Source organism: Rhodococcoides trifolii (assembly GCF_014635345.1).
GTDB classification, from domain to species: domain Bacteria; phylum Actinomycetota; class Actinomycetes; order Mycobacteriales; family Mycobacteriaceae; genus Rhodococcoides; species Rhodococcoides trifolii.
Map to the genome: position 1 here is coordinate 1,021,679 of NZ_BMCU01000001.1, position 57,671 is coordinate 1,079,349.

The 57,671-nt window shown below is 67.2% G+C and carries 40 protein-coding genes (1 of these 40 cut by a window edge); 26 read left to right on the forward strand and 14 right to left on the reverse strand.

What is annotated here, in order from left to right:
• Together IEW02_RS04795 and IEW02_RS04800 are read right to left on the reverse strand one after the other, a co-directional pair.
• Positions 1-15,197, reverse strand: partial view of a non-ribosomal peptide synthetase gene (locus IEW02_RS04795; RefSeq protein WP_188543502.1) — the 5' portion only. Its footprint begins 2,314 nt before the window's first position; only the first 15,197 of its 17,511 coding nucleotides appear in the window; the start codon lies at positions 15,195-15,197; its stop codon lies off the left edge, out of view.
• 117 nt (positions 15,198-15,314) lie between these two features.
• Positions 15,315-16,073 carry a tyrosine-protein phosphatase gene (locus IEW02_RS04800; protein ID WP_188543503.1) on the reverse strand — a complete coding sequence of 253 codons (759 nt, stop codon included), beginning with the start codon at positions 16,071-16,073 and terminating at the stop codon, positions 15,315-15,317.
• 35 nt (positions 16,074-16,108) lie between these two features.
• Between IEW02_RS04800 and IEW02_RS04805 the strand changes: the two genes are divergently transcribed.
• Complete coding sequence (locus tag IEW02_RS04805) at positions 16,109-16,405, forward strand: hypothetical protein (protein WP_188543504.1); 297 nt, start codon at positions 16,109-16,111, stop codon at positions 16,403-16,405.
• Here the strand turns inward: IEW02_RS04805 and IEW02_RS04810 are convergent.
• From IEW02_RS04810 to IEW02_RS04820, 3 genes are read right to left on the reverse strand one after another with little or no spacing between them, the layout of a single operon-like run.
• On the reverse strand, positions 16,378-16,809 hold the full coding sequence (locus IEW02_RS04810) for a PRC-barrel domain-containing protein (protein ID WP_188543505.1): 432 nt from the start codon (positions 16,807-16,809) through the stop codon (positions 16,378-16,380). The genes IEW02_RS04805 and IEW02_RS04810 overlap by 28 nt on opposite strands.
• A complete protein-coding gene (locus tag IEW02_RS04815; RefSeq protein ID WP_188543506.1) occupies positions 16,809-17,387 on the reverse strand; it encodes a PRC-barrel domain-containing protein in 579 nt (192 codons plus the stop codon). Before IEW02_RS04815 ends, IEW02_RS04810 begins: the two co-directional genes overlap by 1 nt.
• A complete protein-coding gene (locus IEW02_RS04820) occupies positions 17,384-17,560 on the reverse strand; it encodes a hypothetical protein (RefSeq protein WP_188543507.1) in 177 nt (58 codons plus the stop codon). The genes IEW02_RS04815 and IEW02_RS04820 overlap by 4 nt, the downstream gene beginning before the upstream one ends.
• Positions 17,561-17,766: 206 nt before the next feature.
• On the opposite strand from IEW02_RS04820, the gene IEW02_RS04825 reads away from it, so the two are divergent.
• A complete protein-coding gene (locus IEW02_RS04825) occupies positions 17,767-18,240 on the forward strand; it encodes a MarR family winged helix-turn-helix transcriptional regulator (RefSeq protein WP_188543508.1) in 474 nt (157 codons plus the stop codon).
• 2 nt (positions 18,241-18,242) lie between these two features.
• Positions 18,243-20,189, forward strand: a complete 1,947-nt coding sequence (locus IEW02_RS04830; protein WP_229745776.1) for an MDR family MFS transporter — start codon at positions 18,243-18,245, stop codon at positions 20,187-20,189.
• A gap of 62 nt (positions 20,190-20,251) precedes the next feature.
• Here the strand turns inward: IEW02_RS04830 and IEW02_RS04835 are convergent, their stop codons facing one another.
• Positions 20,252-21,742, reverse strand: coding sequence for a molybdopterin-dependent oxidoreductase (locus IEW02_RS04835; RefSeq protein ID WP_188543509.1), 1,491 nt, complete (start codon positions 21,740-21,742; stop codon positions 20,252-20,254).
• Positions 21,743-21,747: 5 nt separating this feature from the next.
• Positions 21,748-23,058 (reverse strand): D-arabinono-1,4-lactone oxidase, encoded by a 1,311-nt coding sequence (locus IEW02_RS04840; RefSeq protein WP_188543510.1) that lies wholly within the window; start codon positions 23,056-23,058, stop codon positions 21,748-21,750.
• A 56-nt stretch (positions 23,059-23,114) separates the two neighbouring features.
• Here IEW02_RS04840 and IEW02_RS04845 point away from each other — a divergent pair, with 56 nt between their 5' ends.
• Genes IEW02_RS04845 through IEW02_RS04855 form a run of 3 tightly spaced genes read left to right on the forward strand, consistent with a single transcriptional unit; the run spans position 23,115 to position 25,974 of the window.
• Complete coding sequence (locus tag IEW02_RS04845; protein ID WP_188543511.1) at positions 23,115-23,762, forward strand: TetR/AcrR family transcriptional regulator; 648 nt, start codon at positions 23,115-23,117, stop codon at positions 23,760-23,762.
• The gene (locus IEW02_RS04850; protein WP_188543512.1) at positions 23,759-24,946 is read left to right on the forward strand and encodes an amino acid deaminase/aldolase; all 1,188 of its coding nucleotides are present in this window, start codon (positions 23,759-23,761) and stop codon (positions 24,944-24,946) included. Before IEW02_RS04845 ends, IEW02_RS04850 begins: the two co-directional genes overlap by 4 nt.
• Before the next feature lie 8 nt (positions 24,947-24,954).
• Positions 24,955-25,974, forward strand: coding sequence for a magnesium transporter CorA family protein (locus IEW02_RS04855; RefSeq protein WP_188543513.1), 1,020 nt, complete (start codon positions 24,955-24,957; stop codon positions 25,972-25,974).
• Here the strand turns inward: IEW02_RS04855 and IEW02_RS04860 are convergent, their stop codons facing one another.
• The gene (locus IEW02_RS04860; protein ID WP_188543514.1) at positions 25,975-29,343 is read right to left on the reverse strand and encodes a TM0106 family RecB-like putative nuclease; all 3,369 of its coding nucleotides are present in this window, start codon (positions 29,341-29,343) and stop codon (positions 25,975-25,977) included.
• A 9-nt stretch (positions 29,344-29,352) separates the two neighbouring features.
• Positions 29,353-31,122, reverse strand: coding sequence for a helix-turn-helix transcriptional regulator (locus IEW02_RS04865; RefSeq protein ID WP_188543515.1), 1,770 nt, complete (start codon positions 31,120-31,122; stop codon positions 29,353-29,355).
• Positions 31,123-31,435: 313 nt separating this feature from the next.
• On the opposite strand from IEW02_RS04865, the gene IEW02_RS04870 reads away from it, so the two are divergent.
• Positions 31,436-31,600 carry a hypothetical protein gene (locus IEW02_RS04870; RefSeq protein ID WP_188543516.1) on the forward strand — a complete coding sequence of 55 codons (165 nt, stop codon included), beginning with the start codon at positions 31,436-31,438 and terminating at the stop codon, positions 31,598-31,600.
• Positions 31,601-31,610: 10 nt separating this feature from the next.
• A complete protein-coding gene (lanM, locus tag IEW02_RS04875; protein WP_188543517.1) occupies positions 31,611-34,205 on the forward strand; it encodes a type 2 lanthipeptide synthetase LanM in 2,595 nt (864 codons plus the stop codon).
• Here the strand turns inward: lanM and IEW02_RS04880 are convergent.
• On the reverse strand, positions 34,133-35,326 hold the full coding sequence (locus tag IEW02_RS04880; protein WP_188543518.1) for a sensor histidine kinase: 1,194 nt from the start codon (positions 35,324-35,326) through the stop codon (positions 34,133-34,135). The genes lanM and IEW02_RS04880 overlap by 73 nt on opposite strands.
• 97 nt (positions 35,327-35,423) lie before the next feature.
• Here IEW02_RS04880 and IEW02_RS04885 point away from each other — a divergent pair, with 97 nt between their 5' ends.
• A complete protein-coding gene (locus IEW02_RS04885) occupies positions 35,424-35,660 on the forward strand; it encodes a hypothetical protein (RefSeq protein WP_188543519.1) in 237 nt (78 codons plus the stop codon).
• Positions 35,661-35,665: 5 nt separating this feature from the next.
• Here IEW02_RS04885 and IEW02_RS04890 read toward each other — a convergent pair whose 3' ends face one another.
• The gene (locus IEW02_RS04890; RefSeq protein WP_188543520.1) at positions 35,666-36,271 is read right to left on the reverse strand and encodes a response regulator transcription factor; all 606 of its coding nucleotides are present in this window, start codon (positions 36,269-36,271) and stop codon (positions 35,666-35,668) included.
• A 290-nt stretch (positions 36,272-36,561) separates the two neighbouring features.
• On the opposite strand from IEW02_RS04890, the gene IEW02_RS04895 reads away from it, so the two are divergent.
• The 14 genes from IEW02_RS04895 (at position 36,562) to IEW02_RS04960 (ending at position 47,365) form a co-directional block, all read left to right on the forward strand.
• On the forward strand, positions 36,562-37,593 hold the full coding sequence (locus IEW02_RS04895) for a methyltransferase (protein ID WP_188543521.1): 1,032 nt from the start codon (positions 36,562-36,564) through the stop codon (positions 37,591-37,593).
• Entirely contained in the window at positions 37,590-38,651 is a 1,062-nt protein-coding gene (gene lxmK, locus IEW02_RS04900) for a class V lanthionine synthetase subunit LxmK (RefSeq protein WP_188543522.1), read from the forward strand. Before IEW02_RS04895 ends, lxmK begins: the two co-directional genes overlap by 4 nt.
• Positions 38,648-39,619 (forward strand): T3SS effector HopA1 family protein, encoded by a 972-nt coding sequence (locus IEW02_RS04905; protein WP_188543523.1) that lies wholly within the window; start codon positions 38,648-38,650, stop codon positions 39,617-39,619. Before lxmK ends, IEW02_RS04905 begins: the two co-directional genes overlap by 4 nt.
• Before the next feature lie 20 nt (positions 39,620-39,639).
• Entirely contained in the window at positions 39,640-39,783 is a 144-nt protein-coding gene (locus IEW02_RS04910; RefSeq protein WP_188543524.1) for an LxmA leader domain family RiPP, read from the forward strand.
• 49 nt (positions 39,784-39,832) lie between these two features.
• A complete protein-coding gene (locus tag IEW02_RS04915) occupies positions 39,833-39,982 on the forward strand; it encodes an LxmA leader domain family RiPP (protein ID WP_188543525.1) in 150 nt (49 codons plus the stop codon).
• Between the two features lie 38 nt (positions 39,983-40,020).
• The gene (locus IEW02_RS04920; RefSeq protein WP_188543524.1) at positions 40,021-40,164 is read left to right on the forward strand and encodes an LxmA leader domain family RiPP; all 144 of its coding nucleotides are present in this window, start codon (positions 40,021-40,023) and stop codon (positions 40,162-40,164) included.
• A gap of 53 nt (positions 40,165-40,217) precedes the next feature.
• Positions 40,218-40,367, forward strand: a complete 150-nt coding sequence (locus IEW02_RS04925) for an LxmA leader domain family RiPP (RefSeq protein ID WP_188543526.1) — start codon at positions 40,218-40,220, stop codon at positions 40,365-40,367.
• Positions 40,368-40,508: 141 nt separating this feature from the next.
• Positions 40,509-41,504: an LLM class flavin-dependent oxidoreductase gene (locus IEW02_RS04930; RefSeq protein WP_188543527.1), complete on the forward strand. Its 996-nt coding sequence runs from the start codon at positions 40,509-40,511 to the stop codon at positions 41,502-41,504.
• Positions 41,501-42,028, forward strand: coding sequence for a flavoprotein (locus IEW02_RS04935; protein ID WP_188543528.1), 528 nt, complete (start codon positions 41,501-41,503; stop codon positions 42,026-42,028). The genes IEW02_RS04930 and IEW02_RS04935 overlap by 4 nt, the downstream gene beginning before the upstream one ends.
• Positions 42,025-42,936, forward strand: a complete 912-nt coding sequence (locus tag IEW02_RS04940) for a hypothetical protein (protein ID WP_188543529.1) — start codon at positions 42,025-42,027, stop codon at positions 42,934-42,936. Before IEW02_RS04935 ends, IEW02_RS04940 begins: the two co-directional genes overlap by 4 nt.
• On the forward strand, positions 42,933-44,876 hold the full coding sequence (locus tag IEW02_RS04945) for an insulinase family protein (protein ID WP_188543530.1): 1,944 nt from the start codon (positions 42,933-42,935) through the stop codon (positions 44,874-44,876). The genes IEW02_RS04940 and IEW02_RS04945 overlap by 4 nt, the downstream gene beginning before the upstream one ends.
• A gap of 44 nt (positions 44,877-44,920) precedes the next feature.
• The gene (locus IEW02_RS04950; protein WP_188543531.1) at positions 44,921-45,880 is read left to right on the forward strand and encodes an ABC transporter ATP-binding protein; all 960 of its coding nucleotides are present in this window, start codon (positions 44,921-44,923) and stop codon (positions 45,878-45,880) included.
• Positions 45,877-46,689, forward strand: coding sequence for an ABC transporter permease (locus IEW02_RS04955; protein WP_188543532.1), 813 nt, complete (start codon positions 45,877-45,879; stop codon positions 46,687-46,689). The genes IEW02_RS04950 and IEW02_RS04955 overlap by 4 nt, the downstream gene beginning before the upstream one ends.
• A 46-nt stretch (positions 46,690-46,735) precedes the next feature.
• The gene (locus tag IEW02_RS04960) at positions 46,736-47,365 is read left to right on the forward strand and encodes an alpha/beta hydrolase (protein WP_188543533.1); all 630 of its coding nucleotides are present in this window, start codon (positions 46,736-46,738) and stop codon (positions 47,363-47,365) included.
• On the opposite strand, the gene IEW02_RS04965 is transcribed toward IEW02_RS04960, so the two are convergent.
• Complete coding sequence (locus tag IEW02_RS04965; protein WP_188543534.1) at positions 47,353-49,143, reverse strand: AMP-dependent synthetase/ligase; 1,791 nt, start codon at positions 49,141-49,143, stop codon at positions 47,353-47,355. The genes IEW02_RS04960 and IEW02_RS04965 overlap by 13 nt on opposite strands.
• Positions 49,144-49,306: 163 nt before the next feature.
• Here IEW02_RS04965 and IEW02_RS04970 point away from each other — a divergent pair, with 163 nt between their 5' ends.
• On the forward strand, positions 49,307-51,058 hold the full coding sequence (locus tag IEW02_RS04970) for a DEAD/DEAH box helicase (protein WP_188543535.1): 1,752 nt from the start codon (positions 49,307-49,309) through the stop codon (positions 51,056-51,058).
• Positions 51,039-53,249 (forward strand): putative bifunctional diguanylate cyclase/phosphodiesterase, encoded by a 2,211-nt coding sequence (locus IEW02_RS04975; RefSeq protein WP_188543536.1) that lies wholly within the window; start codon positions 51,039-51,041, stop codon positions 53,247-53,249. Before IEW02_RS04970 ends, IEW02_RS04975 begins: the two co-directional genes overlap by 20 nt.
• Here IEW02_RS04975 and IEW02_RS04980 read toward each other — a convergent pair.
• Positions 53,219-54,493, reverse strand: a complete 1,275-nt coding sequence (locus tag IEW02_RS04980) for an MFS transporter (RefSeq protein ID WP_188544017.1) — start codon at positions 54,491-54,493, stop codon at positions 53,219-53,221. The genes IEW02_RS04975 and IEW02_RS04980 overlap by 31 nt on opposite strands.
• A 294-nt stretch (positions 54,494-54,787) precedes the next feature.
• Between IEW02_RS04980 and IEW02_RS04985 the strand changes: the two genes are divergently transcribed.
• Positions 54,788-57,031 (forward strand): putative bifunctional diguanylate cyclase/phosphodiesterase, encoded by a 2,244-nt coding sequence (locus IEW02_RS04985; RefSeq protein WP_229745777.1) that lies wholly within the window; start codon positions 54,788-54,790, stop codon positions 57,029-57,031.
• Here IEW02_RS04985 and IEW02_RS04990 read toward each other — a convergent pair.
• On the reverse strand, positions 57,013-57,588 hold the full coding sequence (locus tag IEW02_RS04990) for a histidine phosphatase family protein (RefSeq protein WP_188543537.1): 576 nt from the start codon (positions 57,586-57,588) through the stop codon (positions 57,013-57,015). The two genes, IEW02_RS04985 and IEW02_RS04990, sit on opposite strands and share 19 nt — an antisense overlap.
• Positions 57,589-57,671: the final 83 nt, after the last annotated feature.

Below are 57,671 nucleotides of genomic sequence, written 5' to 3' on the forward strand. Positions count from 1 at the left end.
ACCATCGACTCGACCGACCGCGTCAGTGCCGACGCGACGACGATATCGGGGCCGGCTCCGGCCGACAGCAGCGCACGAGCCAGCCGGTCGGAGCGTCGGCTCAATTCTGCGTAGCTGACGTTGCGGTCACCGTCGACGATCGCGACGGCGTCGGGAATCTCGTCGGCGAGAGCGGTCAGAATCGCCGGCAGCGTCGTCGGGGCACGGTGTGCGCCACCGGTCCGGTCGAGGACGGCACGGCGCTGCGCAGCATCGAGCAGGTCGATGTCGCCGACGGGCCGATCGGGTTCGGCGACAGCGCCCTCGACGATGCGGACGAACATGTCGACGAGTCGGTCGATCGTCGCCGCGTCGAACAGATCGCGGGCGTACGTGATGGCTCCGTCCAACGTTGCGGCGTCGGGTCGGTCCGTGAGATCGAGGGTCAGGTCGAACTGCGTCACACCGGTGTCCGCGTGCACGGGTGCGATGGTCAGGCCAGGCAGCTCGAGCTCGGGTGGTGTGGTGTTCTGGAACGCCAGCAGCACCTGGAACACGGGGTGGTGGGCGGTGCTGCGGATCGGGTCGAGAGCCTCGACGACCTGCTCGAACGGAATGTCCGCGTGGCCCATGTCGGCTGACGCGTCGGTGCGTGAACGGCGCACCAGCTCCGAAAACGTCTGTGCCGGTCGCACTTCGGTGCGTACGGCCACAGTGTTGACGAACATGCCGACGAGGTCGTCGAGAAGCGGGTCACCTCGACCGGCGGTAGGAATCCCTACGGTGATGTCGTCGGTACCGGACCAGCGCGCCAGTGTCACCGCGAGCGCGGTCTGCAGCACCATGAACAGCGTCGCCTCGCGTTCGGCGGCGAAAGCGCGAAGTCTCGCAGTCAGGCCGGGGCCCAGCACGACGGGGACGCGCCCGCTGCGACGGGTGGGCCGATCGGTACGCGGTCGGTCCGTCGGCAGATCGAGTGCATCGGGCACACCGGCCAATCGGGTCTTCCAGTAGTCGAGCTGCTGTTCTGCTCGCTCACCGACGACAGCGCGCTGCCACATCGCGTAGTCGATGTACTGCACGGGAAGGGGAAGGAACGACGGAGCGGTCCCGGCGGCGCGCGCCGTGTACGCCGCGATCACATCACGGGTGAGCGGGGCCATGGACCATCCGTCGGCGGCGATGTGATGCACGACGATCACGATCACGTGGTCGCTCGCGCTCGTCGACAGCAGCATCACGCGCATCGGCGTGTCCGTGGTGACATCGAAAGCGGCCGTGGCGAACTCGGCCATGGCGGTTGCGACGTCCGATTCCGACACGAGTATCGGTGTCAGTGGTACGGATTGCGCCGGGAGCACCTTCTGGTAGGGCACCCCATCGAACTCCGGGTACACCGTGCGCAGCACGTCGTGACGTTCCACGGCGTCATCGATCGCGGACTTCAGCGCGGCGACGTCGAGTTCGCCGGTCAGACGCAGCGCAACCGGAATGGTGTAACTGGCTGCGCTGCGGTCGAATCGATTGAGAAACCACATCCTGCTCTGGGCGAACGACAGCGGCGGCCGATCGGGCCGATCCATCGCCGCGAGCGGAATCCTGCCCGACGACGGCGCCTGCTCGACCAGGGATGCCAGTGACGCGACGTCGGACGCCTCGAAGACGGCGCGTACGGACACGTCGGCGTCGACGGCGGCACTCAGGCGGGACACGACGCGGGTCGCGGACAGCGAGTTGCCGCCGAGCGCGAAGAAGTTGTCCCCCAGCCCGATCCGTTCGACGTCCACCGACAGCACGTCGGCGATGGCCGTGGCCACGGCGACCTCTGCCGCGGTGACCGGCGGACGAAACTCCGCCGGCACGACAGCCGGTGCGGGCAGTGCCCGGCGATCGACTTTGCCGGAGGTGGTCAGGGGCAGTTGGTCGAGCTCGACGATCCGGTCCGGAACCATGTAGCGGGGCACTCTGCTCGCCACAAGAGTTGCCACCGAATCGATGTCGATGCCGATGCCCGTGTCGATACCGTGGCCGACCACGTAGGACACGAGGTGATCGTCGGTGACGACGGTGACCGACTGACGGATGGTGGGGTGGAGGCACAGTGCGGAATCGATCTCGTCGAGCTCGATCCGAAGCCCGCGGAGTTTGACCTGAAAGTCGCTGCGGCCGAGATAGACCAGTTCACCTCGGGTGTTCCAGCGGACGAGATCGCCGGAACGGTACATGCGCGCGCCGCCCGGCGCAGCGACGAACCTCTCCGCGGTACGAGCCGGGTTGCCAATGTACCCGCGGGCGAGCTGATCCCCCGTCAGATACAGCTCGCCGACGACCCCGACGGGGACGGGAGCGAATCGGGAGTCGAGCACCCACGCGTACTGCCCGCGCAGGGGTCGACCGATGGTGACCGTGCCGTCCGCAGTCATCGGTCCCGCGGAGGTGGCCCAGATGGTGGTCTCACTGGGCCCGTACTCGTTGTACAGCAACCGGTTCGGCGCCCAGGCTGCGGCAAGATCGGGTGGGCAGGCCTCGCCGACACTGAGCACGATGCGCAGGCCGCCGAGCCGGGTGCGGTCCAGCGACTCGAGTGCGCGCGGAGTCAGCATCGCATGGGTGACTCGGTGGCCTTCGAGGAACGCGGTCAGAGCGTCGCCACCGAACACGGTGGGAGGCGCGATGACCAGAGGAGCGGCCAACGCCGCCGCGATCAGCACCTCGCCGACGGATGCGTCGAAGGTGGGCGAGGAGACGGCGAGAACTCGGGGATCCGAGCCGCGTTCGAGGCGGTGGTCGGCCAGTGCGTTGTGCAGTCCGCGGTGCGTGACCGCAACACCTTTGGGGGTGCCGGTGGAGCCGGAGGTGTAGATGACGTAGGCGAGGTTGTCGACGTGCGCCGGCGCCGGCGCCGCCGGAACGTCGTCGGGGAGCGCGCCCGGATGCACCCAGTCGAGGTGCGGTAACGCGTTGCCGTCGGTGGCGACACCGAGGACGGCCCCCGACTCGGTGACGATGTGGCGCAACCGGTCCAGCGGATGCGTCGGATCCAGAGGCAAGAATGCGGCGCCGGTCTTGGTGACCGCCCACAGGGCGACGAGATAGTCGACCGACCGCGGGAGTGCCAGTGCCACAACCACGTCGGGGGCGGCTCCGCGCCCGAGCAGCACGCGCGCGAGCCGATCCGAGCACTCGTCCAGTTCTGCGTAGGTCAGAGTGCTGTCGTCGGTGATGACGGCAAGTCCCGACGGATCTGTCGCCACCGCGTCGGCCAGAATGTCGCGCAGCGGTCTCGGCGGCATCGCGGTACCCCCGGTGCGGCCGAGCAGATCCGCGCGCTCGCCCGGTTCCAGGACGTCGATGCTGCCCACCGCATCCGACGGCTGCGCCGCAACCGATGTCAGGACGCGCACGACGAGCGCCGCGAATCGCTCGATTGTGGCGCGGTCGAACAGGTCCACCGCGTAGGTGACGGAGGCGTCCAACCCGTCGGCGGTCTCGGTGACGTCCAGGATCAGATCCGCGACGGCGGGAGCGCTACCGAGGTCGATCGGCTCGACGGTCAGTCCCGGCATCTCCAGCCTCGCCGGCGTCGTGTTCTGGAACGCCAGCATCACTTGGACCAACGGGTGGTGTGCGGTGCTGCGCACCACGTCCAGTTCTTCGACGAGAACGTCGAACGGGAGGTCCGTACGCTCGAAGGCCCGCAGGGTGTCCTCTCGGTCGTCGGACAGGGTGTCGTCGAACGAGCGCATCGGATCGACGACGGTTCGGAGCACCACGGTGTTGACGAACATCCCGACCAGATCGTCCAACGCCGGATCGGTGCGCCCCGCAACGGCGGTGCCGATGGCGATGTCGACGGACCCCGACCATCGAGACAGGGCGACCGCGAACGCCGTCCGCACCACCATGAACAGGCTCGCGCGGTGGCGAGCGGCCAGAGTCCGCAAGGCGCTCGTGGTGTCGCCGTCGATGCGGAATTGCACGCGATCCCCGGATCGAGACGCCACCGCCGGGCGTGGCCGGTCGGTGGGCAGGTCGAGAACGGCAGGCAAATCCGTCAAGTGGTCCGTCCAGTACGCCAGTTGCCGGCCGAGCATCGACCGAGGGTCGTCCGGCCGGCCGAGCGAATCACGTTGCCACACCGCGAAATCTGCGTACTGCACGGGGAGCGGTGGGAACTCGGGGACGGTTCCGGCGGCGCGCGCAGAGTATGCCGTGACGATGTCACGGGTCAGCGGGGCCATCGACCACCCGTCCGCCGCGATGTGGTGCAGGGCGACGATCAGAATGCGCTCGTTCTCGCCGGACTCGACCACGCCGACACGGATCGGGATGTCCGACCGTACGTCGAAGGGGGCCGATACGAAGTGGTGTATCCGGCCGTCGGGCACCGCAATGATCCGTACGGGGTCGCTCGCCGAGATCACCTGATACGGAGATCCGTCCGATTCCGGGTAGACGGTGCGCAGTACCTCGTGACGCTCGACGACATCACCGACCGCCGCGTCGAGTGCGGTCCGATCGAGGACACCCGTGAGCCGCAGCGCCAGCGGAATCGCGTACGTGGTTGTGCCGGAATCGAATCGATTGAGAAACCACATCCGTTGCTGCGCGTACGACAGCGGGACGATGTCCGGTCGCTCGACCGCAGCCAGCGGGGTGCGGTCCGACCTGTTCGCCGCGGTGTCGACGAACGATGCGAGATCGACCACCCGCGGCGCATCGAACACGGCGCGCACCGGCACGTCCGTCCCGAGCCGTGCATTGAGCCGGGCGACCAATCCGGTTGCAGTCAGGGAGTTTCCACCGAGCGCGAAGAATTCGTCGTCCAAGCCGATGGGGTCCGTAGTGTGCACCACCTCCCCGATGCACGACGCGATCGCCCGCTCGGTCGCCGTGATCGGCGCCCGGAACGACGTGGGGGCGAAGACGGGAACCGGGAGGGCGCGTCGGTCGAGCTTGCCGGACGTGGTCAGCGGCAAGCGGGGAAGGTCGACGATGCGGGTGGGCACCATGTATCGCGGGAGTCGTGCGGCCAGAGCTGCCATGAGCGCATCGGTGTCGATCCCGTCTCCGACGACGTAGGAGACGAGGTGTTGCTCGTTCTGGACGGTGGTGACGCTCTGACGAACTGCGGGCTCGCTCCGCAGGGCAGCGTCGATCTCGGTGAGTTCGATGCGCAGTCCGCGCAGCTTGACCTGAAAATCGCTGCGGCCCAGATAGATCAGCCGACCTTGCTCGGTCCAGCGGACCAGGTCACCAGTGCGGTACATGCGCACCCCGCCCGGCGACGCCACGAACCTCTCCGCGGTCCGAGCGGTGTTCCCGAGGTACCCGCGAGCGAGTTGGTCGCCGACGAGGTAGAGCTCTCCGGTCACCCCGAGCGGGACCGGGTTGAGCCGCCGGTCGAGCACGCGTGCGCGTAGGCCGCGCACGGGCGTCCCGATCGTCACCGCATCGTCTGCCGCCAGCGGACCGCTCGTCGCAGCCCAGATCGTCGACTCGGTGGGTCCGTAATCGTTGAACAAGGTGCGGTTCGGAGCCCAGTCTCGCACGACGGTGGGTGGGCACGCTTCGCCGCCGCTGATGAGGGATCTGAGCGCTGGAAGGTGCTGAGGATCCATCGATTCCAGCACCCGCGGTGTCACCAATGCGTGGGTCACCTGGTGTCGGCGCATGAACGACTCCAACTCCGCGCCGCCGTAGACCGACGGTGGGGTGACGATCAGAGGCGCCGCCATCGACAGGGCGACCAGGAATTCGGCGATCGATGCGTCGAAAGTCGTTGCCGCGACGGTCACGACGCGGGCATCGGCCCCGTCCCCGCACCGATCCCGCTGATCGGCGACGGCGTTGTGGAGCCCACGGTGTGTGATGGCAACGCCTTTGGGGGTGCCGGTGGAGCCGGAGGTGTAGATCACGTAGGCAAGATTGTCGACGTGCAGATGCTCGGTTATGGGTGGCTGCGTCGAGTTCGGCACCGCATAGACGTCGAGCCAGTCGAGCCAATCGAGCGCGGGCAACGACTGCTCGGCCGTCGTGATGCCGAGCAACGCCCCGGATTCGGCGAGAATGTGGCGCAGTCGGTCGAGGGGCTGCGCAGGGTCCAGCGGCAGGAATGCTGCTCCGGCCTTGGCGGTGGCCCAGAGCGCGACGACGTAGTCCACGGACCTCGGCAGTGCCAGCGCTACGACGGTGTCGGGTCCGGCTCCGCGCTCGCCCAGCACCCGCGCCAGTCGGTCCGAGCGCGCGTCGAGCTCCGCGTACGTCAGGACGACGTCGTCGGTGATGACTGCAGGCTCGGCCGACTTGGTCGCTACCGCGTCGGCGATCAGGTCTCGCAACGTCTTCGGGGATACAGCGGGGAGTCCCGAACGGGAGACATCACCCGGATCTGTCAGCTCGATGTCACCGACCACCGCGGTGGGGTCGGCTGCCACCGCCGTGAGGATGCGGCCGAGGTGGTCGACGAAGCGCAGTGCGCTCGCGCGGTCGAACAGGTCGGTCGCGTAGGTGAGCGACGCGGCCAGACCGTCGCTTTCGTTGTCGGTGACGTCGAGAACGAGATCGAAATGCGCCGGGGCGCTGCCGACGTCGACTGGGGTCACGGACGTACCGGGAACCTCGAGAGCCGGTGCCACGGGATTCTGGAACGCCACCATGACCTGCACGAGCGGGTGGTACGAGGTGGTGCGGGCGACGTCGAGTTCGTCGACCAGCCGCTCGAAGGGGATGTCCGCGTGCGCGTAGGCGTCGAGGCAGGTGTCGCGCCCGAGACCGAGCACATCGGTGAACGCCGCTCCGAGATCGATCTTCGTGCGCAGCACGAGGGTGTTGACGAACATGCCGACCAGGTCGGCCGTCGCGGACTCGTTTCGACCGGCGACCGGTGTGCCGACGGCGATGTCGTCACGACTGGTCCACCGCGCCAACGTGACCGCCAGGGCCGCGTGCAGTGCCATGAACAGGGTTGCCCGTCGTGCGGCCGACACGGTGCGCAGTGCGGTGGTGGTGTCCCCGTCGACCGTGAACGTGACCTTGTCACTGCGGTGGGTGGGCCGGGCCGGTCTCGCTCTGTCGGTCGGCAGATCCAGGGCCGCGTCGAGCCCGGCCAATCGCGCACGCCAATAGGCAGATTGGGTGGCTGCGAGTGAACTGGGAGAGTCACCCTCTCCCAGTAACTCGTACTGCCACAGTGCGTAGTCGGCGTACTGCACCGGAAGAGGCGACCACGACGGTGCCTCGCCGTCCGCTCGTGCCGCGTACGCGAGGAGGATGTCGCGGGTGAGCGGGGCCAACGACCATCCGTCGGCCGCGATGTGGTGGAGCAGGACGACGAGCATCTGCTGGTCGGCGATTCGGGTGAGGTGAATGCGAACGGGAATGTCCTGTGTGACGTCGAACCGCGCCGCTGCGACCACGTCGCCGATGTCGTCGACGGTCGCGGCGACCGGCGGGGTGATGTCGTCGGCGGCCAGAATCCGTTGCTGCGGCGCGCCGTCGCTGTGCGGGTAGATCGTACGAAGAACCTCGTGACGCTCCAGCACGTCCATCACCGCGGCCTCGAGTGCGGGGACGTTCAGTGCCCCGTCGACGCGTAGCACGATCGGCATGACGTACGCGTTGGTGCTTCGGTCGAATCGGTTGAGGAACCACATCCGTTGCTGCGCGAACGAGAGGGGGATCCGGTCGGGTCGGGTGTGGGGAGTCAGGGCCGGCCGTGTGGGTGTTCCGCCGGTCTCGCCGATGGCTCGGGCGAGTGCGGAGACGGTCGGCGCATCGAACACGGTGCGCACGGACACTTCCACACCGAAAGCGGTGCGCAGCCGAGACGCCAGTGTGGTTGCGCCGATGGAGTTTCCGCCGAGCAGGAAGAAGTCGTCGTCACGCCCGACCGGGCCCGTCGTACCCAGGACGTCGGCGACCGCGTCGGCGACGAGCCGCTCTTCCGGCGTCACGGGTGGGCGGAACGTAGCAGCCGAGAACACCGGGGCGGGCAGTGCGCGCCGATCCAATTTTCCGGAGTCGGTGACCGGCATCGCGTCGAGCACCACGATGGTGGACGGCACCATGAACCGCGGAAGGCGTTGCGCCACGGCGTGCATCAAATCGGATCTGTCGATGGACTCCCCGGTCACGTACGCGATCAGATGCTCGCCCTCGTGAACGACCGTCGCGGCGCGACGAACCGACCGGTGGGTGAGAAGGGCAGCGTCCACCTCGCCCGGCTCGATGCGCTGGCCCCGCAGTTTGACCTGGTCGTCACTGCGGCCGGCGTACTCCAGCTCACCGGACGCGCTCCAGCGCACCAGGTCTCCGGTGCGGTACATCCTCGAACCGCCCGGCGCGGCGACGAAGCGCTCGGCGGTGGCCGAACGGCGACCGACGTATCCGCGCGCGAGCTGGGTTCCGGACAGGTACAGCTCGCCGACCACACCGACCGGGGTGGTGCGCAGTCGGTCGTCGAGAACCGCTGCGGTGCAATTCCATACCGGCCTGCCGATCGGAACCGAGAGGCGATCGTCGGATGTCACGCGATGCGCGGTGACGTCGATCGCGGCTTCCGTCGGTCCGTACAGGTTGTGCACCCGAGCGGCACCGATCGACCGCGCCCGTCGTGCGACGTCCGCGGTGAGCGATTCTCCGGAGGCCAGGATGTGCCGGAGGGAGACGCACTCCGATGCGCCGGGTTCCTCGGCGAACGCCGACAGCATCGACGGCACGAAGTGTACGGCCGTGACCTGTTGTGTCCGAACCAGATCGACGAGGTACCTCGGGTCGCGGTGACCGCCGGGCTCGGCCAGCACCAAGCGCGCCCCGACCTGAAGCGGGAGAAACAGCTCCCAGGTCGAAACGTCGAACGTGACGGGTGTCTTCTGGACCACGACGTCGTCCGGTCCGAGGGTCAGATACGAACTGCGCCAGCGTAGTTGGTCGGTGATGGCTGCGTGGGTGACGGCGACACCCTTGGGTCGGCCTGTGGAACCGGAGGTGAACAGGACGTAGGCAAGGTGCTCGGGACGCGCCGGCGACGACCACTCGACGTCGGGTGTGGGCACGGTCTCGTCCACCGCCACCCACGCCACGGTCTGCGGAAGTGAGGCGGCCGACGCCGTCACGGTGAGACCCAATATCGCAGCGGATTCGGTGAGGATGGCGGCCGCCCGTTCGACGGAGTGGTCGGGGTCGATCGGGACGTAATGTCCGCCGGCCTCGAGGATCGCGTAGATGCTCACGATCAGCTCGAACGAGCGGTCCATGGCGACTGCGACTGCGGTTTCGGGACCCACACCCAGGTCCGCGAGTCTGCTCGCCAGGGACTTCGTGCGGCGGTGCAGTTCCTGATAGGTGAGGTGGTCCCGGCCGAGAGTCAGAGCGACGGCGTCGGGGGTGCGGGCCACCTGCAGGCGGAAGAGGTCGGACAACGTGGTCGGAGGGAGGGGGCGCGCCGTGTCGTTCCAGGTCGATTCGATCAGTTCTCGGTCCCGCGCACCGAGGATGTCGATGTCCCCGATGCGCCCCCGCGGGTCGCGGCCCATGGCGTCGAGGACCCGCAGGAACTGACCGCCGATTCGGTCGACGGCGGTTCGGTCGAAGACACCGGTGAGATACGTTGCGCGCACTCGAATTCGGCCGTCGACGGTGACGGACAGGCTCAGCGGGTAGTGCGTGGCGTCGACCACGTCGACGCCTGCCACGGTCGGTCCGCCCTGCCGATCGAGCGATGCCGTCATGGCGTCTCGATCGACCGGGTAGGACTCGAACGCAACGGTCGTGTCGAAGTCGACGCCCGGACCCACGGCTGCGGCGATGGCGGAGAGTTCGACATGGTGGTGTGGCAGCAGCGCGGCCTGCTCCGCTTGCAGCCGGGTCACGGCAATGTCGACGGTTTCGGCGGGGTCGTATCCGACTCGGACGGGGATGGTGTTGATGAACAGACCGATCATCGATCCGGCGCCGTCGAGTTCGGGTGGTCGCCCGGATACGGTGGCACCGAAGACGACGTCGCGACCGCCGGTGTGGGTGCCGAGTACGACGCCCCACGCGAACGTCACCATCGTGTTGAGCGTGACTCCGATCGATCTGGCCGCGTGCGAGATTCGCGCCGTGGTGACCTGGTCGAGGTCGAACAGCCTCTCGCCCGAGGTGCCCGAACCGGCTGCCGCCCGCGCGATCCGGCTCGGCACGTCCACTCCGCGCAGAGCAGCGGTCCAGGCATCCAGGCCTGCCGTGGTGTCGACCGCCGCGACCCATTCGAGGTAGTCCCGGAAGGGCCGCGGCGTCGGCTCTGCCGCACCGGCCTGGCCGTAGCAGGTCAGAAGGTCGTTCAGCAACAACGGCATCGACCATCCGTCGAGCAGGATGTGATGATTGGTGATGACCAGGCGCCACCGGTCGGGGGCCATCGTCACCAGGGTGAAACCGATCAGCGGTGGCGCGGTGATGTCCACTGGTTCGGAGCGCCGGGCGTCGGCGGACCGCGCAAAGGCGTTCTCGGGGTGGCGCTCCGAGCTCAGATCGATCTCGCGCCACGGAACCGTGACGCCTTCGACGACGACCTGCGCAACGCCTCCGTCCGCGGTGGTCACGAACGCAGCACGCAGGTTCGCGTGACGGTCCAGCACGGTTTGGGCGGCGCGGTGCAATCGTGCGGTGTCCACTACGCCGACCAACTCGACCACCGATTCGACGATGTACAGATCGGCCGTCGACTGCGCCAGCAGCGCATGGAACATCAGTCCGGACTGCAGCGGAGCCAACGGCCAGACATCCGCCGTCGACGGGTACCGACTCACGATGTCGTCGACAGCGTTCTGCGACAGTCTGATCAAGGGAAAATCGGACGGTGTGTGGCCACCCGCGTCGTCGGAGTCGATGTGCGCGGCGAGACCGAGCAGCGCGCATCGCCACAGGTCGACCAGCTCCTCGGCATCGGTTCGCTCGAGAAGCGTGTCGAGGTAACCGACTCGTGCAGTGAGGCGGCCGTCCTCGACGACGGCGTCGATACCGATCACGGAGTCGGCTGGCATGTCCGCGTCGGGCGTCGCCACGAGGTCGCCGAACCGTGCGATCGGCCTCCATCCCGCGCCCTCCGGGAGGTCGGACGACGACACCCGGCCCAGGTAGTTCAAGGCGATCTGAGGTTCGGTCAGACCGAGGTCCAGGATTCCGTAACCGATTCCGCCATCGGGTATCTCGGCGACGGCTTCCTTGGCGGCGCGGATGGCCGCACCGGCCGCGGGCGCACCGTCCATGGCGCTGTCGATGTCGATGTCGGTGAGATCGACCCTCATCGGATAGACGGTCGTGAACCATCCGACGGTGCGCGAGGTGTCGGCGCCGGGCAGCACCGAGTCTTCGCGTCCGTGCCCTTCCATCCGGATCGCGGTGGTGGGCGCCTCGACGCCGCGGCGGCGACGCCACACGGTGACCGCCATGGCAAGTGCCGCAACCAGCGCGTCGTGGGCGTGCCCGTGAAACACCGCCGGACCTCGGCGCACCAGGGCGTCCGTGGCGCGGTCGTCGAGCGCGAGCTCGAGGTGCTTCGTCGCGACCGCGAGGTCACGGGCCGGATCCAGGTGCCGAGATCCGAGAGCGGGATCGCCGCCCTCGACGATGCGTCGCCACATCGGTTGTTGCGCAGCGATGTCCGTGCGGACCGCGATTTCATGCAGGCCGCGTGCCCACCGCCGCATGGACGTCGCCACGGGGGGCACTGCGGCGGGTCGGCCGGCGGAGACGTTGCTCCAGGCGCGTACGAGGTCGGCAACGAGAATGCGCCAGGAGACGCCGTCGACGGCGATGTGATGAACGACGACGAGAAGCTGACCCGCACCGTCGGGCGCGGCGAACCACAGCAGCCTCAGCACCGAACCGGTCGCCGGGTCGAGCAGACCCACGACACGATCGAGTTCGGTTGTGGCCGTCCGATTTCCGCTGTCGATGCACTCCAACACGGCGTCGACGTCGACGGACCCCGGCGCGGATGCCTCGAACGCCCGGGCGCCGTCCGCACCTCGGTACAGGCGGGATCGCAGCATGTCGTGCGTATCGACGACGGCACCGACGACCTCCACTATGGTGCTCCGATCGATGCCGACCGGGAGCTCGAGCAGCATGGACTGCGAGAATCGATCGAAACTACCGGGGCGCTGAATCATTCGGCGCACGATCGGTGTCGGGTCGATCGAACCGACACCGCCGCCGGGGAGTTCGTCGAGGCCCTCCTCATGATCCTCTGCGGCTCGAGCGGCGTGCGCGATGCGTGCGACGGTCCGGTTCTCGAAGATGTCGCGGGCCGACAGACGAAGCCCGCGTTCGGCGAGCACTGTCACCAGCCGAATCGACACGATGCTGTCGCCGCCCAGGGCGAAGAAGTCGTCGTCACGACCGACGGAACCCCTCGCGCCCAGAACTTCTGCGAACACTGCCGCTACGGTGCGCTCGACGTCCGAGACAGGATCGCGGTACACGGCGGTGGTGGTAACCGTGGTGGGGAGCGCCCGTCGGTCGATCTTGCCGCTCGCCGTCGTCGGCAATTCCGCGAGTGCGGTGATGACATCGGGGACCATATACGCCGGAAGGATCTGCGACAGAGCACGTCCGAGCTCATCGGTATCGACCTCACCCGTGACGAAGGCCGCCAGCGTGCCGCCGTCGCGCACCACCGTGACCGCACTGGTGACTCCGGGCTGCCCGCGCAGCGCGTCGTCGATTTCGCCGAGCTCGATGCGGCGGCCGCGAATCTTGATCTGTGAGTCGGTGCGGCCGAGGAAGTCGAGCTCGCCGGACAGGTTCCAGCGCACTCGATCTCCGGTGCGGTACACACGGGTGCCGTCCGCCGCGGCCACGAACCTCGTCGAGGTGATCCCGGTCTGTCCCGCGTAACCGCGAGCAAGTCCGGCTCCCGCGACATACAGCTCGCCGACCGCTCCGACCGGTGCGTCACGGAGGTGGGAATCGAGTACCCGAGCGGTCGTCCCGGCGATCGGCGCGCCGATCGTGACGGGTGCACCCGGCTCGAGGCGCGAGGTGCCCGTCGCCCAGATGGTCGTCTCGGTGGGGCCGTAGTCGTTGTAGAGCGAGCGTCCCTGTGCATATCTTCGAGTTACATCGGGGGTGCACTGTTCTCCGACGCTGATGACGGTCTGCAGCGTGTCGAGTCCGGCGGGGTTCATGGACTCGAGGGTGGTCGGGGTGAGAATGGCGTGGGTGATGTCGTTGTCGGCGATGAAGCGTCGCAGTGGTTCACCGGCGTACACCGAAGGCGGCGTCACGACGAGGGGGGCCGACATCGAGAGTGCGAGAAGCACTTCCGCGATGGATGCGTCGAAGGTGGGGGAGGCGACGGCAAGCACCCGCGCCCCGGTAGGTGGTGTACCGAGTCTCGTCTGTTGCGCGGCGACGAAGGACGCCAGACCGCGATGCGTGACCGCAACGCCCTTGGGGCGGCCGGTCGAGCCGGAGGTGTAGATGAGGTAGGCCACGTGGTCCACTGCGATCGGGACGTGGATCGAATCCGTCGACGCGTCGGCCGACGGGCCGGTCCAGTGGACCTCGTCGTGCGCGTCGGCCACCTCGCTCGACAGCGTGATCCCCTGCGTCACAGACAGTTCGGCGATGATACGACCGAGCCGCTCGGCGGGCTGATCGGGGTCGAGGGGTAGGAACGCGGCCCCGGTCTTGGTCACCGCCCACATCGACACCAGGTAGTCGATCGACCGGGGGAGGGCGAGTGCCACCACGGTGTCGGAACCGGCACCGCCGGCGATCAGGCGGCGTGCGAGTCGGTTGGAACGATGGTCCAGCTCGGTGAAGTCGAGTGTCTCGGATCCGGAGATCAGAGCGATGGCCGAGGGGTTCGCGTCCACGGTCGTTCGCAGCAGGTCTCGCAGGGTCTGCGCAGGAGCGGCGCGCCCGCCGTGGCGTGGGACCGGGCGGTTCGTGCCGTCGTGAACCTCGACCTGCCGCACGGTCGTGGTGCCGTCGTCGACCAGAACGGCGTCCATGATTCGGGTGAGTCTGTTTCCGTGAAGAGCAATCTCGGATTCGGTGTAGCGGGACGGGTTCCATTGGATGTCGAGGTGTGGATCCGTTCCCGGATACACGTTGACGGCGATGTCGTGCACCGGACCGGACGAGAGAATGTGCACCGGAGCGCGAACGGCGCCGAAGTCGAGAGGCGCCACGAACGGCATCACGTTGATCACCGGTCCGAAGAAGACGCCGAACGTGCGCAACTCGACGTCGACCACGCGGTCCCAGTCCTGAAATCGTTGATGGCGCAGCGCTGTCGTCACCGCGAGGCGCACCTGCCGGACCAGCTGCGTGATCGTATCGCTCTGCGACACAACCACTTCGATCGGAAGGACGTTGGCGAGCATCCCGCCTGTACCTCTGAGGAATGCCGTCGTCCGCCCCGAGACCGGCAACCCGACCACCACGCGCGGCGAATCGGTCACCGCGGACAGGTACAGCGCGAACGCGGCGATCAGGGCGGCCGAGTCCACGTCGGACAGTTCGGCCGAGCCCAGCCATGGGACGCGCATGGCCCGCGGTTGCGCGGGTGCGGTCGGTGGCCTCGTCGAGAACGTGGACGGCCCCGCGACGTCGGCGAGAGCTCCGCGCCAGTGTGCGAGATCTCGTGCGTGGCGGTCGGAATCGGCGTACTTCGCCTCGATGGAATGCAAGCCGACGATGTCGGTCGCGTCGGGCGGCGGTCCGGACAGCTCGCGTCCGGAATGCATGTCGGCCATGCGGTTGATCAGAGTGAACGCGCCGAAGCCGTCGAGGACGAGATGGTGCGATCGGAAATACAGAAAAGTGCGATCGTCGGTGAGCCTGAGGAGAGCGCCGCGCAACAGAAGGGTGTCGTGGAGCACGACCGGAGTCGTGAAGTCTCGGGTCATCCACTCGTGTGCGAGTGCGACGTTGTCGATGTGGTCTCGCAGATCGATCACGTCGATCTCGTACGGAGCATCCATGTCGAGCGTGATCATCGGGTCGCCGCGAACGTCGACGATGCGTACGTAGGCCAGCCCGTGCTCGGCTCCCGCGGTGTACATGGTCTGCAGGAGGCTGTCGATTCCTGCCAGTCCCTCGATGTCGAGGTAGAGCGCGACGGTGAAGGCGGTCTCGGGTGCCAGCTGCTGCGCCAACCAGAGCGATCGCTGTGCGGCGGAAAGGGGAACGATGTCGCGCGGAACGGATGGATCGATCACGAATGTCGAGCCGATATTTCTGCCGGGGTCACAGACTCACGGTACAAAGAACGGCGTTCGAACGGACGATTTACCCGTTACTTTGGGAGGTCTACACGGTTGCGCCGGGATCGATTGTCAGAGCGCATCGTCGACGAGAACCGAACGCAGCTTCGCCGTGGTCCCGCCGTCGATTCCGAGGGCGTCGAGGTATCCCTCGAACGAGCCGTGGAGACGGTTCACTTCCGCCATGGCGGCACGGTAATAGTCCTCGCGTACTCCGAGCATCGCGTCGGTCAGCTTCGCGTACTGGGTGTCGCCCCAGATCGACGCGACATCGCGCCGTAACGGATCGATCGCGTCGTTGCTGCGGAGGTAGTCGGCCAGAACGTCCTCCTCGGTCACACCGGCCGCGCGGAGAACGGTCGCGACGGTCCACCCGGCGCGGTCCTTGCCCGCAGCGCAGTGGACCAGGACGCCACCCTCGCCCGCCACGATCGTCTCGACGACCGACCGAATGGCGTCCCGAGCGCCGTCGAGCGACGGGAAGCGTGTGTACGACGTCAGCATGTGCTCGATCGCTGTGGCCTCGTCCGGGACGGATGGTGCTTCGTGAGGCGCCGTCTCCCCGCGGTAGTTCCAGTACGGACGCGCGTGCACCCGAACCGACTCCGGTGTGAGGTCGGCGCCTTCACGTTCCACCTCGGCGTCGCCGCGCAGATCGAACACGTCGGTGATCCCGAGGTCCGCCAGGGCGGCTCGACCGTCGTCGTCGAGCCGACGCAGGGCGGAGGCGCGGTGCAGAACGCCGCTGCGGACGATCCCGCCGTCGGTGGTGCGCAGTCCGCCCACGTCGCGGTAGTTCCACGCGCCCGACAGAAGAAATTGACTCGTCACATGATCCCCTCAGCTCCGACAGACACAATGGCGGAATGGATTCTTCGGTGTTCTTCCACGCGTTGGTGGTGATGAACGCACTGTTCGCGTCGTGTTCGTGGTGTCTCGCGCGCCCGACGCTGCTGTCCTCCACGGCCGTCGTCGTCACGTCGGTGGCATGGGTTCTGCTGAACGGACCCATCGAAGGCCGAGTACTGGTCGTGATCACCCCTACCAACGGGATCACCGAGTCCGATCTGCTCTCGGTGATCGGCGTCGGGATCGCCGTGGTCGGGTACGTCCGGGCCGCACGCAGGCGGTCCGATCAACCCTTGTCGACGACCACCGCGTAGGACCCGATTCCGATGAGCCCGGCGCCGGGGACGCTGCTGCTCTCGAGCACGATCGACGTGATCGACCCGGTCGACGAATCGAACTCGACATCCTTGACCGAACCGAGTTCGGCACCGCCGGTGCTGAGCACGCGCTTGCCCAGGATTGCTTTGTCCTTGCCGCTCTTGGCCTCGACGTCCGCGTCCGCGGCGGAAATCTGCTCGGCGCCGGTCACCGTGACGGCATCCGTGCCGAACCCCGCGATGTTCGACCAGGTCAGGGTGTCGCCCGAATCGGCCTTCTTGACGTTCAGGGCCAGCACGGAACGGGTGTCCGCGTCCACGACGAACCCGTGAACCTTGCCCACCGTGTCGGCGGAGGTGGTGCTGACGATCTTGCGGCCCTTGGCCTCGGAGAACAGCATCAATGAGATCCTTCGAGTTGTGCGCGGAACGCCTCGATGGCGGCGCCGAACCCGGCGAGGTCGTCCCGGACGAATTCGGTGGCGCTCGCCGGCACCATGAGGTGCTCGGCGGAGGCAGCGAGGGTGTCGGGGAGGGGGATGAGTACCTTGGTGCCCTTGTTCTTCAGCGACTCCGAGGATTCGACCTCGTAGCCGACGACGTCGCACTTGCCACCGTTGGTTCCGCTGACCTCGATGATCACGTCGATGACCTTGCCGAGGTCGGTTCCGGAATCGGTCAGTACCTGGGAGCCGAGGATGTTGCCGCCGCTACCGCCCGAAGTGAAAACCTCGGTAGGACTTGCCAATACGTCGTCACGCAGAATCATGACGGCGTCCGGACCCAGGGCTGCGACGTGCGACCAGGCAAGGACTTCCTTCTTGGGGCCGGAGAACAGTCCCCGCCCGGCCAGGGTGAAGCCGGAGACCTCGCCGCCGCCGGCGGCGTAGACGATGTCCTTGATCTGGGCGACGTCCTCACCCGCCATCGTGACGACGGGTCGCTTCTCGATCTCACTGGCCCGCATCAGCACCGTCATGACGCGCCGCCCATTCCCGACCGGCCTCCGGCCTGCCCGCCCGGCTTCTCGACGTTCGAGGTATCGGCAATGATCACGCCGCCCGATCGGCGCTTTGCCTGAATCGCGAGCACGGCTCCGACGATCACCGCGATGATCACCAGAACCAGAATGAGCCAACCCCACCACTCCATGACAAACCTGTGCTTTCCGCGAACGTGCTCGCCCCCGGCGGGACGAGCGATGACGTCATCGTAGTGCGACTACCCACAGAAGCCCGTGGCCATGCCGCGGTTCCGTGCTGTGACCCACGAGACACGCTTTTTAACTTGCTTAGCGCATGTATGTATTCGTATAGTTGCGGACAGCAAGTAAGTCGAATCACAGTCTGGAGTGGCCAATGGCAGTCCACCACGAGACAGCCGAAGAGCTGGTCGAAGAGGTGTTTCTCTTCGGCCGGGCCCTGAAACTGGCGGTCGGAAACAGTGACAGTTCGTTGCTGCCACCGGCCCTGACCGGCGTCCTGGGGATGCTCTCCATTCACGGCGAGTGTCGTCAGACCGAGTTGGCGTCGTTGCTGTGCCTCAGCCAGTCCGCGCTGAGTCGGCAACTGTCCGATCTCGTCGAGTGGGGATACATCACCCGTACCCCCGATCCCGACGATCGTCGAGCAGCGCTCGTTCGGGTCTCCGACAGTGGCTTCGAAATCTTGGAACGAATCAAGGAAAGCAGGGTGGCCCGGTTGTCGACGATGTTGGGCGAGTGGTCCGAAGAACAAGCACTCGCCGCGCTCGAATCCGTACGCCACCTCAAGGACACCTTCACCGACCAGGCGCGTCACGCCTCGGCCGATTACACGCTGATTGCGAGATGACCATGACCACTGCACAGGAAGCTCCGCCATCTACCGAGACGGTGGTGCACGACCCCAAGGCGATGTCTCACCGCCAGATCCTCGAAGCCCTCGTCGGGCTTCTCGCCGCGCTGTTCACCGCGCTGCTGAGCACCACCATCGTCTCGACGGCGCTGCCCACCATCATCGGTGACCTCAAAGGCTCGCAGACCGCGTACACCTGGGTCATCACCGCCGCACTGCTCTCCAACGCGGCGTCGACACCCATCTGGGGCAAGCTCGCCGACCTCTTCAACAAGAAGCTGCTGGTCCAGGGCGCGATTCTGATCTTCGTCGGCGGTTCCGTCATCGCCGGTTTCGCTCCCAACGTGGCCGTCCTTCTGGGCGCACGCGTCGTGCAGGGCATCGGCATGGGCGGACTGACCGCACTGGTCGTCGCCATCATCGGCACCATCGTGTCCCCGCGTGAACGCGGCCGGTACTCCGGCTACACCGGTGCCGTCATGGCCGTGTCGCTCTCCGGTGGACCCATCCTCGGCGGCGTCATCGTCGACAGCCCGCTCGGCTGGCGCTGGTGCTTCTTCGTCTGCATCCCGCTCGCCGTCATCGCGATGTTCCTGCTGCAGCGCACGCTGAAGATCCCGACCGAGCGCAAGGATCACGTCTCCATCGACTGGCTCGGCGCACTCCTGCTCACCGCCGGTGTCTCCATCCTGCTGATCTGGGTCTCGTTCGCCGGCCAGGCCGGGTACTACGACTGGATCTCCCGTGACTCCGCGATCTACGTCGGCGCCGGTGTCCTGCTGCTGATCGCCTGCCTCGTCGTCGAGACACGCGTGAAGTCCCCGATCATCCCGCTCAAGATCGTGCGTCAGCGCACCACCGGACTCGCCATCATCGCGTCCATCGCCGTCGGTGTCGGCATGTTCGGTGCCACCACCTTCCTCGGCCAGTACTTCCAGACCGCTCGCGGCTACACCGCCACCGAGGCAGGGTTGCTCTCCATCCCGCTCGTCGCCGGCATGTTGGTCGCGTCCGTCGGAACGGGTCAGCTCATCTCCCGCTTCGGCAAGTGGAAGGCGTTCATCGTCACCGGTTCGCTTCTGCTGGTCGCCGGATTCGGTCTGCTCGGCACCATCGACCACACCACCAGCCTCTACGTCATCGGTGTTCTGATCGCCGTGGTCGGACTCGGTGTCGGTTCACTGATGCAGAACGTCGTTCTCGCCGTGCAGAACACGGTGAGCAGCCACGAGATCGGTACCGCCTCGAGCACCGTCGCCTTCTTCCGTACCTTCGGTGGCGCGATCGGCGTCTCGGTCCTCGGCTCCATCCTCGCTTCCCGCGTGGCGACGCTGTCCGCCACCGGATTGGCCGCAGAGGGAATCGATCCCGGATCGGCCAGTGGCGGTGGAGGACTCGACCTCGCGTCCATGCCGCCCGCCGTGGCCACGGTCATCCGCACCGCCTACGGCGACGCGACCGGGCACATCTTCCTGATCGCCGGAATCGTCTGCATCGTCACGGTTCTCGCGGTTGCGTTGATCCCGAACCGTCCCCTGCGCAAGACGATCGACCTGGCGTCGGAGATGCCGGCCGCACCGGCCGACGAGGCATCGGAAGTTCAGCTCAAGTGGGTTTCGGACGACGACAAGGACGCAGTCTCGGGTCGCCACGAGGCGCACGACGGTCAGGAACCGTTCGCCGGTCTGAGCACCGACGCCCGGGACCGTCTGCTCGCACTGCTTCTGCCGGAGCCGAAGGAAACCCTCGAGGCTCTCGAAGAGGCCGAGTCCATCCGTTCCGAAGTGGTTGCGCTGCAACAGGAGCTCGACGCCAAGATGCTCGACTTCGACGCGGTCTGCGAGCGCCTGCGCCGCCTGGGTCTCAGCGAAGACCAGATCGCTCGGGTCCTCGGTGACAACCATGTGCCCGATACGCACAACACAGCAGTTCGGGTTCAGGTCTAGACAGTCGGTTCACACTGCGCGCCCGCTCTTCGGAGTGGGCGCGCCGTGCTGTGTGTGGGTGGCTATGCCACCGCCACCCGCACCTGCGCATACCCCGTCGCGCCGTCCGGGACGGTGTCCGCCAGGTCTTCCGTCTGTACCTCGCCGGTGCTGTCGGTCGCGCGCGCCTCGATCAGGTGCGACCCGGACGCCGCCGACCACGGAACCGTCCACTGACGCCACGTGTCGCGCGAATACTCCTCGGACAGCGCGGCATCCGTCCACGGTCCGCCGTCGAACCGCACTTCCACGCGCGAGATGCCGCGATGCTGGGCCCACGCGACACCGGCTACGACGACGTCGCCCGCTGCCGCCGACCGGCCTTCGCGCGGGGTGTCGATGCGGGTCGCCGTCTTGATCGGCCCCTTCTCCGACCACCCGCGATCCGTCCAGTAGGCGGTCGCCTTGCTGAACCGCGTGACCTCGAGGTCGGTGACCCATTTCGTCGCGGAGACGTATCCGTACAGTCCGGGGACGATCAACCGCGCGGGGTATCCGTGCTCGACCGGCAGCGGCTGTCCGTTCATGGCGACGGCGAGCATCGCGTCGCGGCCGTCGAGCAGAACCTCGAGCGGGGTTCCGGCGGTGAACGCATCGCGACTCGACGAGAGCACCATGTCCGCCTTCGCTTGCGGGCCGGCCTCTTCGAGCAGATCCTTCAACGAGTATCCGGTCCACACCGCGTTGCCGACGAGGTCTCCACCGATCGGGTTCGACACGCAGGTGAGCGTGACCATTCGTTCCATGGACATTCGTGACTGCAGGTCCGCGAATGTCAGCGTCATCTCGCGATCGACCATTCCGTGAATGCGCAGACTCCACTCCTGCGTCGACACCTTGGGTACGACGAGCGCAGTGTCGATCCGGTAGAAGTCGGCGTTGTCGGTCACGTACGTCGACAGACCGGAGAGCTTCAGGTCGGCTCCGCTGGGAACGGGTGGCGCCGGGCTCGTCGGCGTCGGAACCGCGAACGTGGCGCGGTCCTGTGTCACGCTGCGGGTCGACGCGCTGAGCATCCGGCCCGCAACGCCGGCCAGGACGGCCGACCCCGCGATCACGGCGCCGAACGTCAGGAAGCTGCGCCGCCCCGACCCGTCGACGGTCTCGGCGCGGGTCACCAGCGCGCGCAACACCGCAATTCCGGCGGCAACCCCGACGAGGGTCGGGACCGCTGAGGTCAGCGTCGCACCCGATCGTGTTGTGGCCGAGACGATTCCGATGAGTCCCAGGACGACGAACAAGGCCGACCCGTACGGTGCGCGTCGGCGCTCGACCACGCCGGCCAGCGCGGCCAAGCCGACGATGATCACGGACATGCCCACGAAGAGCGCGGTCTTGTCGGAGGTGCCGAAGGTGCCGATCGCCCACTCACGCACCGCCTCCGGGGTGTTGTCGACGACGGCGGACCCCACCGCGACGTACGGCGACGAATCGGGCCCGATCAGCGCGGCGAGTAGTTCGCCGACGCCGAGGACGAAGGCAGCGGCCAGGATGCCGGAGATAGCGCGTTTCACTTCTCCTACAGTAAGCGCGGCCCCAGCACGCTCCTGAGATACGCGTTGTCGAACGTTCCCTGCGGGTCCACTTTGTCGCGAACCGCCACGAAGTTGTCGAAGTGCTCGTAGGTCGAACGCAGATCGTCGGCGGCGCGGGTGTGAAGCTTGCCCCAGTGCGGACGGCCGCCTGCCGCAGTGGCGATCTTCTCGACGGCGTCGAAGTAGGCGCCCGGCTCACGCCGGTGGTACTGATGCACCGCGACATACCCGGTGGCGCGTCCGTAGGCGGTGGAGAGCCACACGTCGTCGGCTGCGGCGCAGCGTACTTCCACCGGGAAGGCAACGCGGTAGTCCGAACGATCCACCCAGCGCCGGATCTCGTTCAGCACGTCGGGAACCTGCTCCACCGCAAGCGCGAACTCCATCTCGCGGAACCGCACCCGACGCGACGACGCGAACACCCGGTAGCTCCGGTCGGTGAACGTCCGCGCGGACAGGGCGCGCGCGGCCAGGCGATTCATCGCGGGAATGACGGTCGGTCGTACCGCACCGATGCGGTTCAGGACCTCGAAAGCCGAGTTCGACAGCAGCTCGTCGTCGACCCACCCGCGAACGCGACCGAGCGGCGCGGGTGCCTCGGTAGCCGCACGACGGGTGTTTGCTTTCGTCAGCACGCGATCGGTGTGCGGGAACCAGTAGAACTCGTAGTGGTCGAGGGCGGCGGTCGTCGCCGCGAACCGTTCGAGAGTCTCGCCGAGTCGTCCCGGCGCCTCGACGGCGCGCAGCAGGAACGCGGGTTCGCACCGCAGAGTGACGGCGGTCAGGACGCCGAGTGCGCCGAGTCCGAGCCGCGCGGCCTCGAGCAGGTCTCCGGTCGCCTCCACCTCGTCGCCGTCGGAGAGTACGATTCGAGCTCCCACCACCTGTGAGGCGAGACCGCCGAAACGGGCGCCGGTGCCGTGAGTTCCCGTCGACAGTGCCCCTGCGACGCTCTGCGCGTCGATGTCACCGAGGTTGGTCATGGCCAGTCCGCGTTCCCACAACGCCGGTCCCAGGTCGTGCAGCCGCGTGCCGGCACCGACGGTGACCAGGGAGGTTCCGTCGTCGCAGCGAGTGACGGATTCGATTCCGGTCAGGTGATCCAGCGACACCGACACCCCATCGGTCACGGCGACGCCGGTGAACGAGTGACCTGCGCCGACGGCTTTGACCCGGTGCCCGGACGCAGTGGCGCGCTCGACGACCGAGCGGAGCTCGTCGACGTCGCGCGGGACGTACGCCGCCTGCGGCCGCGCCTGCTGGTTACCGGCCCAGTTGGTCCACACCTGCGTCATGGTCCGATTTTCACTTGGACGTGCGTCCAGGTCAACAGTTGACTACCATTCCGGAGATGCTGAACCGGCTGCCCGCAGACGTGCGGCGTACGCAGTTGATCGAGGCCGGTCTCACCATCGCCGAGAGGTCCGGCATCGCGTCGGTCACCGTGCGCGCCGTGGCGGAGCAAGCGCATGTCTCGCTCGGCGTAGTTCACTACTGCTTCGAGAACAAGGAAGCGCTCGTCGCAGCGATGGGCGAACAGCTCGTCACTCAGCTGAGCGGGGCCATGCGCGAGGCATTGGGCGCCGAGACAACCGAGTCCGCCGCATGCTTGACGGGGGCGCGAGGCATGCGCGAGCTCCTCCACCGCGGACTCACGGCCATGTGGGACATCATCGAGAACACTGCGGACCGGCAGCTGCTCACGTACGAGATCACCACCTACTCCCTACGTTCGCGCGCGGCCGGCTCGACCGTCGCCGGTAACATCGGCCTCCTGCAGTATCAGGTGATGGACACCGAAGCGGCGCAATTCCTGGCTCGTACAGCAGCATTCACGTCGATGGCGTGGACGGAACCGCTGAGCTCGCTCGCGCGGGCAGCCCTGGCGACCATCGACGGCTTGGTCTTGCGGTGGCTCGTCGACCGCGACTCCCTCGCCATCATTGCCGAACTCGACGACCTCGCAGCACGGTTCACGACGAAAGCGGTGCCTCTATGACGCGCAGCGTGCAGGCCGGTGCCCGGCCGTCCGCACGATCGATCACCGACCGCCTGGGCAGTGCCACCGCGCATCTCGACCCACCGCTGCTGGCTCTCGATCGAGAGGCATTGCGGGCCAACATGTCCGATCTCGTCCGTCGCGCCGGGGGAACGCCGATCAGGGTCGCCTCCAAATCGGTCCGCGTCCGTTCGCTGCTCGACGAGGTTCTCGCTGTGGACGGGTTCGTCTCGGTCATGGCCTACTCGGTTCGCGAAGCCGTCTGGCTCGCCCGCTCGGGCGTCGAGGACATTCTCCTCGGCTACCCGTCGGTCGACCGTGAGGGGTTGGCGACCGTCGTGAACGACCGTGTTCTGTCCGGCCGCATCACCCTCATGGTCGACTCGCCCGCGCATCTCGACGCCATCCGGGCGGTATCGGAATCCTCGATGGTGCCGCCGAGAATCTGTGTCGACGTGGACGCGTCCCTGCGTCTCGGACCGGTCCACATCGGTGTACGACGGTCACCGTTGCGCGAGCCTGCCGACGTCACCGCGTTCGTGAAAATTGCACAGGACAAGGGGTTTCGCGTCGTCGGCATCATGTTCTACGAAGCGCAGATCGCCGGACTTCCCGACGCGAATCGAGCGGTGGAGTGGATGAAGCGTAGGTCTGCCGGGGAACTCGCCTACCGTCGTCGCGCCGTCGTGGACGCGGTCACCGAGGTGGTCGGTCGCCTCGAGTTCGTCAACAGCGGCGGCACCGGATCACTCGAAGTGAGCGCGGCCGACCCCGCTGTGACGGAGGTGACCGCGGGTTCCGGACTGTTCGGGCCGACCCTGTTCGATCGGTATCGTGCGTTCACCCCGGCGCCCGCACTGCAGTTCGCGCTGCCCGTCGTGCGGACTCCCACCGACCGCATCGCCACCGCATTCGGCGGCGGCTACGTCGCGTCCGGTCCCACGGGTAAGTCTCGGGTTCCTCTTCCGCAGAGCCCCTTTCAGCTCATGAAGAACGAGGGTGTCGGCGAAGTTCAGACTCCGCTCAAGCACGACGGCAGGCTCACCGTCGGCGATCGTGTCTGGTTTCGGCACGCCAAGGCCGGCGAGGTCTGCGAACGGTTCACCGAGGTCCGTATCGTCGAGGCGGACGGGTCACTCACCACGGTGCCGACGTATCGCGGCGAAGGGCAGTGCTTCGGTTAGGAGCGATCATGACTGATCACAACGGTGTCCGCACTCGGGCGTGGCACGACGGGAAGGTCGTGTCGGAGGGTTTCGCACTCGGCGAACTGTCGGACTATCTCGCGCGCGAGGATCGATTGGTCTGGGTCGATCTGTGCTCGCCCGATCACGACCACCTCCAAGAGCTTGCGGCCGAACTCTCGTTCGATCGCAACGCCGTCGAGGACGCGATCTCCGAAGGAGAGCGTCCCAAGGCGACGAGGTACGCCCACCACACCTTCGTCTCCGTCTACGCAACGCAGATCGCGGATTCCGCAGACGACGAGAGCACCGACATGTTGGAGTCACGCGTGCGCAAGACGCGCGTGTCGGCCTTCGTCTTTCCGCGAGGCATGGTGACCGTGCGATCGAACGACTTGTTCGACATGGACGAGGTGATCACTCGGTGGGAATCGGACTCCGACATGCTTGCTCTCGGCGTCGGCGCTCTGGTGCACGGGCTCCTCGACGTGATCGTCGACGGCCACTTCGACACGATCGGAGTGATGGACGACGCCATCGAGTCCCTCGAGGACTCGCTGTTCGACGATTCGACCCGCACGAAAGCGTTGCAGCAGTACACCTATCGGGTGCGAAAGGAACTCGTCGAACTGAGACGGGTCATCCTGCCGATGCGGGAGGTGGTGAACGGCGTGATGCGCGAACGTCAGGAGATCAACCCCCGCGGGAATGCTCTGGACGGCGACTACGCCGACCTCTACGACCACATCATGCGTGCCACCGAATGGACGGAATCGTTGCGGGACATGGTCGGTGCCATCTTCGAGACCAACCTGTCGCTGCAGGACATTCGCATGAACATCGTCATGAAACAGCTCACCGGCTGGGCCGCCATCATCGCGGTGCCGACGGCCGTCACGGGATGGTTCGGGCAGAACGTGGCCTATCCCGGTTTCGGTGACACCGGCGGCCTGGTCTCGAGCACCGTCGTCATCATCGGATCTGCCGGCGGTCTGTACGTGTTGTTCAAGAAGCGCGGGTGGTTGTGACTACCGCGACGGGCTCAACCTCAGAAACGCCCCCAGCTGAGGCAACCCCGCCGGGGTGGACGGCAGGTACTCCGTCAACCGCGGCGACCGCACGACGTACGCGGCCCACTGCCCCCGCGAGATCGCGACGTTGAGTCGGTTGCGCGACAACAGGAATGCCATTCCGCGCGGAACATCCTCGATCGCCGACGCTGTCATCGACAGAATCACCACCGGAGCTTGGCGCCCCTGGAACTTGTCGACGGTGCCCACCTTCGTATCGGCGAAACCGGCCCGCTCGAGGTGGTCCCGCAGCACCTGAACCTGAGCGTTGTACGGGGCGACCACGAGGACGTCGCCGGGCGCGAGTCGTCTCGTCGGCGCCGGCCCGTCCGTCCACTTCTTTCCCAGCAACGACTTCACCAGCTTCACGACGGCCTTTGCTTCCTCCTCCGAGTACGTCGAATTACCCTCGTGCGCAACCAGAACAGTGTGTACGCCGGGCTCGACTCCGGCCAGCATCCGCTCGGGAGCGTTCGACTCCAGACGCCCGTCGTAGGCCAGCGCGGACACGGGTGCGCACAACGCCGGGTGCATACGCCAGGTGTGGGCGAGGAAGTAGCCGAGATCGTCGGGCAGGGTGTCGTGGCCATCGGACAGCCACTCCAGCGCAGACGTGTCCACCGGTTCGGGGTGACGTCCTTGACTCACCTGAGGCAGCTGCTGTGGGTCGCCGAGCAGGAGCAGCCGTCTCGTATTCCGAGCCACGGCAATGGTGTTGGCCAGCGAGAACTGCCCGGCCTCCTCGATCACCAGGAGATCCAGCGGTTCCTCGAACTCGGAGTCCTTGACGAAGGCCCACGCAGTCCCGCCGACGACGGCGCCGCCGGAACCCAGGGCCTCGCCGACGTTCTTCACGACGGTCCACGGCGTGCTACCGGCCGCGTCGCCGCGCTTGAACACCTGTTGGGGAGGGACGCCCTTGTCGAGGACGGCCGCCAGCATGTTCTCCACCACCGCGTGCGACTGAGCGACGATGCCGACGCGCCATCCGCGGCGGTTCACCAGATCGGCGACCACACCGGAACCGGTGTGCGTCTTGCCCGTTCCCGGTGGACCTTGGACGGCCACGTAGGAATTCTCTGATCCCAGAACGGCCTCGAGCACCGATTGTCGATCGTCGTTCCGAGAACGGGGCAGCGGTCCGCGGGGTGGTTGTCGCCGGAGCAGGTCGAACACAGCGTTGTCCGGCAACGACTCTGCGGCCTGAACTTCGAGGGAGGTGCGTTCGATGGACTCGGCGAGTGACTTGGCGGACGGTCCGGACTGAGGGGCCACTGCCATCGGCAGGTCGCCGTATTCGGTCGCCACTCGCTTGAGGCCTTCTTCGACGTCCACCCGGGTACCGTCGTCGGCCCAGTCCACGATCTTCCCGGTGGTGCACCAGCGGACGGTCGGATCGTCGCCGACCTCCATCCAGTCGGGAGCTGGTGTCTCGTAGAGCAAGTAGACGTCGCCGCCCATCGAACTTCCCTCGGCCCACCGACCCGTCAACCGAACTGTTCGACGTGGCCGGCTGCGCGGCGTGCGCGGCGGCTGCCAGCCGTCGGTCTCGGCCGAGGTCGCAACGATCGTGTCCTTGGTGTCGGCCCACTCGTCGACCGGGCTGCTCAACCGGTCGAAATGTCCCCACCAGAACGGCTTTTCCTCCCGGCGGTGATAGCCGAGCGCCGCCGCCAGCAGCGCGTAGGCACGCTCACCCGTGGACTCCGATCGCTCGTACAGCGTCGTCTCGAGGTCGGTCCGTTCGTCCTGCGCCGGCTCCACCGGCTTCGTCTCGTGTGGCGTCACACCGTGTTCGCCGGCATGCGCCGTCAGCCAATCACGCAGCGCCAGTGTCGATTCACAGTCGTAGCGGTTGTACTCGGCGATGTCGTCGAGGATCTTCTGCGCCGCGTCGGCCTGTCCCTGGTCGCGGAGATCGCAGTAGTTCCCGTACTCGACGATCGACGCGGCGGCGTCTTGAACGTCACCGTCACGCGCGTCCGGCATGTAGAGCGGTTCGAGTTTCTTGATGCTGTACGACCGTGCTCCCACCCGAAGGCTGGCTCGCACAATCGGATACAGGTCGACCAGCACGCGGTGGCGCAGCATGTCGTCGACGGTCTCCTCGCCGACCCCGTGCCGACCCGCCAGACGAAGCAGAGCGGTCTTCTCGTACGGCGCGTAGTGATAGACGTGCATACGGGGGAACTGGCGTCGTCGTTCCGTCACGTAATCCAGGAATTCGATCAGCGCCCGGCGCTCCGATGCGCGGTCATGGGCCCAGAACGGCCGGAAGGCGCCGCTCGACTCCACCACCCCGAACAAGTACTCGAGCCCCCAGTCCGCACTCCCGGGCTCCGCCCACAACGGATCGCCCTCGAAGTCGAAGAAGATGTCGCCGGGATCGGGTTCCGGGAGCGAACCGAGCGCCTCGGGATCGAAGAACTCGACGACGGGTTCCCCGGACAGTTCCTGGCGCACCTGCAACGACGCCTGGGCGACCAACCCGCGGAACGTCCGCGCCGACATGCCGTCGGGAACGTCCGTCGCGGCAGCCAGGTCGTCGATTGTTCCGATGCCGCTGCGCAGCAGTTCTTCTCGCTGGGTGGACCGGACTCCCGCAACGAGCATCAGGTCGCGCGTGCGTTCGATTTCCGGGGCGCAGGCGTCGCAGCGGCCGCACGCGCGCACCGTCAGGTCCTCCCAGGCCGCGGGCAGGAGTTGGTCGTGATGACGGCTCAACAGTCGAACCATGACATCTCGCGCCTGCCGAAACACGGGCAGGACGTCACGCAGGTCGACAACGGAGTGGGTGCCGTCGCCGAGCACGAGATGCGCGTCGGGCGAGATCACGGCACCGGTCTGCGCGAGGGTGTCCGCGTAGGCGGCGATCTGCAGAATGGACGACACCTGTTCGTGCCGTGCAAGTTTGGTGTCGTACACCGTGTACGCCTCGAGTGCGCGATCCCACACGAGGAAGTCGCTGAACCCGAGGAACTGCGACTCTTCCGAGAAGATCGTGCCCTGGTAGATCACGGGCGTTCGGGCTGCCATGGCCGCCGCCGTCGCGTCGCGAGCCACCACGATCTCCGAGAGAATCCGCGTGCTCGACGGCCGCGGGATCTGAACCACTCCCTCGCCGAACTCACGTCGAAACTCGCGCAGAACACGTTGCTCGTGCTCCGAGCCGAGTCGGGACAACCGCTCGAGCATCGGGTCCGGCGCGCTCTCCACGGCTACTCGCCCGAGGTGGGCGTCGAGCACGGTCAGCAGTCGGAACTCGCAGTCGGACGCCACCGTGAGGTCGCTTGCGCTGTGCACCAGAAGCTCTCCGAGAACGAACACGCTTCGACCCTACTGGCGATAGCGCAGCGCCACCTCGACACGCGAGGTGCAGTCCCACTTGCGCATGATGTTGCGCAGATGGCTCACCACCGTCCACCGGGAGATGCCCAGCCGATGTCCGATGTCGACGTTGCTCAGACCGCCGGCCACGAGCTCTGCGACCTGGGACTCCCGCGCCGTGAGCGCCTCGGTGGTCGGGTCCGGTACGACGTGCAACGTCTCGGTGCCCGACGCGATCGCCGGATACATCGTGTGGACGGCGGCGAGCGCGGGCCGTGGGGGTGACCGGTGCGACCCCGAGCGCCACCCTGGCCCGTGATCGGCGACGTAGGTGGCGAGCAGCCGGTCGCGATCGAGCTCGAATGCCCCGGTGCCGACGAGGGCGTCGACGGCGTCCACGAGGTGGGCCGCACCGTCTGAGACGGTGTCGTGGCGGGCGGCTCCCGTCGACCCGGCGACGAACTGGACGAACACGTGCTGACCGTGCGCGGCCGCGACCGGGTACGCCGCCCGGAGCCGTTGCCTCCCGGTGGCGCTGTCCCCGATCTGCGCCTCGATCATCGCCGCGGTCACGTTGAACCGGGCGAGGAGAAGGTCGTGGCCGGCAACGGCGGCGTGAGCTCCGGCAGCGGTCAGAACGGCGTGGGCGTCGGACGGTCGCCCGTCGTGCACGAGTCGGGACGCCAGATCGAGCGTCACCTCGGCGGCGATCGTGTGGGAACCGCCCGCTGCGATCTCTCGCTCGACCGAGCGTAGGACGGCCGTGGGGTCCACCCGCGGAGCCCAGACCGCTGCGAGAAGTTCTGTGCGCCAACGGATGTCCCTGTTGTCGGGCCCGGGTGACGTCGCCGCGTTCAGAAGGTGGCGACTGATGTCCACGTCCCCGCTGGCGAGGTGAAGTTCGGCCGAGATCGATCGAAGGCGACATCGAATGTCGTTCGATGCGGACGTCGACGTGTTCAACAGTGCGGTCACCTGCCGATGCAGCGCGCGGTAGATCCCGGCTGCGACGAGCGCCGGAGCGAGTGTCTCGGCGATCTCGACGGCGTCGTCCCACCGTCCCGATGCAGCGAAGCGGTCGATGGCGACAAGTCCGTGCCGACGCATCGCCGACGCGTGCCCGACGAACCGGTACGGGTCCATGCGTGCCGTGCGCAGATCGTCGCGCACCCAGACGTCGACGGCGGTGGCCATGGCGGGCACCAGTTCGGCTCCGCCCGCCATGGCCCAGTGGCGCACTGCGTCGGCGGCGTGACCGAGGTGGCTCATCGTCACCGCGACACGGGTGCCGGCTGTTTCGGACGCGGGTCCGCGTACCGGGTAGGACACGCGCACGACCCCGGCCGCGGCGAGTTCGTCGATGCCCGTGTCGACGTCTGTACCCGCGTCCGTGACGCAGCGCAGCATGTCGACGAATGCCGTCCCCGTGGCAATGTGCAACCACCGCAACACGTCCGCGGCGTCCGGCGACCGCGGCTCCGGCACCGACTCGACGATCGCGTGCGAGCCGGACCGCGCGAGCCGTTCGACGAACCCGGCCCACCGGGACCCGTTCTCCAGCGCGTCGACGACAGTCATCGGTCCGAGATCGAGCAGCGCCGTGGCGCAGAGTTCCGGGTCGTCGACGGCGATCGCACACCCCGACACGGCCGAGAGCACGGTGTCGTCGATGTCGGCTGCCACCCCGCGCCGGGCGAGTGCCGCCCGAAGCATCGCGGTGGTCACCTCGCTCGCATCGTCGTTCGGTACCGATTCGAGCCCGACCACAATTTCCGCCACGTCACCCCGCCGATCGCGATATTTCCGATGTTCGTTTCGAGCGAATCCACGATCTTTGCGCCTGTGTCCGGCCACGATAACCCGAGCGACCTCCCACAGGTCTGCTAACCACACCACCCGGTTCGCACCGCCGCGGTCGATGCCCGCCACCCGGCATCACACAGATGTGCGGTGTCGACATCGCACTCCCGTGCGATCGATGACAAAACGCACTCGCACGAACATGCGTTTCGCGGTGTCCGAATTGCGCATAACTTCGTCCTCACACCCCAGAGCAGTCATCAATTCGCAGCACTCACGAACGGAGACCGTCATGAACACCACCACCTTTGCAAGCGCGATCACCGCAGTGTCCGCACCCGACGAGAGCGCCCTGGCCGCACTGGCAACGGTGGCGACGCCGCACCAGAGTGTCCCGCGCGGCTCGGGCCCCATGGGCGTGCCGACGTTCTCGTGTGCCACCTTCTCCTGCCTCTGATCACCGCCGGATGACGCTGACCCGGGTCGACCCGATCGCCGCGTCGACCGCACCCCAGCGTCGGGGTGCGGAGCGGCGACTTCGGGCGGTGCTGGATCGGCACCGAGACCTCCTGGCGACGGAGGACGTCGTGGCCGGTCTCACCGCCCGCCTGGACCGGGAGATCGCGGGCCTCGTCACCTGGGCCGTGATCACCGAGTTCGAGCGCTTTCGCACTCTCCACGGGCATCGCGCCGACCCCACCACCGATCGAGCGTTGCGCGAGTTCGACGCAGTCGCGGCGCACGTGCTGGCGGACCGCTGTCCGGAACTGGTCCGGCGAGTCGACGCGGTGGTGGCCGGGCGGGTCGAGCAACTTGCCGATGTTCTGCGCGCCCTCGGCGCCGACCGCGAGACCATCGGAATCGCGGAGCCCGTCGATTCGATCGACTTCGGGCACGGCGACCCGCACGAGGGCGGTCGCCGGGTCGTCATGGTCGGTGCGGGCGATCGTCGAGTGGTCTACAAACCGCGCAGCGGTGACCCGGATCTGCTGCTGCACGCACTCGTCGGTGTCGTCGACCGCGGCGCGGCTGCGTCCGACGCCCTGTCCGTTCCGCGCGTCCTGACGCGCGACGGGTATTCCTGGCACGACTTCCGTGCGCCGCACGGCATCGTCGATCCGGGAGGCGGAACTCGGTTCCATCGCCGGCTCGGTCGGCTTCTCGCGCTGTTCTCCGCGGTCGGCGCAACCGACATGCATCTCGAAAACATCGTTGCGGCAGGCGAATTCCCGGTTCCGATCGACCTCGAAACGCTGCTGCACCCGGCGACGGACCACTCGGTGCTGGCCGACGGTCCCCTCGGCACCGGTATGTTGCCGTCCGCGAGCGACGCCGTATCCGGAACGTGTATCGCTGCAGTCTCTCCGGCGGGTCGCCGAACCGTCGACGGGTCCACCACGCGCGTCCTGGTACACGCCGGCACCGACGCGATGACCTTGGTGTCGCAGCCGACGACGGTCGACGTGTCGTCGCATCGTCCACACGTCGCCGGGGTCGCCGTGCCGATCGAGGAGCACATCGACGACATCGTCGACGGATACCGAGCCGGAGTATCGGTGATCCGCAGTCGCGAGAACGAGATTCGCAAGCTTCTGGACACCGCCGCAGCAACCGAGTTCCGGCGGGTGGTCCGACCCACCGCGGTGTACGGGGCGTTCCTCGATGCCTCGACCCACCCGCGGTACCTCACCGGACCGGCCGAGCGACGCCGGCTGTTCGAGATGCTGCCGCCCACCTTTACGGGCGGAGACGCTGCGCGGAGCCTGGAGTTGCAGGCGTTGTGCGACGGCGACGTCCCGCGGTTCGTCGGCCCGGCCGCAGACACGACGCTGCGCGCGGGCGGTCAGGTGGTCAGGGCAGCGTCCACCGACACGGCTCTCGCCCGCGCCCAACGCTGTCTCGACCGGACGATCCGTACGAATCCCGTTGCCGCAGAGCATGTCATCCGGTCCGCGATCGCCGGTGTGGTCGAGTCCGTCCAACCGAGGTCCGTCCGCATTCGCGGTGACGATCTGCACCGCGCCCTCGTCGAGCGCGATGCCCGGCGCAGCGCCGCACGAGTGTCGCGTCGTGTCGCCGCACGAGCTACGCGGGACGCGACGTCCGCCGTGCACGCCCTGCCTACAGGGTCGGGATCGACACTGGCAGCCTCGGACCCCACCCTCTATCACGGTGGGGGAGGGACGCTCTTCTCGAAGGCCAGGAGCGATCTGCACTCCGTGATCGAGGACGCCGAGCACCGGCTCGCACAATCGTCGCACGATCTGTGCCCCTACACCGGCGCTCTCGGAACGGTCTGGATGCTCCGTGAATCCGCGTGCGCCACACCGTCGGACCGGGTGCTCGCAACTCGGTTGCTGACCGCGATGGTCGAGTGCGCGGACATCGAGAACTACGACCGTCTCGACGTGGTCGGTGGCCTTGCCGGTGCCACCGCGTTGTTGGCCACCACCGACTGGGTTGCGCCGGATTTCCTCGCCCGGTGTTGCGAGCGCCTGGGGCGCCACCTGAACGAACAGGGTTCCGTTGCACGAGGTCTCGCACACGGAATCGACGGCGCCGCGTGGGCGCTGGCGCGAGGCAGCCGTGTCCTCGGCACGGACCGATACGACGGCGTCATCCACCGAGTGCTCGACAACGCGCCGACACCGATCGAGGACGGGTGGTGTTGGGGAACCGCAGGTCTCGCGATGGCGCACACCGAGATCGCACATGTGCTCGGCGAATCCGCTTCGTCCGCCAGGGCGCTCGTCGACAGTACGACGCTCCCGGTCGACGACGACACCCTGTGTCACGGCGGCGCGGGGACCGTCCTGGCGCTGCGGCACATCGCCGCCCTGACCGGTGACGAGGATCGTCATCGCGTACGCGCCGCCGAGCTACATGACCGGATCGTTCGTCGCGGCTACGCCACGGGCCACAGCCACCACGTCGGCGCGCTCGGATTCATGACCGGTGTTCCCGGAATTGCCCACGCACGGCTACTGATTCAGACCGACGACGAACCGGACCCCATCGCTCTCACGGCGTCGACACGCGCTGCACGCTGCCGGGAGAACTGACACCGAACCCGGAAGAGGTCCCCCTCTGCTCCCGCGACGAAGGTCCCGCCGGCGGCCTCGACACGCTCACGCATGTTGATCAGACCGCTACCGGGACGAGTGGTGTCCACCCCGGAACGTGCCCCGTCGTTGACGATCTCCACGACTGCGCCGTCCACGGTGATGGTGCACTCGGTGGCCTCCGGTGCGTGCGCGAGGACGTTGGTCACCGCTTCCCGCACCACCCACGCTGCGCTGCGCGCACTCGTCTCGTCCAGGTCCGCGCCGCCGTCCCCGTCGACTTCCGCGAGAATCGACGCGGACCTGAGCAGCATCAGAGCGTCGTCGAGTTCGGTCCCGATCGCGATGTCGCGGTAGCCCCGCACGAGGGCGCGCATGTCGTCGAGCGAACGTTGCGCGAGTGCGCGGGTATCACGCACGTGATCGTCCTTTTCGTCGATGTCGGCTGTGGCCAGGGCCAATTCGGACTTGAGGGCGATCGAGGAGAGCGACCGGCCCATCACGTCGTGCAGATCGCGGGCGAAGCGGGTGCGCTCCTGTTCCAGGGTCAGCACGGCGATGGTCTGCCGGGCGCCGTCGAGTTCGCGCACGATGCCGAGCACCCAGAGGGACAGCCGGACGAACACCAGGTTGAAGAACATCGACCCGGCGAAGAAGAACAGCGCCGCCGGCTGACCGGTCAGAGCCAGGCACAGCGGAACGGCGACCACCGACGCGAGAACGCCACGTGTGGTCGAGACGAGCGCGAAGGCGAACGCGACACAGATGACGATCAGCGTCGACTGCCACACCAGACCCCGGTACGCACTCACGCCGATCACGGCCGACACGGCGCCGACGGCGAGCGCTGCGGCCGCGTAGATCCACACGCTGCGGCGGAACGCGCGTGTCGGTTTCACGTCGGCACGAGAGGCGCGCACGATCAGGTAGGAGAGCCCGAGAAGTGCGGCCACGGTGAGCGCGAGGCACACCCAGGTCGAGACCAGGTGAAACCGCAGCTCGCTACGTCCGATCAGGGTCGCGATGTCTCCCCAGGCGAGGATGAGCAGCGTCGCTGCGACGTAGAGCCCGCCGAGGTTGAGATAGCGCCGCTCGGGACGTTCACCCGGGACATTTCTCATGTTCATCTCCTGACCTTGTGCACTAACCGAACGCCCCGCGCACGAGAAAAGTGGACAGCACGAACCCGGTCGTCACCTCAACGAAAGGAAAGTTGCCATGTCGCACTTCACCAAGGACGTCATGAAGTTCGGACCCGCCCCCACGCTGGCGCGCGAGATCCCCGTGACCATCGCCAACCTGCTGTTCTCGATTCTCGCCGTTGCCGTCATCATCGCCGTGCAGGGCGGTGTGGACGCGGTCGTGATCGTGGCCGCCGTCGTGCTCGTCGGGTACTCGCTCGGCCGTACGGCCTACGTCGCTCTCCGCGGTCAGCGGACGGCCGGCCACAGCTGAGGCCGTCACGCCCAACCCTTCTCGACCGCCAACCGTGCAGCTTCGTGACGGTTGCGGGCCCCGAGCGTGGACATCGCGGAGGACAGGTAGTTCCGTACCGTACCCACCGCCAAGTGCAGCTCCTTCGCGATGTCCGCCACCGGAGTGCCGGGGAGAACCAACTTGAGCACCTCGATCTCACGGGGGCTCAGCGGGTTCTCCGGCGCGGCGATCACTGACGCGGCGAGCTGCGGATCGACGTAGGACTGGCCGCCGGCAACCCGCACGATGATGTCGGACAACTCGTTCACCGCGGTGGACTTCGTGACATATCCACTGGCTCCCGCGGACATCGCCTCACGCATGGTCGAGGCGGTCACGCTGGCCGTCAGAATGATCACCTTGACTCCCAGAGGCGCCAACTCGGCGCACGCCTCGATGCCGGTCATGATCGGCATGTCCGCGTCGAGCAGCGCGATGTCGGGAGTGTGGGCCTTGGCGAGCGAGACGGCCTCGGCGCCGTTCGCGGCACCACCCACCACCGACAGGCCCGGCCGCAGATTCAACAGTTCGACGAGAGCCGACCGAATGGTCACCTCGTCGTCCGCAACGACGATTCGTAGATCCCCCACGCCAGTGAACTCGTTTCGCCTAGGAAGAGAAGAACGCTTCGAAGCTTATCGCCCCGAAGCAGTCTCGGCCGGAAACCCCGCACACACCCCTCGTGTGCGGGGTTTTTTCTGTTCCTGCCGCGCATGACATTTCGCACCCGAGATCAGTGATCCAACACCTGCAAAGGACGTCACTTCGACACTGCCGCACCTGCTTTCGGTCGAGCAATATCGATGTCAGCACAGAGACGACGAACCACCGAGACGACGAACCACAGAGACGACGAACCACCGAACGAAAGGACGAGGTCGTGACGATCGCAGACGTGGACACCGCACTGGTGTCGGAACTGATCGGTAAGGCGGACATCGTCACGCCGATGACGATCCGCGCCGGCGTCCGGACGGGATTGTTCGACGCCCTCGCCGCAGGACCGCGTGACGCCGTCGCCGTGACCTGCGCCATCGGAGGCGACCGCCGCGGAGTGCAGGTGGCCCTGGACCACCTCGTCCACGAAGGCCTCATCGACGCCGACACGACGGGCACCTCGCTCACCACCTACTCCTTGACTCCGCTCGGCCGGCTGCTCACTGCCGAGCATCACGAGCTCGGGGTGCGGGACCTGCTCGACACCTCGACTCTGGTGGGTCGCAACGAAGTGGCCCTGACCGACTTCCATCACACCGTCCTCACCGGACGTCCCGCCTCGGAGGCATCGACCGGCCGCACGCTGTGGCAGGAAATCGACGACGAGGAGGGATGCGTCGACGCCTTCGAGTGGGACGAACCGGGATTCGCCGCGGAGTCCGTTCTCGGATCCGACGTGTGGAACGACGTCGAGACCGTCGTCGATCTCGGCGGCAACACCGGATCGCTGCTGCTGGCCCTGCTGACGCGATACCCGCATCTGCGCGGCACCGTCCTCGACTTCCCGGTCTTCGCCGACCGTGCGCGCACCCGCGCCGTCGAACGTGGACTCGGTGACCGACTCCGCGGCGCCCACGGCAGCTTCTTCGACCCGCTTCCCGTCGGACACGACGTGTACCTGCTCTCCGCCGTCCTCGCCGATTGGAACGACGACGACGCGACGGCGATCCTTCGCCGCGCGGCCGAGGCCGCCGGCGACCACGGCCTTGTGGTCGTCGCCGAAGTTCACCTGATCGCCGACGGCACCCTCGCGCCCACCACCTCGGTCGCCGTCCGGATCGAAGGATCGGTCACCCGGCCCGACCGCACGGCCGACGACGTCGCCGAGCTCATCCGCCGCGCCGGATTGCAGATCGAGTCGTCCGACACCTCGGCTGCGGACCGGTCCCTCTTCATCGGGAGAAATGCATCATGACCGACATCCTCGAGCACTTCCACGCGATCTCGCACGAGCACGCGCTGGGAACCGCACCCCGCACCGCCGGCGACCGACTCTTCGGTCGCAACGCCAACTACCGCATCACAACCGACACCGGCGACTACTTCATCAAGAAGCTCCAATTCTCAGACGCCGCAATCAAAATGGAGAACTGCCTCGCCTACGACAGCTTCGTCTCGCGCCACCCCGCAGCGGGATTGCCTCGCTCGCCGCGGATCCTCGCGGTCAACGCAGAACTGGGCATCATCGTTCAGGACTTTCTGCCACACGCGGAGAACGGCAGCACGCTGATGGTCGAGGAACGCTTCGCCACCACCGTCGCAGCAGACATCGGCCGCTCGATCGCCGGTCTGCACGCCCGGCCCACGTTCGGAGTGCCCGATCGCGACGACCGACCCACGCCGGCACCGTCGACGACTCTGCTGGCCGGCATTCCGCACCGCCACCTCCGGCATCTCACCGGCGGCGAGCTGCAGGCGTACGGACTCCTCCAAGCCGACGCCACGCTGTGCGCGGCACTCGCCGACCTCGCCCGGACGTCGAACTCGGTCGACAGGACTCCCATCCACGGTGATCTCCGCGTCGATCAGATCCTCGTCGACGACCGCACCTGGATCGTCGACTGGGAAGAATTCGGCACCGGAGACCCGGCACGTGACACCGGATCGTTCCTGGGTGAGTGGCTCTACCGCGCCGTCCTGGACATCCCCACCAGCCGCGGCGGCGGGGCCGCCATGAACCGGGCCGAGGGCGCCGCCGCGGTGGTCCGTCGCGGACACGAGAAGGCGCAGCTGTTGGCACCCATCGCCCGCGCGTTCTGGTCCGCATACCGCGGGGCACGCGACGTCGACGACGAGTTCGTGGCGCGCACAGGACAATTCGCCGGCTGGCATCTGCTCGACCGCCTCGTCGCGGGCGCCGCCACCAACGCCGTGCTGCCCGCGATCCATCGCGCCGCCGCGGGAGTGGGACGCTCCGCCGTTCTGAATCCCGCAGGTGTGCACCGCTTCCTCGGATTGGAGGACCTGTCATGACGACCACTCGCTGGGACAGCCGCATCCGGATCGACACCGAGGCAGTCATCGCCACCGTCGACGGTGAGAGCGTATCGGCGCCCGACCTCCGTCAGCTCGAGTCCGACCTCGGCCGCCGCCTTTACGAACGCCTGCACGTCGGCTGGCCGATCGGCCGAAACTCGTTGTCGCGCATCGATCGTGACCCGGCCACCGAGAGCGCGATCGCCGACCGTCTCCCGCGCCGCGAGATTTCGCTTCCCGTGACCGACGTTCGCGTCGACGGCGATCGCACCACCGGGTCCGTCATGGGCGCGCGGGTACTGCTGGACTCTCCCGAGCCCGTGTTGCGTATCTCGGACAGCTGGCCGGCGCTGTCGCCGGGTTTCTACATGGTGTTCGGCGACGAGCGACCACGAGCGACGGGTCGGGACGCCCTCTGGCGGGTCTACCTCGCGGCCGACGGCATCGACGCCGCGCTCGACGACTTCGCACTCGCCGTCGGATACCTGCGGACACACGGTCGCAGATGGCAGGCCAAGATCGCGTCGACCCCGGCGGTCTACCCCCGCACCGACGCTGTGACCGTGTACCTCGACCACACCGACCGCCATCATGCGAGCATGCTCGCCGACCTTGTCGGATCCGTCACCGGACGCTGGAACCGCGTGTCGGCCTTCGTGACCGAGCTCGCGCCCGGTGTCGGATTCGCCCAGGAACCGGCCGACCCGGATCCGACCCGACGCGGCTTGAGCTACGGCCAGCACCGCGCGTCGATCGTGGCCCGCGCCGCCCTGACCCCCGGCCTCGACCTCGCCGCGGCACTCTCCGCGGCCGGCGTCGACCCAGTCGAGTACTGGCGCAACAGTGTTGCCGACAAACACGGTGTTACCGAAAAACACCTTGTTGCCGACAAGCACAGTGCGCCGGCAACCCCCACACTTCTCGCCGCGCCCGCGGCGAGTGGCTCCGGACACCGTGTCCGGTAGCAAACAAGGAAGGAATCATCATGAGCAACAAAGACATCCTGGACGGCTTCGACTCCTACGCCACGCCCGAGGAGATCGCCGACACCAACGCCGGTGACGCACCTGCCACCACCGTTCCGTGCTCGGCGCTCGCCTCGATCACCACCGCCGAACTCGGCTGCTGAGCAACACCTTCCGCACACCCACCGAACAAACCACTCGAAAGGAATCATCATGAGCGAGAACACCAAGGACATCCTGGACGGCTTCGACTCCTACGCCACGCCCGAGGAGATCACCGACACCAACGCCGCCGACACCCCGGCCACCACCATCCCGTGCTCGGCCCTGGCGTCCTACGCCTCCGCCAAACTCACCTGCTGACCGTCCCCTCCACCGCAGCACCAGCGAAAGGAATCATCATGAGCAACAAGGATATCCTCGACGGCTTCGACTCCTACGCCACGCCGGAGGAGATCGCCGACACCAACGCCGGCGACGCACCCGCCACCACCGTTCCGTGCTCCGCGCTCGCCTCGATCACCACCGCCGAACTCGGCTGCTGAGCACACCCCTCGCATCACCCTCCATCGGAAAAGAACACGAAAGGAACACCGAAATGAACGAGAACACCAAGGACATCCTCGACGGCTTCGACTCCTACGCGACGCCCGAGGAGATCACTGACACCAACGCCGCCGACACCCCGGCCACCACTATCCCGTGCTCGGCCCTGGCGTCCTACGCCTCCGCCAAGCTGACGTGCTGATCGGGTACTGACCGCGCGAAATCCCATCGCTTCGATGCCGCCGACCGTCGCCGTGCCCTGCTTCATACGAACGCAGGCATGGACGGCGGGACGGCGGCACCGGGCGGGGATCGCTGACACCCACTACGAGCGAGGACTGCCATGACCACCCCGACGATCCGACTCTCCGCCTACAGCCCCTACTCCGGCCCGCACGTGCAGGACGCGGCCTGGTGGGTCGCACTCGGCGCGTCCCTCGGACTCGAGCGGGTCTGGTTCGGCCAGCAGTCCTCCGTCTCCGTGCTCGGCGGCGTCGGATACGCCGCCGGCCGAGGCCACCGCGTTCCCGTCGGCTCGGCCGTCACCCTTCTTCCCACCACGACACCGTTCGCGTCCGCACTCGAGTTGCGTTCGCTCGCACAGCTCTCCGGCTCGACGGTGTCCGCCTACTTCTCGCCGGGATACCCGGCGATCCAGCACGCGCTCGACGGCCGCCGCTGGCCGAGCCCGCTCACCGCGACGCGAGAGTTCTTCGCGGCGCTGCGCGGTCTGCTCGCCGGCGCCGACGTCAGCGAGCGCGGCGACTACTACTCCACCACCTTCACCAGCCCCGCCGAGGACGTCACGTCGTCCGTCGAACTCGGACTCGGCGTCCTGCGGCCCGCGATGGCGCGGCTCGCCGGCGAGATCGCCGACGGCGCGGTGACCTGGCTGTCGTCGCCCGACTACCTGAGCGAGGTACTCGTGCCCGCGCTGCACGACGGCGCTGATTCCGCGCACCGGGCCGCACCGCGCGTGGTGGCCACTCTGCACGCCGGCGTCGGCGTGGACCCGGCGGACGCGGTCCAGGTGGTACGCACCGGAATCGGACCGCACCTGTCGGCGCCGCACTATCGAGACATGTTGACGCGCAGCGGTCTTCAGCTCGACGGACCGGTGACCGATGCCGACGTCCGAGCGGTGATCGACCGTCGTCTGTTCGTCGTCGGTGACGCGCTCGACGTCGCCGCCCGCGCGGCGGAACTCGCCGACGCCGGGGCCGACGAGGTCAGTGTGGTTCTGCATGACGCGCCCGGTGCCACCCGCGACGACATCCGGCGGGCATGGACCGATGTGGCGTCGGCGGCCCACCGTTCGACCGAAAGGACAGCAGCATGAATCTCACCATCGTCGTCACCGGCGCCGTCAGTTCGGCGTTCATGCCGTACTGGGCCAACTGGATTCGGATGCAGCGCCCCGACATCGCGACGCACTACCTGCTCACACCGTCGGCGGAGAAATTCGTCAGCGCCGACGCCATCCGCACCGTCAGCGGGGGCGACGTCGACACCGACTCCTGGCAGGGTCTCACCGATCCGCTGCACGTCACCCTCGGCGACTGGATGGACGCCATGGTCGTCTACCCCTGCACCCTCAACTACTTCTCGCGATTGGCTCTCGGCGTGGTCGACTCCCCGTCGCTGCTGGCGCACGCGTGCACCGACATCCCCGTCGTGGTCGCGCCGTCGCTCCCACCCGGCGCGTACGAGAACGAGCCGTACCGGATGCACCGTGCGGCGCTCGAAGACCGCGACGACGTGCTGATCGTGGAGCCCACCCCCACCCGCAGTGCCAGTTCACCGCGTCCGGCGTACGGCGCTGCGCCGATGCCCGATTGCATCCAGAGGATCGATGCCGCATGAGTACCGACACGCTCACCCCTGGTCCGTTCGACGCGGCGGTGTCCTACGGCACCGCGATCCGGACCACCCACATCGAGCCGGCGCGGCGGGGTCGGTGGCAGTGGACGCGCACCGCACCGCTCGAGCGGCACCGGTTCTCCTCCGGGCTGTTCACCGTTCCGCCCGCGACAGCGCGTGCATCCGGTCCGGGGCCGCGCTTCGCGGTCGGTGCCGGCGACACCGGCCGCCGGGCGTACGCGCTCCCGGCCGGGGAGTCCCTGGCGTCGGTCGTGTTGTCCGGGACCGCGTCGGACCGGGACTGGCCCGCGGTCTACCGACAATGGGGAATGTTGTTGGCGTCCCTGCACTCTCGCGGCGCCACTACGCTCGACACCGCCCCACCGGCTCGCGCACGAGTGCAAGAATGGTGGGCGCACCCGACGCCGGAAGACACCCGTCGGGCGACGGCGCGCCGGTCGTTCCTCGACGCCCTGACGGACTCGGCACGCGAACACCTCGACGACCTTCTGGCCGTCGACCTCGCGGCCGCGCGCGTGCTGGTGCACGGCTGGGCGGGCCTCGGTCTGAGTGTTCAGGACGCCGCGGGCGACGTGGTGGTTCTCCTCGGTGAGGACGTGGGTTGCGCGCCGGGTGAATACGACCTCGGGGCCTTGATCGCGCAGTCCGTCGAGCTGGCAGTGTTCTCCCCGCCCGGGACCGCCCCGTCGCCCACTCTCGTCCGCGATGCGCTGCTCGACGGATACGACCGTCCCGCCGACCGGCAGGCGCTGGCCGATCACACCATCGAGCACGTGGTGCGGCACGTCGCCGACTTCGCCCAGTTCTCCGACTTCGACGACGGCGAGCTTCCTCGGTGGGCCGCGTTGGTGAACTGGTTGGACGCGGGCCGCAGGAGGCTGACCGAGTGATCGTGTCGGACGTCCATTGCCGCAACGGGATCCGCTCGATCGTCCTCGATCGTCCGGGTAGCTCGGCCGTCGAGATCGCATCGGTCGTGCGCGCAGGGTCACGTCACGACCCGCCGGGCAGGATCGGCACCGCGCACCTCACCGAGCACCTCCTCACCGTCGGTGCCGACGACGTCTCGCGCGGGGTGGAATCTGTCGGCGGCTCGTTCGCGGCGACCACCCACCCCGATCACATGCAGTTCGTGACCACCGCGCCGGCGGGCCTGTGGAACGACCTGCTCCTCGCCGATGTGAATCGCGTACACGGTCGAATGATGCTGCAGAAGAGCGATATCGACGCCCAACGGGTGGCGGTGGCCGAGGAGATTCGGGCCGCCGCCGCGTCACCGTCCCCCTGGCCGGGCATGACCGGGGCGCTCCACGGCGGCGACGACGCCCTCGGTCACGACGGCTTCGGCGAGATCGCCGATCTGGACCGGATCGATCTGGCGGTGTGCACCCGATTCGTGAGCGCCGTCGTGCGCCCGGAACGCGCCGTGATCGTCGTGGCGTTGGACGTCTCGTCCGCGGGCGGTCCGGCGCGCATCCTCGACGTCGTCGACAGCGTGCAGCCCGCCCCCGCCCCCGCCCCCGTCGCCGCCGCGGGCCCGGTCCGCGACGCCTACCCGACCAGCACGCTGGGCAGCCCGCACACGGCGACCGGTAGCGGAGTCACCGCCACCTGGTGCGGATGGAGCGTCCCCGGCCTGTCCCGTTCGACCCGTGACCATCTTCGGTGGTTCGGCGCGGCGGCGGTCCTCGAACAACGTTGTGCAGGATACCGATTCGGCCGCTCCGGAGTCGGACACGTCGGCGACCGGGAAACCCTCGCGGTGGCAGGGGGGTCCGTCGAGAATATCCTCGAGCTCCTGGAGGCTCCCGTCACTGTGTCCGAGCACGAACACGCACGTCGTCGGTTACGCGGCGCCGCAGTGGACTTCGAGCACGACCCGGCGTCGATCGCCCGACTGGCTGCCTTCACGGACGCTCCGACGGTCCGGTGCCCTAGTCTCGATCGCAGCGACCTCGACCACGCGCTCGCCCGGCTGCGGTCGACGACCCCCGCCGTGGTCACACCCGATCCCGACGCCCCCGTCGACAGATCGGCGAGGCCGAGTTCCGCGCAGGCGCCGCAGTCGACCCGTCGACGACCGATCGAATTCGTACACAACACGATCGGATCGACAGCCCGCCGGCTGAATGTGTGCGGTCCGCACGCGGCAGCGCTCGAGATGGACGGTCCCACTTACGTCTGTGTCCGAACCCCGGCGCCGTTCCGTTCCCCCCTGTGGGAGAGAGTGACCGACTTCTCCGGGCATCGGTACGCCACCCGAACCCAGTCGACCGAGCAGCTGGCGCACGCACTGGACCACCTGCCCGACACGGTCTCCGAACTCGCCGCCGTCGGCGCCGACGCCGGTGCGGCGTTGCGTCGCCGCGTTGCCCCGCATCGAGGCGACGGGATATCGACACGAGCGGGCGCGGCGCGCTGGCTCGCCCTCGGCGCACTCAACTCGGTCCACCGGATTGCCCTCGGCCACGCACCGATCGTGCGGGTGCTGCGACTTCCGACGCGTCCGCATCCGACCGTTCAGCTCGTCGGGGACCCCGGGATCGACCTGCACACCCTCGTCGACGGGTGGACCCCCGCGGAGCTCGACCGGACGAGGACGTTCTGCGCCGGCCAGGCCCTGAGCGCGACCGCGACCGGCCGCGACACCGCGGACCTGCTGCTGACGTTGCTCTGCAACGACATTCGCGTCGACGGGGACCCCGTCGAAAGCTTCGCCTCGTCGCTGCTCACCACCGGCGACGGGGAGATTCGCGCCGCCGCGCACCGCGTGCTGGAGATGACAAACGTCATGTCGGCCGGGTGCGGAACCTCCGGGCAACTGTCGTGAACTCGCACTACCCGCAGCAGTCCGACCGACGAAGGATGGGAAACATGACTACAGCACCCGCCCCGGACGTGGTCGTGGCGTCCGGCATCGACTACCACTACGACGAATATCACGCCGTCCGCAACGTGTCGCTGACGGTTCGCCGCGGGGAGATCTTCGCCCTGCTGGGCACCAACGGTGCCGGCAAGACCACCACTCTCGAACTGCTGCAGGGCTTTCGGGGCCGCACGTCGGGGGACCTGACGGTCTTCGGCGTGGACCCGCACGCGGACCCGGCGACGGTGCGTGCACGGACCGGCGTCGTGCTGCAAGAGTCCGGTCACTTCGGTGAGATCACCGTGCGCGCCGAGCTGACGATGTGGGCGTCGCTGTCCTCGCGAACCGACTCCGTCGACCGTGTTCTCGACCTCGTCGAGCTCACGCACCGGAGCGACAGTCGCATCGACTCCCTGTCCGGCGGGGAACGCCGCCGCCTGGACCTCGCCATGGCCATCTGGGGGAGCCCGGAACTGATCGTTCTCGACGAACCGACCACCGGTCTGGACCCCGAGTCGCGCCGCACCCTGTGGGGACTCGTGGAGCGTCTGCGCGACGAGGGAACGACGATCATCCTCACCACCCACTACCTCGAAGAGGCGGAGGAGTTGGCCGACGTCGTCGCGATCATGCACCAAGGCGCTCTGGCCGTACACGGCACGCTCGACGAGGTCCTCGCGTCGCGTCCGTCGCGAATTCAGGTCGACGTCCGGCCGGCCGACGGTGAGGCGCTGATGGCGTCGGCTCCCGAGGGTGTTCACGCATCGTGGGACACCCGCCGGCGGCCCTCGGATCCCACTCTTCGTGTGCTCGAGATCGTTGCGTCGGACCAGCAGAAGGCACTCACCTGGACGCTCGGCACGGCGGACCGTCTCGGCCTCGACCTCGGTCCGCTGCGCGCCAACCCTGCCTCGCTCGACGAGGTCTTCCACCACGTCAGGAACGCCACACAGGAGGTAACGGCATGACCACCACGGAGGATCGCCGCATGCAGACGGCGCCCGCACCCACCCGCCGACTTTCCGGGTGGGCACGGACCCGCCGGATGACCGCCTTCGAGACCGGCATGATCTTCCGTCAGCGCAACACCCTGCTGGCGACGGTGCTGGCACCCGTGTTCGTCCTGTTCTTCCCGGTGATCTCGCCGCCCACGGAAGACGCCGCATGGACCATCCTGATGGCACCGATGACCGTGCTCGTGTTGGTGTTCTCGGTGTACATCAACGGCGCGACGATCGTGGCCGCACGACGCGAGAACCAGGTGCTCAAGAGGTTGCGGACCAGCGAGCTCACCACGACGCAACTGCTGGTGTCCATGACAGCTCCGCTCGTCGGGCTCGGAATCGTGCAGGTGGGCATCGTGCTCGGGGGAGTGAAGCTGCTCGGCGGTCCACTCCCGGCCCACCCCGCGGTCATCGTCACGGCGGCGCTCGCGACGGCGCTGCTCTCCGTGGTCGCCGGTGTCGCCATCGGTTCCATGTCGCCGAACAGCGAACGGGTGCAGTACGCGGTGATGCCGCTCCTTCTGCTCGCGGCCATCGGCTCGAACCTGCTGATGTCGCCCGGTGTCGACCCGGAGGTGCGCGGTTACCTGCTGTTCGCTCCGTTCACCGGGGCGGTGGATCTGGTCGCACGTTCGGCCGAGGCGCAGCCGATGCTGCCGACGCCGCCGCTTCCTGTGTCGCCCATCGTGTTCGACCTCGGCATCACCGGTTTCTGGATCGCCGCCTTCGCCCTGATTGCCGCAGCCACGTGGCGTTGGGAACCGCGCCGATAAGGGGCACTGCCGGACAGCTACCGCCCAGTCGATAAGACTGGGCGGTATGCCATTCTTCGACGGGGCCCGAGGGCGAGTCCACTACCGCACGTGGAACGCCGCAGAACCCCATGCCGACCTCGTGTTCCTGCACGGCCGCGGCCAGCACAGCGGGAACTACCACCGCTTCGCGGGCCTGCTCGCCGCCCGCGGGATCTCCACGTGGGCGCTCGATCTGTACGCCCATGGCCTGTCCGAGGGCGACGCGGAGGGTCTCGACGCCGACCCGATCGTCACCCTGGACGGCCTGGTGGCCGACGCGGCGCATCTCGCGACTCTCCCGGACTCGGGCCGGCCGCTGGCCTTGATGGGGCATTCGCTGGGAACGGCCACCGCCGTGCCGCTTCTGGCACGGACACCGACCGTCTTCTCCTCGGCGGTGTTCTGCGCTCTCCCGACCAGGCTGGTGGACCCGGACACTCTTGCCGGAGCGGACGCCACGGGTGTGCCGATCCTCGTGGTTCACGGCGTCGACGATCGCATGGTCCCGATCGACCCGGTGCGGTCGCTGGTGGGGGAGCGGACCGGCGCGCAGTTCGTCGGATACGACGACGCCGGCCACGATCTGCTGCACGAGAAGGTGCATGCGACCGTGACCGGCGACGTGGCCGATCACATTCTGCGTTACGCCCCGTAGATCCCGGCGATGTCCTTCGCGTGCTCTTCGTGAATGACGTTGCGCTTGAGCTTCATCGTGGGAGTGAGCTCACCGGTTTCGATGGTGAAGTCGACGTCGAGGATCGTGTACTTCTTGATCCCCTCGGCGCTGGAGACCTTCTTGTTCGCCGTGGCGACTGCAGCGTCGATCTCGGCGATCAGATCCTTGTTGGTCTTCACGTCGGCCATCGAGGTGTCGGCCGGGAGATCATGACGTTGGAGCCAACCGGGCATCGCTTCCGGGTCGAGCGTGATGAGCGCGCCGATGAACGGCTTCGCGTCGCCGACCACCAGGCACTGGCTGACCAGCGGATGCGCCCGGATCGAATCCTCGAGGCCGGCCGGTGCGACGTTCTTGCCGCCGGCGGTGACGATGATTTCCTTCTTGCGACCGGTGATGGTGACGAAGCCGTCCTCGTCGATGTCGCCGAGGTCACCGGTGTGGAACCACCCGTCGACGATGGACTCCGAGGTCGCCTTCTCGTTGTGCCAGTAGCCGTCGAACACCACCGGGCCCTTGAGCAGTAGCTCACCGTCCTCGCCGACCTTGACCGAGTGACCCTCGATCGGGCGACCCACCGATCCGATCTTCTGCTTCTCGGTGGTGTTGACCGTGACGGCCGCGCTGGTCTCGGTGAGCCCGTACCCCTCGTACACCGGGACGCCGATGCCCCGGAAGAAGTGGCCGAGCCGAGCGCCGAGCGGTCCACCGCCCGAGACCGCGCGATCACAGTTGCCGCCGAGGGCCGCGCGCAATTTGGAGTAGACGAGCCTGTCGAACACGGCGTGCTTGGCCTTGAGCACCAGTCCGGCGCCGCCCTTGTCCTGCGCCTCACTCCACTCGATCGCGGTGGCGGCTGCCTGATCGAAGATCTTGCCCTTGCCGCCGTCGTGTGCCTTCTGCTTGGCCGAGTTGTAGACCTTCTCGAACACGCGGGGGACCGACAGGATGAAGTTCGGCTTGAAGTCGCCGAACTGCTCGACGAGCGTCGTGGTGTCGGAGGTGTGCGCCACCGTCACCCTGGACTCGAAGGATCCGAACGAGATGGCGCGGGCGAACACGTGCGCGAGCGGCAGGAACATCAAGGTCCGTTGACCCTCGTGCATCGAATCGTGCAGTGCCACTTGGGTTGCCGCGACCTCAGCCGCGAAGTTGGCGTGCGTGAGCTGGACGCCCTTGGGTCGCCCGGTGGTACCGGAGGTGTAGATGAGGGTGGCGGGGGACGACGCACGAACCTGTCGACGACGCGTGTGCAGGTCCTCGTCGCTCACTTCGGCTCCGCGAGTGGTCAATTCGTCGAGCGCTCCACCGTCGAACATCAGCGTCTCGCGGAGGTCCGCTGCCGACTCGGTGACGTCCTTCATCTTCTCCTGATGATCGGGCGTCTCGAGCACGAGCAACTTGGTTGCCGAGTCTTCGAGGATCCACTGGGCCTGATCGGCGGACGACGTCTCGTAGATCGACACCGTGCAACCGCCGGCGGCCCAGATGGCGTAGTCCAGCACCACCCACTCGTAGCGGGTTCCGGAGAGGATGCCGACGCGGTCACCGAGCTCGACACCCGACGCCATCAAGCCTTTCGCGACGGCCGTGACTTCGGTCGCGAACTGCTTCGCGGTGACGTCGGTCCAGGTGCTGCCCTCGCGCTTCTGAAAGGCGACCCAGTCGGGACGTTCCTTTTCGTACACGAACACGGAGTTGGCCATAGAAACGTCGTCGGGAACGGTGTACGACGCGGGAACGGAGTATTCGCGCACTGTGTGTGCCTTCCAGTAGCAGCCAGTTGTATGTGTATTCCATCACACGGTCTGCTCCGAGTGGACGGAAGGTTGCTTCCGGATTGTCCGTTTTATCCGATTGTGATTCGGCCTGTCGGTTCTCGGGTCGAGAGGTGTCGTCGCTGGACTAGACTCGGGCGCGATGACCCCCTCCGACACGAACACAGATCCGCATCTCGAGCAGCCAGTCGACGAGACGCCGGGCGCCGAGTCGACCCCCGATGCGCTCACCTTCTCGAGCCTCGGGATCGACGACCGCGTTCTGCGGGCGTTGACCGACGTCGGCTACGAAACGCCGTCACCCATTCAGGCGGCCACCATTCCGCCGTTGATGGCGGGCAACGACGTCGTGGGTCTGGCGCAGACCGGAACCGGCAAGACCGCGGCGTTCGCCGTGCCCATCCTCTCGCGCCTCGACGTCTCGAACCGGGTGCCACAGGCTCTCGTGTTGGCGCCCACGCGCGAGCTCGCGCTGCAGGTGGCCGAGGCGTTCGGGAAGTACGCCACGCACATCCCCGGTCTGCACGTGCTCCCCATCTACGGCGGTCAGGCGTACGGGGTGCAGCTGTCAGGCCTGCGCCGCGGCGCGCAGATCATCGTCGGTACGCCCGGTCGCGTCATCGACCACCTCGAGAAGGGCACGCTCGACCTGTCGAAGCTCGAGTATCTCGTGCTCGACGAGGCCGACGAGATGCTCAAGATGGGCTTCCAAGAAGACGTCGAACGCATTCTGTCGGACACTCCCGAGTACAAGCAGGTTGCCCTTTTCTCGGCCACGATGCCGTCGAGCATCCGCAAGATCTCCAAGCAGTACATGCACGACCCGGTCGAGATCACCGTCAAGACCACCACGTCCACGGCGCCGAACATCACCCAGCGCTACGTGCAGGTCTCGCACCAGCGCAAGCTCGACGCCCTCACCCGAATCTTCGAGGTCGAAGACTTCGAGGCGATGATCATCTTCGTCCGCACCAAGCAGGCCACCGAGGATCTCGCGGAACGCCTTCGCGCGCGGGGCTTCTCGGCCGCAGCAATCAACGGTGACATCGTGCAGGCTCAGCGCGAGCGCACCATCGGACAGCTCAAGAACGGTCAGCTCGACGTGCTCGTGGCCACCGACGTCGCCGCTCGCGGTCTCGACGTCGACCGCATCTCGCACGTCGTCAACTACGACATCCCGCACGACACCGAGTCGTACGTGCACCGCATCGGCCGTACCGGCCGCGCGGGCCGCGCGGGCCAGGCGTTGCTGTTCGTCGCGCCGCGAGAGCGGCACCTCCTGCGCGCCATCGAGAAGGCGACCAAGCAGCCGCTGACCGAGATGCACCTCCCGAGCGTCGACGACGTCAACGCACAGCGCGTCTCGAAGTTCGCCGACTCCATCACCGCGAGCCTTGCCTCGCCGTCGATTGCGTTGTTCCGCAGGCTCATCGAGGACTACGAGCGCGAGCACGACGTGCCGCTGGCCGACATCGCAGCAGCCCTGGCCACCCAGTCGCGCGACGGTGACGCGTTCCTGATGGCACCGGAACCGCCTCCGCAGGAACGCGTTCCGTACGAGAAGGGCCCGAAGCGCGAGCGTCCCGCGCGCAAGTTCGACGATCGCGGTGACGAGGGTCCGCGGAAGCCGCGGCAGGGTGATCAGAACCTGGTCGCGTACCGCATCAGCGTCGGCAAGCGCCACCGCGTGGTGCCGGGTGCCATCGTCGGAGCCATCGCGAACGAGGGCGGCTTGCGACGCAGCGACTTCGGCCACATCAGTATCCGGCCGGACCACAGCATCGTCGAGCTCCCGGCCGACATGTCGAAGGAAACGCTGGAAGCATTGCGGCGCACCAGGATCAGCGGAGTCTTGATCCAGTTGCAGCCAGATCATGGTCCACGCCGACACTGAGTCCCGCGGCAGAGCGGTCTGGCTTCGTGCTTTCGCGCTGACCGTCGTGGTCGCCGTTCTCGCGACCGTCGCGCACCAGTTCGACCTTCGCTGGGCCTTGTCCGGGGTCTGCGGAGCGCTGGCCACCGTAGCCGTCGTCGTCGGCGTTCGCCGGCATCGGCCGCCCAGCACCTCGCCGTGGTGGTTCGTCGTCGGTGCGTTGTCGTCGTTCACCATCGCCGTCTTCGTGTTCAGGTTCGGGACCCTCGATGCGTCCGACGTCTGCAGGGTCGTCGGCTACTCCGTCCTCGGAGTCGGACTCGTCGTGTGGCTGACGGCGCTTCGGCGCCGCGACGACGTCGACCCGCTCCTCGACGGAGTGCTGGTCTCAATGTCGGTGATGCTCTTGACCTGGGTTGTCGTACTGTCCCCCATACTCGCCCGCACGGAGTCGACCCTGTCGACGGTGCAGAGTCTGTACCCGGCGATCGATGCGGCCATGGTCTCGCTGGTGGTGTATCTGTCCACGTCGGCGCGCGGCGTCAACCGGTCGCTGCGGTGGATGACGTACGGATTCATGCTGTTCTTCGTCGGTGACATGGCGAACGCGCTGATCGGCGGTGCTGTTCTCGACGTCACTCCCGTCATTCGCACGGTCGGCTACAGCGCCGGCATTCTCGCGGTCGGTGCGGCGGCGCTCGATCGGTCCATGGTGCACATCTCGCCGATGCCGCTGGCCGCGCCGGGTCGCTCCCCGGAACGCGGCGCACTGTTCGTCATCGTTCTGGTGACGTGTTCGGTGTTTCCCGTCGTGCTCACCGCAGCCAATCACGCGGATCTCGTGATCCGGTCGATTCTGTTGTCGCTCGTCCTGATCGGCACCTTCACCCGCGGCGAGCGGGCGCTGCGTGCGGTCAAGGCGGCCAAGGACAGGGCCCGGTACGACGCCAGTCACGACGCGCTCACCGGTCTGCTCAACCGCAGCGTCCTGCCGGACGTCGCCGCGCATGTCGGCGCGTCACCGGCACCGGTCACGGTGCTCTTCGTCGACCTCGACAACTTCAAGTTCGTCAACGATTCGTACGGTCATGCCGTCGGCGACGAGCTGATCCGTGAAGTCGCGTCGCGCATTCTGACCGTGGTGGGCAGCCACGACGACGTCATCCGGTATGCGGGAGACGAATTCGTCGTCACCACCGACCTCGAGCGAGGCCGCATCGACGACCTCGCGCATCGGCTCATGGACGCGATCGCCCGGCCCTTCACGTCCAGTGCCGCGACGTTCAACGTCACCGCGACCATCGGGGTGTCGACGGCCGAATTCGTCACCGACGTCGCCGATCTGACGGCGCTGATAGCCGATGCGGACACGGCCATGTACTACGCGAAAGCGCGCGGACCGAACCGAGTGGCGTTCTTCGACGCGCCCCTTCGAGAGCTGTCCACCGCGACGACGAGGACCGCGACGGCCTTGCGCGGGGCGCGCGCTCGCGGCGAACTCGAGGTGCACTACCAGCCGATCGTGGCCACCGGGACTCGACGGACCGTCGTGTACGAGGCGTTGGTGCGTTGGCGTCGCGACGGCGAGTTGATCACGCCCGATCACTTCGTTCCCATCGCCGAGTCGATCGACCTGATCGGTGAGATCGGTGAATTCGTTCTCGATCGCGCGGTCGGAGATCTGGCGTCGCTGCAGGCGATCGGAGGGGCCGACGTGACCATGTCGGTGAACGTCTCGGCCGTGCAGCTGCGTGACCCGTCGTTGCCGGATATGGTGCGCGACATCCTTTCTCGCCACGGTGTGCACGGATCCGAGCTGTCTCTGGAAGTCACCGAAACGGCGCTTCTCGGTGATGCCGAGTCGGCGGACTCCGTTGTCCGGCGGCTGAAGGAACAGGACATCCTGATCGTCCTCGACGACTTCGGCGTCGGCTTCTCGTCGCTTTCTCGCCTGCACCGGTTGCCGATCGATGTCGTCAAGATCGACAAGTCGTTCGTCGCCGACACCGAGCAGGGCACCGCCGCCGGCACCCTGTTGGCTGCCATCGGCGCCATGCTCGACACTCTGGGAATTCTCAGCGTCGCCGAGGGCGTGGAGACCGAAAAACAACTGGCTGTGGTCGAGCAGGTCGGCTGCCGATTCGCGCAGGGCTACCTGTTCGGACGACCTCAGCCCCTCGACTACTGGTCGACCGTGTCGGCTGTGCGCTGACTCGGGGTATCCCGCCCGCGTAGTGAGGCGCCGGCCGTCTCCGTGACGAACTTCAGCGCGATCAGACCGATCAGGCATGCGCCCATCATGTAGAACGCAGGCACCAAATCGTTTCCGGTCTTCTCCACCAGCCACTCGTTCGCGGCGGGGGCGGTGCCGCCGAACAGGGACGTCGACACGTTGTACGCGATCGCGAAACCGGCGAATCGCACGTGTGTGGGGAACATGGCCGGGAAGGTCGCCGAGATCGTCGAGAGCTGCAGCACGTACAGCAGGCCCAGTACGACGAACGCGAGGATGGCCCAGCCGAAGTTCACGCTCATCAACATGTACATCGGGATGGCGAAGACGAACAATCCGAGCATCGACACCAGCCACAGCGGTTTACGGCCGACGCGGTCCGACAGTGCGCCGGAGAACGGGATGACGACCATCATCGCCAACTGGCCGATGATCACCAACCACAGCGACGACGTGCTGGACAACCCGATACGCGTCTCGAGGTACGTCGGCATGTAGCTGAGCAGGGTGTAGTTGGTGACGTTGAGCGCGACCACCAGTCCGCCCAGGGTGAGGATCGGCTTCCAGTACTGCCGTATCAGCTCACTGAACTGCGTTTTGGTCTCGTGCTCGACACCGCCCTCTTCTTCGAGTTCGAGGAAGACAGGGGTGTCCTCGAGCTTCGAGCGCATGTACAGCCCGATCAGGCCCAGAGGGAGCGCGACGAAGAACGGCAGACGCCAACCCCATGTCGCCATGAATGCGTCCGTCGACAGCAGGTCGACGAACAGAACGACGATCGCACCCAGCGAAAAGCCCAGCAGCGTGCCGAATTCGAGGAAGCTGCCGAAGAATCCACGCTTCTTGTCCGGGGAGTACTCGGCCATGAACGTCGCCGCGCCGCCGTACTCGCCGCCGGTGGAGAAGCCTTGAATCATGCGCAAAATAACCAACAGCAGCGGTGACCAGAAGCCGATCGAGTCGTAGCTCGGAATCGCGCCCAGGAGGAAGGTCGCGCCCGCCATCATGACGATGGTCAGGGCGAGCACCTGACGTCGACCCAGACGATCGCCGAGCGGGCCCCACACGAGACCGCCGATGGGCCGGACGAGGAAAGACACGGCGAAGACGCCCAGAGTGAGCAACGTCGCCGATTCCAGGTCACCGGGGAAGAACGAGTTGGCGATGTACGTGGCGGTGTAGGCGTAGACGCCGTAGTCGAACCATTCGGTGGCGTTCCCCATGGCCGACGCGCCGATGGCGCGCTTGAGAACTGCTGGTGGAACCTCGTTTTCGGCGAGTTGGTGCGATGTCACGATGGTTCTCCCTGTCTGTCGAGACCTTTCATGCTTACGCACCGCGAGCGGTCGAGCACGAATCGATGTGACAGGAGTGAACTGTTCGTGATCAGTTCGTGACCGGTGGCGGTCACTCCCGGCTCGGCTCGGCTCAATACCTCCCCACGAAAAGAGCGCATCCCGAATAATGGCCTGGGCGGGGTATTCAATGGGAAATGCGATGCTCCAGGAAGTGGGCTGGTGACCGAGACGGTCGATGCGCGAGACGACGCCGCGCGCGGTCCAAACAGGGGTGCGCGCACCTTCGTAATTCAGGTCGTCTCGGTGGCACTTGCTCTCGCCCTTGCGTCCGAGGTGGCCAGACTTCTTGGTGTCGGCTCCCTGTTCATCGGAGTCGTCGTCTTTGGGTCGGTGATCGCTGTCGCTGCCGGGATCGCACGCAACAGGCCGCGGGAACCGGTCATGTGGTGGTTCGTCGCCACCGCCCTCCTGATGTATCTGGGTGCGTTCGTGACCGGCGTCTGCCACTGGGGGTCCTCAGGGGTTGTGGCCCTGCCCGACGTCTTCCGGCTGGTCGGATACGTCGCCATGACGGTTGGCCTGATCTGGTGGATCGCGAACCGTCGGACGCAGCTGGACATGACTCCCCTGATCGACGGTGTTCTGATCTCCCTCGGTGTCCTACTGGTGACCTGGGTGCTCTTCCTTTCCCCCGTGCTGTCGCTGACCGGAACGCCCGAGCCGGCCATCCCCGCCGGTTTCTATCCGGCGTTCAACGCCGGGATGCTCACTCTGACCATGTATCTCGTCGTCGCTTCGCGCGGTACCAACAGGTCCGTGCTGTGGATGTCGGTGGGATTCGCAGTGTTCTTCGTCGGAGACATGGCTGCCGCGGTCGCCGTCGGTGGCGGTCCCTATCCGCCCGCATGGCTGTACGACATCACGTTCGGGGTCGGTGTGGTGTCGTTCGCTGCGGCCGCATGCAACCGGTCTATGACAGCGGTGGCGGATCTACCGCTTCCCGCTCTCGCGCGCACCGGCGGGCGAGGGGCGGCGTTGCTGGCGCTCCTGGTGACCTGCGCGCTCGTACCGCTCCTGATCACGGCGACCACGCGTGCCGACCTGGTCTTCCGGACGGTCATTCTGATGCTGGTCGTCCTCGTGACGTTTCTGCGTGGGGAGCGGGCACTGCGTCGCGCTCAGCGCAGCGAGGACCGTGCTCGTCACGACGCCGGGCACGATTCGCTGACCGGGCTGCCCAATCGAGCCGCCCTTGGGAGCTATGTGGCAGCGGGGGACTCCACGGTCCTGTTCGTAGATCTCGACAACTTCAAGATCGTGAACGACTCCTACGGTCACCGAGTGGGCGACGATCTGATCGCCGCGGCGGCATCTCGCATTCGAACCGCTGTGGCACCCGGCGATACTGTCGTGCGGTACTCGGGGGACGAATTCGTCGTGGTCACCGACCTCGATCGAGCTTCATCGGAATCGTTGGCGCGCAATATTATCGACAGCGTGAGTCGGCCGTTCGCCCTCGGACCCATCATCCTCTATGTCACGGCCGCGGTCGGAATCGCGCGGGGTGCGACGAAGGCCGGTCCGGGTGGGCTCGACGACGTGATCCGCGAGGCCGACACCGCGATGTACTACGCCAAGAAGCGGGGTGCGGGCGCGCTGTCCTATTTCGACGAGTCACTGCGCCACACGGCGATGCGGGAGCTCGCCGTTGCCACAGCCCTGCGCGGCGCCGTCGCCCGCGGGGAGTTCGAGGTCTACTACCAGCCCATCGTGGCCACTCGGTCACGCCGGACGCTGGTCTTCGAGGCGCTCCTGCGGTGGCATCACGACGGTGTTCTCGTCTCGCCGGGCGACTTCGTTCCTGTTGCCGAGTCGACGAACATCATCGAGGAGATCGGTGCCTGGGTTCTCGACACCGCGATCGCCGATCTGGCGCGTCTTCGCGCAGACGGTCACCCCGACGTGTCGATGTCGGTCAACGTCTCCGCGAAACAGCTTCGCGACGACAGTCTTCCGGGGTTGGTGCGTGAGACTCTGGCCAAGCACGGCGTCAACGGTGATTGCCTGGGCTTGGAAGTGACAGAGAGCATGCTCGTCGACGACGCACAGAAAGCGGAATCGGTCCTCGTCGCCCTCGCCGCTCAGGGAGTACTCGTCGTCCTCGACGATTTCGGAACGGGATACTCCTCGCTGAGTCGGTTGAGAAACATGCCGATTTCGGTGCTCAAGATCGACAAGTCGTTCGTGGCGGAGATCGGTCACGCCCCCTCGGCGCTGTCGCTGCTCGCCGCCATCACCTCGATGGCCGAGGCCATGTCTATTACTGCCGTCGCCGAGGGCGTCGAGACCGAGCAGCAGATGGCGGTCATCACCGAGATGGGGTGCACGTTCGCTCAGGGGTTCCTGTTCGGCCGGCCCGCACCGCTCGACACGTGGTTGTCGGCTCAGAACCGCCAGCGATAGTCCCCGAGCGGCAGCGAATTGACGGTGTGCACCGTCCACTTCCCGCTCTCGTTGCTGAGCGTGCTGACGCCCGCGTTCACGATGCGAGGCGACGGTCGCCGTAGCACCGAATCGAGAATCGCCCGGATGACACCACCGTGCGCGACGACCACCAGGGCGCCCGTCGGATGCTCGTCGGCGAGCGCGTCCAAGCGCGATCGTCCCCGCTCGATCAGGTCGCTGCGCGGTTCCATTCCGGGGTAGCGGCCGTCGGGCCAGTACGAGTACGCCTCGAAGTCGCTGAGACCCTCGGCCTCCCCGAAGTGTCGTTCGGCCAGGTCGTCGAACGTCGCGCTACGGCTCAGTCCGATCGAGGCGCCGATGATGTCCGCGGTTTCGCTGGCGCGGGACAAGGGCGAGCTGACCAGCAGATCCCACCGGGATCGTCCGAGTTCGTTCGCCGCCTCCAGCGCTTGCTCCCGCCCGTACTCGTTCAGCGGGATGTCGGACGATCCCTGAAGACGACCGCGGGCGTTCCAGTCGGTTTCTCCGTGTCGGACCAGCGCGACGAAAGTCATAATGAGGGGTAAGCCTACGGAACGGCGGAGGCCAGGTTACCGGGGAGTACGGTCACAAGTATCGGTCAGAGTGGACTGGAAAG

What these genes read in the sequence shown, in the direction of transcription:
- IEW02_RS04805 (WP_188543504.1), top strand. Translation starts at nt 16,109, where the DNA reads ATGGATTCTTCGGTGTTCTTCCACGCGTTGGTGGTGATGAACGCACTG.
- IEW02_RS04810 (WP_188543505.1), bottom strand. Translation starts at nt 16,809, where the DNA reads ATGCTGTTCTCCGAGGCCAAGGGCCGCAAGATCGTCAGCACCACCTCC.
- IEW02_RS04815 (WP_188543506.1), bottom strand. Translation starts at nt 17,387, where the DNA reads ATGACGGTGCTGATGCGGGCCAGTGAGATCGAGAAGCGACCCGTCGTC.
- IEW02_RS04820 (WP_188543507.1), bottom strand. Translation starts at nt 17,560, where the DNA reads ATGGAGTGGTGGGGTTGGCTCATTCTGGTTCTGGTGATCATCGCGGTG.
- IEW02_RS04825 (WP_188543508.1), top strand. Translation starts at nt 17,767, where the DNA reads ATGGCAGTCCACCACGAGACAGCCGAAGAGCTGGTCGAAGAGGTGTTT.
- IEW02_RS04830 (WP_229745776.1), top strand. Translation starts at nt 18,243, where the DNA reads ATGACCACTGCACAGGAAGCTCCGCCATCTACCGAGACGGTGGTGCAC.
- IEW02_RS04840 (WP_188543510.1), bottom strand. Translation starts at nt 23,058, where the DNA reads ATGACGCAGGTGTGGACCAACTGGGCCGGTAACCAGCAGGCGCGGCCG.
- IEW02_RS04845 (WP_188543511.1), top strand. Translation starts at nt 23,115, where the DNA reads ATGCTGAACCGGCTGCCCGCAGACGTGCGGCGTACGCAGTTGATCGAG.
- IEW02_RS04850 (WP_188543512.1), top strand. Translation starts at nt 23,759, where the DNA reads ATGACGCGCAGCGTGCAGGCCGGTGCCCGGCCGTCCGCACGATCGATC.
- IEW02_RS04855 (WP_188543513.1), top strand. Translation starts at nt 24,955, where the DNA reads ATGACTGATCACAACGGTGTCCGCACTCGGGCGTGGCACGACGGGAAG.
- IEW02_RS04870 (WP_188543516.1), top strand. Translation starts at nt 31,436, where the DNA reads ATGAACACCACCACCTTTGCAAGCGCGATCACCGCAGTGTCCGCACCC.
- lanM (WP_188543517.1), top strand. Translation starts at nt 31,611, where the DNA reads ATGACGCTGACCCGGGTCGACCCGATCGCCGCGTCGACCGCACCCCAG.
- IEW02_RS04880 (WP_188543518.1), bottom strand. Translation starts at nt 35,326, where the DNA reads ATGAGAAATGTCCCGGGTGAACGTCCCGAGCGGCGCTATCTCAACCTC.
- IEW02_RS04885 (WP_188543519.1), top strand. Translation starts at nt 35,424, where the DNA reads ATGTCGCACTTCACCAAGGACGTCATGAAGTTCGGACCCGCCCCCACG.
- lxmK (WP_188543522.1), top strand. Translation starts at nt 37,590, where the DNA reads ATGACCGACATCCTCGAGCACTTCCACGCGATCTCGCACGAGCACGCG.
- IEW02_RS04905 (WP_188543523.1), top strand. Translation starts at nt 38,648, where the DNA reads ATGACGACCACTCGCTGGGACAGCCGCATCCGGATCGACACCGAGGCA.
- IEW02_RS04910 (WP_188543524.1), top strand. Translation starts at nt 39,640, where the DNA reads ATGAGCAACAAAGACATCCTGGACGGCTTCGACTCCTACGCCACGCCC.
- IEW02_RS04915 (WP_188543525.1), top strand. Translation starts at nt 39,833, where the DNA reads ATGAGCGAGAACACCAAGGACATCCTGGACGGCTTCGACTCCTACGCC.
- IEW02_RS04920 (WP_188543524.1), top strand. Translation starts at nt 40,021, where the DNA reads ATGAGCAACAAGGATATCCTCGACGGCTTCGACTCCTACGCCACGCCG.
- IEW02_RS04925 (WP_188543526.1), top strand. Translation starts at nt 40,218, where the DNA reads ATGAACGAGAACACCAAGGACATCCTCGACGGCTTCGACTCCTACGCG.
- IEW02_RS04930 (WP_188543527.1), top strand. Translation starts at nt 40,509, where the DNA reads ATGACCACCCCGACGATCCGACTCTCCGCCTACAGCCCCTACTCCGGC.
- IEW02_RS04935 (WP_188543528.1), top strand. Translation starts at nt 41,501, where the DNA reads ATGAATCTCACCATCGTCGTCACCGGCGCCGTCAGTTCGGCGTTCATG.
- IEW02_RS04940 (WP_188543529.1), top strand. Translation starts at nt 42,025, where the DNA reads ATGAGTACCGACACGCTCACCCCTGGTCCGTTCGACGCGGCGGTGTCC.
- IEW02_RS04950 (WP_188543531.1), top strand. Translation starts at nt 44,921, where the DNA reads ATGACTACAGCACCCGCCCCGGACGTGGTCGTGGCGTCCGGCATCGAC.
- IEW02_RS04955 (WP_188543532.1), top strand. Translation starts at nt 45,877, where the DNA reads ATGACCACCACGGAGGATCGCCGCATGCAGACGGCGCCCGCACCCACC.
- IEW02_RS04960 (WP_188543533.1), top strand. Translation starts at nt 46,736, where the DNA reads ATGCCATTCTTCGACGGGGCCCGAGGGCGAGTCCACTACCGCACGTGG.
- IEW02_RS04970 (WP_188543535.1), top strand. Translation starts at nt 49,307, where the DNA reads ATGACCCCCTCCGACACGAACACAGATCCGCATCTCGAGCAGCCAGTC.
- IEW02_RS04975 (WP_188543536.1), top strand. Translation starts at nt 51,039, where the DNA reads ATGGTCCACGCCGACACTGAGTCCCGCGGCAGAGCGGTCTGGCTTCGT.
- IEW02_RS04980 (WP_188544017.1), bottom strand. Translation starts at nt 54,493, where the DNA reads ATGGGGAACGCCACCGAATGGTTCGACTACGGCGTCTACGCCTACACC.
- IEW02_RS04990 (WP_188543537.1), bottom strand. Translation starts at nt 57,588, where the DNA reads ATGACTTTCGTCGCGCTGGTCCGACACGGAGAAACCGACTGGAACGCC.